Below are 53,362 nucleotides of genomic sequence, written 5' to 3'. Positions count from 1 at the left end.
CGATCAGTTCGGCTGCCTGCGCGGCGCTCATCAACTTGTTGCGCCAACCCGGTAGCCGGCAGCGTTGCTCGCTCATCAATCGTCTCCAATCGTTACTCGTCTATGGCGCGGTCTCGGGACGCCTTGCAAGGTCCGTTACATCCTCGGCCCGCGGTAAATCTCCGGTGGCGGGCCCAGCATTCGCCGAAGTATTCCGGGCCTCGTTGCACTCGGGATGAGCCGGTCTTGCAAGCATCCTCACCATTGGCCGCGCTGGGCACCGTGGCGGTACGGTCGTTGCGCCGCTAACACCATGGTCTAAATAGATACTCTATGATCATCGGCCCATGGTGTAGAGGACCGAGCTTAATTATTTGCGTACGTCGCCGTCCGCCGGGGCGCTAGAGCGCGCTCGGGTCGTTGAGCGCTTCGATCAGGTTGAGCAGGGCGATCACTCGCTCCTCGCCGCTTCGTTTGTCGAGGATCAGCGCCAGCGGTGAATGCTCGGCGGGGTCGAGCGGGGCAAGCCTTGGGCGCAGGGAGACGTAGTGGTTGACCGGGTCGTCCTCGCGGCGCTCGGCGTGGGACTTGAGCATCTCGATCAGTTCGTCCGGCACCGGCGTCGGTTCGAGCCCGAAGCTCACCAGCCGCAGCACGCCGCGGGTCGAGCGGATCGGGCGCCAGTTGCTGTCGACGCGGTTGAGGCGGATGAACAGGTAGTAGGGGAACAGCGGCTCGACGCGACGGGGAGCACGCCCACCGCGCGGGGATGGATTGCTCACCAAGGGATGGAATATCTCGAACTCCTGACGGGCAAGGTTCTCCGCTGCGCGGATCGACTCGCCTCCCTTGCACTGGATCGCGTACCAGCGAAAAGCGTCCAGGTCTTGCGTATCGCGTGTCATGCTCGACGTCCTTGCTTCCATGTCTACGCGGCCCGATGACCGGCGATTCCCGCGCCTGCGCTGACGCGCTGCCAGCTTCGGTGCCGAATGAGAGGCGCAGATTAACATGTATGCCTGTGAGAGAAAGTGCGAAAGCCCCGAAACGCAGGCGCTTCGGGGCTTTCGTTGGTGTCGCTCGGGCAGGCTCAGTGGGCGGGCTGCTCGTGCTCCTCATTGGCCTCTTCGCGTATCAGCCGCACGCGCTTGATCCGATGGCGTTCGACGTCGCTGACCTCCAGGCGCCAGCCCTCGACGCTGGTCACCGCGCCGATGTAGGGCAGCGACTCGAGGCGGTCGAGCACCAGGCCTGCGAGGGTGGTGTAGTCGCGCCCGGTCGGTAGCGGGACCGGCAGGTACTGGTTGATGTCGTGGATGTCCTCGCTGGCATCGACGTCGTAGCAGTCGGGTGACACCTCGGTGACCGCCGGCGTGGTCGCTTCGCCCGGTTCCGGCAGCTCGCCGGCGATCTCCTCGAGGATGTCGGTGGTAGTGGCGATCCCGGTCAGGGTGCCGAACTCATCGACCACGAAGGCGAAGCTCTTGCCGGAGGCGCGGAAGTGTTCCACTGCGTCGATCACCGACACGTTCTCCAGCAGTACCAGCGGCTGCTCGATCATCTCGCGCAGGTCATACGGTTTTTCACCCGCCAGCAGCGGCGCCAACAGTCGCTTCTTGCTGATCACCCCGAGCGGCTCGTCGGTGTGTCCGTCCTCGATCGCGACCAGCCAGGAGTGCCGGCTGTTGGCCAGCGTCTCGAGCTGTTTCTCCAGCGGGTCGAGCACATCCAAGGTCTCGAGATCGCGGCGCAGGGTGATGATCGCCTCGATCGGCTTGTCGGCGAGCGAGAGCACCCCCATGACCATGCGGCGCTCGTTGGCGTCGAACAGCGCCACCGGTTCGTCGCTCTTGCTGGCCTGCTCCGAGTGCGAATTGAAGGCGCTGTTGGTGTGCACCGACAGATCGCTTCCGCCGATCAGCCGCATCACCGCTTCGGTGGTGCGGGCACGGCGGCCGCCGCGCCAGGACTGATCGGACTTCGAGCTGCGCCGACGCAGCTCCTGGAGCATCTCGATCAAAAGCGAGAAGACGATCGCGCCGTACAGGTAGCCCTTCGGAATATGGATGCCGAGGCCTTCGCAGACCAGGCTGAAGCCGATCATCAGCAGGAAGCCGAGGCAGAGCAGGATCACCGTCGGATGCTTGCTGACGAAGACGGTCAGCGGCTTGCTGGCGACCAGCATCACCGCGACCGCGATCACCACTGCGATCATCATCACTTCGATGTGCTGGACCATGCCGACCGCGGTGATCACCGAGTCGATCGAGAACACCGCGTCGAGCACGACGATCTGCATCACCACTACGCCGAAGCTCGAATAGACGACGCCCTTGCCACTGGCGCGGTGACTCGCCGGCGAGATGTGTTCGTGCAGTTCGCTGGTCGCCTTGTAGATCAGGAACAAGCCGCCAACGATCAGGATCAGGTCGCGTACGCTGACCTCGAGATCCGCGATGCTGAACAGCGGCTGGGTCATGCCCATCAGCCAGGAGATGCTGGCGAGCAGTCCCAGGCGCATCAAAAGCGCCAGCGACAGGCCGATCACCCTCGCGCGGTCGCGCTGCTCCGGGGGCAGTTTGTCGGCGAGGATGGCGATGAACACCAGGTTGTCGATGCCGAGCACCAGTTCGAGCAGGATCAGCGTCAGCAGTCCGGCCCAGACGGTGGGATCCATCAGCCACTCAAACATGGTGTGCCTCCATGGAGGAGGAGCGCGAAGTGCGGATAGTGGGGAGAGCGTTCGGCGCCTGGGTCGCGCACATGGGAGAAGTCGGGGCGAGGCTCATCGTTGAGCGTCTACAGGGCCCGTCTGTGGATGCGTTCAAGCAGGGTGTTCCATGTGATTGGGAAGTTGTCAGTCTATGGACTTCTGCAACACTTGACCAGTGGATGAGAAGCAAATCCACCGGTGCGCTGAAGTGCCTGCCAATATTTTGTATATTAAGGAAAAATTGCAATATCCGGCATGCCGGTCGCGCGCCTCGCTCGCCGTCGTCGCGGGTCGGTGATAGTGTCCGCGCTACCCTTATCATCGATGGATTGGAGTCCCTTCATGGAAGAGTTCATTCGTGGCTTGCCGAAGGTCGAACTGCACCTGCACATAGAAGGCGCGCTCGAGCCCGAACTGATCTTCGCTCTCGCTGAGCGCAACGGTATGGCGCTCGACTTTCCCGATGTGGCCGCGCTCAAGAGCGCTTACGCCTTCTCCGATCTGCAGTCGTTCCTCGATCTCTACTACAGCAACATGCAGGTGCTGCTCACCGAAGAGGACTTCTTCGACCTGACACTGAGCTACTTCGCCCGCGTCGCCCGCGACAATGTGATGCACTGCGAGCTGTTTTTCGACCCGCAGGCGCATCTCGCCCGCGGCGTACCGATCGCGATCCAGCTCGCCGGTATCGAGCGAGGCTGCCAGGAGGCGCTGCGACGGTTCGGGATCACCAGTCACGTGATCCTGAGTTTCCTGCGCGACATGAGCGAGGCGTCCGCCCTCGAGACCCTCGAGGTGGCGCTGGCCCATCGGCATCGCTTCATCGGCGTCGGGCTCGACTCCGCCGAACGTGACCATCCGCCGGAGAAGTTCGCGCGCGCCTTCGCCAGGGCGCGGCAGGAGGGCTTGAGGCTGGTCGCCCACGCAGGAGAGGAAGGGCCGCACCACTTCATCAGCACCGCGCTCGATGAGCTCGGGGTCGAGCGGATCGATCACGGGGTACGCTGCGTCGAATCTCCCGCGCTGATGGCGCTGCTCGCCGAACGTGGCACGCCGCTCACGGTCTGCCCGCTGTCCAACCTGTATCTGAAGGTGTTCGCGGAGATGAGCGAGCATTCGCTGCCGCGGATGCTCGAAGCGGGTATCAAGGTGACGCTCAATTCGGACGATCCCGCTTACTTCGGCGGCTACATGAACGACAATTTCCTCGCCGTCCAGGAGGCATTCGGCTTCGGGCGTGATACCTGGGTCGAGCTGAGCCGCAATGCGATCGAGGCGAGCTTTGCGGCGCCCACGCGCAAGCAAGAGATGCACGACGCCCTCTCGCGCTACCTGGGCTGAACGAGAGGTGCGGGTGAACCTGGATGGGCGAACCCATATAAAGAAGCGGCCGGCATCGTCTGATGTCGGCCGCTTCCAAGGGAAATTGTTTTTGTGAAGATTCGGTCAGTCTTTATAAAGGCCGTCTACATGGCTGCCTGAAAGCAGCGTGGCCGCGAACAGGGTGGCGAGCAGGCTGGCTGCGGCAAAGGTGAGCAACGTTGCGATCAACATGGGTTCATCCTCCACGCACGGGAATGAATGTGTGCGTTTGTCGAAGCGAAGTATCGATGTTACGGAATTGTGTCGCCATACGCTTTTAGTCAGCAAAGACCAAAGTATCGTTCCGCTCGCGCGTGCCATTGTGTTGACGAAACGTATCCGTTGGTGAGCGCTCCGGGCGTTCGGCATGCATGATGCTTAAGCTATCGATGAACTTCGACCGAGGAGGGTGTGACCGTGAACCAGTCCGGATGGTATCTCATCGCTTACAGCTACTTCGGCCAACCAGGAGAGGAGGTGATGGCGCTGCTGCGCGCTCCCGATGGCGGGGAGTCCAGCGTCGCGGTGCCATGCGAGGGCGAAAGCTACACCGAATGGAGCGAGGAGGAGATCCTCTCCCGCGCGCTGATGGCGATGCACAGTGAGAGCGCCTTGCAGCGGCGCAGTGCACCAGGCTGAATCGCCACCGTAGCCGGCGTCCACGCCCGCGTGGTAGCTTGGGATGGACCGAACCCGGGGGGTCGAACGATGTTCGATCCTTCGTCTCGACCTGAAACTCGGGCCATGTTCGCCCGGGCGCGCCACCCAAGAGAAACCCGCATGTACAAGCGCTTGGCCTTTGCCGCTACCTTTTCCGTCTGCCTCGCCACTCCCGCCCTTGCCGACCAGCTGATCGACGAATACTTCTCCTCGATGCAGTTCGTCGTCGATACCGCCAACCAGTTAGGCGAGCCCTGCGTCGATTCGCTTGCCGGCGACAGCGGTGAATCCACCCCTCAGTGCCGCTCCTTCGAACAGGCCTACGCCATCGTGCTCGACGAGAGCGACCGGCTCAACCAGGGCATGCGCGATGCCCAGCGCGGCTTGCCGGCCAACGATCCGCGCTTGGCCAAGCTCCAGGCCGACACGGAGCGTCTCAACGGTTACATGGACGAATATCATCGCTATCTCGGCGATTGAGCCGGATGAGCGTTGCCGAGGGACGCCGCCGCCGGCCGCGATGAGCGTCGGTCGGTGCTTTGCCAAATGATCTCGGTGGCTCGCGCGAGGAGTTCGTTGAGCTCGTCGAATTCCTCCTGCGAGAGACTGTCGCTCAGGCGCTCGACCAGCTGGTCGTAGCCGCGCAGGCACTGCTGCTTGATCGCATCTCCCTTGTCGCTGAGCGAGTAAAGGCGCGAGCGGGAATCCGACTCAGAGGGTTCGACCTCCACCCAGCCGTGCTCAGCGAGCTTGCCGAGCATTTCACTGGCCGACGATTTGGACACGCCCAGTTGATGAGCGATGTCGGTGAGCCGACTGCTGCCCAGATTGGCGATGCAGCGCAGGTAGTCCGCCTCGGCGAAGGTGAACTGATCCGCCCAGTCGTGCTTGAAATTGCGGCGCCAATGACGCCAGAGATAGCTGTCCAGGAGCTCGAGGGAGTCGCCCAAGTCCATATGTTCGGAATCCTTACTAACGGACTAATACTTTAGTCTAATTATGGTGAGGGCAGCAAGCGCTATACAACCTTGTTTCAGCACGTTATAGTGTTGCCCGCATTTCGCCCCAAGGGGCCGGTTCCCACCGAAAAAAGCGGGCATAGCTCAGTTGGTAGAGCGTCAGCTTCCCAAGCTGAATGTCGAGGGTTCGAGTCCCTTTGCCCGCTCCACTTCAACTTTCCATGGTGTTCCAGGGACGTCCATGGAGTGTTGCAAGTCATTGTCACGGTTCGATTTTTTAAGAATCTTCGATCCAGTGACGTCCAGCGAAATCCACTGACAGCCGGTCAAAACCGGTACATTAGGTGGTACATCGCAATGCGGAGCTTCCCAGTTCCGCATTGTTGCTGGGGGAGCCGGGGCCCGATGGGAAACATGGCACTCAACTCGCTTTCAAGGAGTTGGGATCATGCTTTCGGACCTCACGGTTCGCCAGGCCAAGGCGACCGGCAAACCGTACACCCTGGCCGACACAGACGGCCTTTCCCTCTTTGTTTCAGCCACCGGTGCAAAGGCGTGGCACTTCCGCTTCTCGTGGGGCGGCAAGCGCGACCGCATGTCCTTCGGCACGTATCCAGCGCTCTCGCTGAAGGACGCCCGTGCGCTTCGCGATGAAGCCCGCTCGCTGCTCGCCAAGGGCGTCAATCCGCACAGCGAACGCAAGCGCAGGCGGCACGCGATCGTCCTGGCCGGCGAGCACACCTTCATGGCCGTCTACGAGCAATGGCTGGCCCATCGCCGGCTCTCGCTGGAGGAAGGACGGCAGACCAGCCTTGAACAGATCGGGCGCGTCTTCAAGAAAGACGTGTTCCCCTCGCTGCGGCACCTGACCATCTACGAGATCACCCGCGCACACCTGCTGGACATCATCGGCAAGGTGGAAAAGCGCGGCTCGCTGTCGGTGGCCGAGAAGCTGAGGACCTGGTTCACCCAGTTGTTCACCTACGCCACGGTGGCGATTCCCAACATGGGCGATAACCCGTCCAGGGACCTGGAAGTGGTCGCGCTGCCATTGCCGCCGGTCGAACACAACCCGTTCCTGCGCATGCACGAGCTGCCAGTCATGCTGCAGACACTGCGCAAGTACCGCGGGCGCCTGAACACGCAGTTGGGCTTGCGGCTGTTGATGCTCACCGGTGTGCGTACCGGCGAGCTTCGCTTCGCCACGCCCGATCAGTTCGACCTCGACCGGGGCCTGTGGATCATCCCGGTGGCCAGGCTCAAGCAGCGCAAGCTGCTCACCAGGAAGAAGCGCAAGCGTCTCATCGACATCCCGCCCTACATCGTGCCGCTGTCGGTGCAGGCGCAGGAGATCGTTCGCCACCTGCTCGACAACTTCAAGCCGGCCCAGGTCTACCTGATCCCGGGCGACTGGTGCCTCAAGCATCCCGTTAGCGAGAACACGTTTAACGGGGCGCTCAAGCGCATGGGCTACGAGGACCAGCTGACCGGCCACGGCATCCGTGCCACGATCTCGACGGCGCTGAACGAACTCGGGTACCCGAAGAAATGGGTGGACGCCCAGCTCTCGCATGCCGACCCGGACAGGATCAGCGCGACCTACAACCATGCCGAATACGTCGAGCAGCGCCGCGTCATGATGCAGGACTGGGCCGATCGCCTGGACCTGTTCGAGCAGAACCAGGTCGAGGTTGCCAGCCGGCATCTGACCATCACGCTCCAGGGCCTGCCGACCATCGCCGGCCAGGCGGCCGCGCAGCCGCCGGTGGTCGACCTCTCCGCGCCGCAACTGATCGTGACCGCGCCGGCGCCCGGCCAACCCGAAGCGCCGGCATCGGTGCAGCGGTTGTCGGCCGTGCGCATGCCCGAGTACGCACGGCCGCGCCTGTCGGAGGTGCAGCGCGAACGCCAGCAAGTGCTGGAGACCTTCGAGGCGCCGCACAACCTCTCAGTGGCGGACTACGCCAGGCTCGCGGGCAAGTCGCGCCGCTGGATCACCTACGAGATCCAGGCCGGCAACCTGCTGTCGATCCACATGGGGCATCGCGGGCAGCGCGTGCCGGACTGGCAGCTCGATCCGCTCAAGCGCAGGCTGGTCCAGTCCGTGCTGAAGCAACTGCCACCGGGCATCGACACCTGGGACATCTACCACGCACTCCTGCGCTCGTACGAGGCGCTCGGGACACGGCCGGCCATCGAAGCCGTCAACCCAACGAACCTGCACCTTGCCGCGCGGCTGGTGGCCGCACAGTGCACGCAGGCAAGCGAGCCGGTCGTGACGACCGAGTTCCCTGAGCCGGTCCGGCAAAGCGTGCAGCGGCTGGTGCGCGAAGCCGTCGCTGCCGATGCCGCCGAAGCGACGCCCGGAGATTGATCAAGCCAGGGTCGCGCCGAAGTTCGGTCAGGCGCTTGCCTGGAGCGCTTGGAAAAACGGCTCCAGGTGGGTGCTGTCCGTACTTCGACGGCTCAGGAAGTACGTGGTGAGCGTCAGCGCGCCCTCTTGCAAGGGACGCTGGACAACGCCAAGGGAACGATGACCATCGATGCGGGCGGCGGGTGCGAGGCAGACGCCGTAGCCGGCGGCCACCAAGGTCATCATCAACCCGAACGATGTGGCCGTCGTGACGGCCGAGGGAATGACGCCGGCCGCCGTCAGCAGTGAGTCGATCTGCCCGCAGTAGCCCACACAGCCGCGCCCATCCAGGGCGATCCAAGGGTGGTCGGCCGCCTGCTCCAGGGACACTGACGCGAAGGCCAGCAAGGGGTGATGGGCCGACACGGCCAATGCCAGCGTGTCGCGCCAGACGGGGCGCACATCGATGCCTTCCGGTGCTGCGGGCGACTGGCAGAGGCCTGCCTCGAAGGCCCCCGCGAGCAGTCCTCGATGCAGATCCACCAGGCGTTCTTCATGAAGGCGAATGGGGTGGTCCGGATGGCGCCGGCGATGTTCCGCCATCGGCACCGACAACCGGGGATAGGCCAGGCAGTCCGACAGGGCAATGTTCAAGGGATCGGGAGCGATCATCGTGTCACCTGCACAACGCCGACACTGGGAAAAACCGGGCGCGACCGGTCGATGAGATAAGTTTAACGTGGTTTAGATTCGCTTTGCGCGTGACGCTTCTGTTGATGCAGAAGCGATCGGTGCAACGCGGGAGACCCGCAGGGACAAGAACCTATGAAAGCGAGCCAGCGCGCGCTTTCGGCGTTGCCGTGCGCGAGGCCCGGTCCGCGCAGGGGCTGGCGCAGGAGGTGCTCGCGGAACAGGCGGGCATCGCCCGGTCGCACATGGGCAAGATCGAGCGCGGCGAGCACATGCCCACGCTGGTGTTGATCCTGCGGATCGCGAAGGGGCTGGGGTGCTCGGCCGCGACGCTGATGGCCGCGACCGAGGCGCAACTGTCCGAGGAAGAGAGCGGCACCGAATAGCCATGCCGTCATGGCGGTGAGGTGTCAACAACGTTCTTGTACGTCAAGGCTGTGACTTGCCAAGTGTTCATTGCCACCTCGCATTTGACACTCGGCCTTTTTCGTAACATCATTTGTTTCATGAAAAGAGACAGCCGCCTCTCGTCTGTCCTGCATGCGCTGCTGCACATGGCCGAGCAGGATGGACCCGTTACCTCGGAAACCTTGGCGCTGTGCCTGGGAACCAACCCGGTCGTCGTTCGACGCACGATGGGATACCTGCGGCAAGCGGGAATCGTCACCTCCGAACGAGGCCACGCAGGAGGATGGCGTATCCACGCCGACCTTGGCAGCGTCACCCTGCGTCAGTTGCACGAAGCCCTGGGCGAGCCGGCGACGTTTGCCATCGGCAACCGCAACGAGACACCGGAGTGTCTGGTCGAGCAGACGGTCAATGCGGCACTCGAAGGCGCGTTTGCCGAAGCCGAGGCGCTGCTGCTCACGCGGTTCTCGGAAATCACCCTTGCCGATCTGGCCTCTGACTTCGCACGCCGGCATGCGGCTTTACGACATTCAAGGAATCAATCATGAATCACGATGTGATCGTCGTCGGCGGAAGCTACTCAGGAATGGCCGCGACCCTGCAACTGGTGCGCGCACGCAGGTCAGTGCTGGTGATCGATGCGGGCCAGCGGCGCAACCGCTTCGCCAGCCATTCACACGGATTTCTCGGTCAGGATGGTGTGCCGCCAGGTGAAATCGCTGCAAACGCACGCCGCCAGCTTCAAGCCTATCCAACGCTGACCTGGCTTGAAGGTCGGGTGGAAGCTGTCGCCGGGCAGGCGGATGAATTCACCGTCACGACGGCTGATGGCGAGTCGCACCTGGGGCGACGCATTCTGTTGGCGACGGGGGTGACCGACCAGCTTCCAGCCATCGACGGGCTCGCGCAACGCTGGGGGAAGACGGTTTTTCACTGCCCGTACTGCCATGGCTATGAACTTGGACAAGGCCGCATCGGCATCGTCGGTGCCAGCCCGATGTCCATCCATCAGGCTGAACTGCTCACGGACTGGGGGGATGTCACCTTGTTCGTCAACGGTGCATTGGAACTCAATGAGGAAATCAGGTCCACTTTGGAACGCCGAGGCGTGGTCATCGAAGAGGCGCGCATCGACAAAATCGAGGGGCATGCCGACGTGACATTGGTGGACGGAAGGCGACTGAGCTTTGCGGGCCTGTTTGTTGCAACGCGAACCGTTCCCTCCGACCCTTTGGCCAGGACAATCGGCTGTGCACTGGAAGAAACGCCCATGGGCATCCAGATCCGCACGGATGCCGAGAGCAAGACCTCGGTGCCTGGGATCTTTGCCTGCGGCGATGTCGCGCGGGCACCGCATTCGGTGTCGCTGGCCGTGGGCAACGGTGCCATGACCGGCGCCCAGATTCACCGATCACTGCTTTGGCCCGAGACGATCGAGCCAGCGCAAGCGGAAGGCCGCGCTCGATGACGTCGTTCTCCGACCCGACGGCTGTATCGGGCTATGCGGAAAGAACCGCGAGGATCGTGCCGGGCCTGCGCGACCTGCACCGGATGGCGGGCGTGCTGCTGGCCGAACGCGCACCGGCCGACGCGCGCATCCTGGTGCTCGGCGCCGGCGGCGGGCTGGAACTGAAGGCCCTCGCTGAAATGCAGCCCGGCTGGCAGTTCGACGGCGTCGATCCCTCCGCAGAGATGCTCGAACTCGCCCGCACGATCCTGGGCCCGATGGCGCCCCACGTGCGCTTGCACGAGGGCTATATCGACAGCGCCCCCAAGGGGCCCTTCGATGGCGCGACCTGCCTGCTGACATTGCATTTCCTGCCGCCAGCCGAGCGCCTGCAGACGCTGCAGCAAATGCACCTGCGACTCAAGCCCGGTGCGCCCCTTATCGTCGCGCATCACAGCTTTCCCGGCGAAGATCCCGGTCGGGACAGATGGCTCTCGCGCAATGCGGCGTTCGCGGCTACTTCCGGCGTACCAGTGCGTCAAGCCGAAGGCAGCATCGCGGCGATCAAGGAACGGCTGCCCGTGCTTTCGCCCGTGCAGGATGTCGATCTGCTCCGCGAGGCTGGATTCGCGGACATCGACCTTTTCTACTGCGCGTTCACCTTCAAGGGTTGGGTCGCCCATCGAGCATGAGGGGGTATCGACGATGCAAGACATAGGGTCGGCAGGTGCGCTGCCCGTGTGTGGCGAGGAGACTCCTAGCCGCGCGCCAGGGACAGGTAGGGGTTGTCCGGCGGGACTTCCGCGAACAATGCCGAAGGCGCCGCCAACAGATAGCCGTGCAACCGCCGCGACTTGCGCGGCCCGGTGACTTCGCAGGTCCAGATGTTCAGGCCGCTGTCCTGTTTGCGGTGCAGCCCCAGCTTCTCGAAGCGCTTTTGCACCCATTGCCAGTCGTGCAGATCGTCCTGTCGGGCCAGCGCCTGGATCTCCGGATGTTCCTGCACGTAGCGCTGGAAGACGCCGGGGCTGACCAGGTACGCCGTGCCATCGACGGTATGCACCAGTGCCTTCGCATCGTTGATGATGAGCTTGCGCGACTCGATGCCTTGCCTGAGCCAGGCGATGAAGGCTTCCCCGGACGGCGTGGCCTTCGCGGGAGCCGGCATCGTGGCAGGACCGGTCAGCGCCGAATGGGTCACTGTCACAGTTGCTCCGGCGGATGGTGACGGCGGTTCCGCGCTGGCGGACGATGCACCGGCGGTGGCTGCGTCGGACGCATCGAGCATCGACAGCAGATCGGAGACCGGGTCCGCGAGCCCGGCCGGGGAATCCGCCACCCCAGGGGGCGGTGAGGTGGCCGGGATGCCGTCGGAGCCCGGCGCTGCCTCATCGCCAGGGAGGGGCTCTTCCGTCGTGACCGTGCCGGCGAACGGTGCGGGACGCTCGCCCGACTCCCAGATCAAGGCCGGCGACAGGCGCAGGAAGGTAAAGCTGTGCGACCAGCCGGTGCCGCTCGTGACGGTCGCCCGCCAGATCGCCTTCCCATCCGGAGCGGGCTGCACGATGCCATGGTCCTGGAGCACCGAGAAGACGGCGGTGTTGTTCGATGGGATGCCTTCGATGCCCTGCGACAGGAGATGCGCGCGCAGCTTGTCGCTGACCGTCTTGCTGACGAGCCAGAGTGCGTCCTGGGTCAGCCATCCATCCGACGGGCCGCCGGGCTGGTTCAGCTTGAACTCCTCGCGCAGCAGGTAGCGCAGGCCATCAAGCAGCTTGCGCTGCAGCGCATGCTTCGGCGCCGCCATGGCCCTGGCCGGATCACCGCCGAGCGCCAGGGCCACCGATGCCTGGTCGGCCTTGACGACCAGTTCGCCCAGCGTGCCGGCATGCTCGTATTGGCCCGCCAGCACGTACAGCAGCGCCGACCACAGGTCCTGGTAGTCGCTCAGCCAGTCGAGGATGCCGGCATCGAGCACACGGGTGTAGAGCAGCCCCGTGGCGGCGCCATGCAGCCGGTACTCGCGATCCGTCCGGTAACGAAAGCGGTACGGCTGGCGCAGCGGCCCGTGCCAGGGGTGCCAGACCAGGCCATCGGCCTGCTCGACGTGCAGATCGACCGCGATCTTGCCAATGTCGTGCAGCAACGCGGCGTAGGCGGTCCCGGCGGTCCAGGCCTCGGCTTGCGCGGCCTGGGCCTCGGGCGAGGCGCCGGCCGGGAGCAAGTGGGACTGCCTCAGCTTGAGCGCGTAGGCCACGATCTCCAGGCCGTGGTCCAGCATGCCGCCCGGCCAGGCATGGTGATGCGCCTCCGAGGCCGGGAACTGCTGGACCAGCTCGGCGTAGCGTTCCAGCGGCGCCAGGTACAGCGAGCGGAACTGCCGACGCGACAGCGAGGTGCGCTGCCAGATGTGTTCCAGCAGCCGCTGCCGGCGCGGCTCTGCCAGCAGCGCTGCGGCCGACTGCGGCCGGGTCAACCCTTTGGCAGGCTCGACGGGAGGCGGCGCGGCGGCGGTGGCCGGCGGCACCCGTTTGCGCTGGAACAGCGAAAGCATGGCGACATCCTGGTGACGGGCTGGCCGGAGGAGCCTTTTGGCCTTTTCGGGTAGGGCCTTTCCCCTTGAGGCCATTCCCTTGCTCCATCCCCAGCCCTTTGGCCTTCGACAAGCCCTTTGATATAGGGGCAGTTGGCTTCGTGTGCCGCAATCAATGCGGAGCCGGTGCGCTCCAGGATCGGGATCGGAACAGGCACTGTGTTTTCACCGGATCAGGCAGTTTCAACCGGCGCTGGAAGCACGGCAGGCCCTGAAACCCCTGCACCCGAAGGCATGCTTGTCGAGAATGAAGTAAGGAAGTAAGATTTCCTGTGAAACTTACGGAGGCCTCCCATGCTTGCCAAGCTCACTTCGAAAAATCAGATCACGCTGCCCAAGGCGGCCGTGTCCGGCGTGGATGCGGCGGAGTACTTCGACGTGACCGTCGAGGGCGGTCGGATCGTCCTGACCCCCGTGCGGGTCCAGAAGGCCCAGGCCGTGCGCGAGAAGCTGGAGCAACTCGGGATCACCGAGCAGGACGTCGAGGATGCCGTGGCCTGGGCGCGGCGCTGATGCGCAGGGTCGTGCTCGACACCAACATCGTGCTGTCGGCGCTGGTCTTCAATGCAGGACGCCTGGCCTGGATACGCCATGCTTGGCAGCAACAGCAGTTGCAGCCGCTGGTCTGCCGGGAGACGGCCAGTGAACTCCTGCGCGTCCTGGCCTTTCCCAAGTTCAAGCTGTCGACCTTGGAACAGCAGGAGTTGCTGGCGGACTTCCTGCCCTACGCCGATGTGGTGGAACTGCCGATGCCATGGCCCGACCTGCCGGCCTGCCGCGACGAGAAGGACCAGGTGTTCCTGGTGCTCGCGCATGTCGGCAAGGCGGATGCGTTGATCACCGGCGATGCGGACATTCTCGCCATGCGAGAGGACTTTCCCGGCTTGATCATGAGCGCCGAAGCATTCGCGGCGCGGCAGGCATGAAGGAAACCGGCATCACCTTGCCCAACGACCGTGGAACGACCATGAGGTAGCCAACCATGAAGCACACCGCACGCATGACCACCGCAGCGCGGCTGGGCCGCTGGCTGGGCGGCGTATGGCGCGGTTGGCTGCGCGCCGAGCGTCGGATGCATCGATGGCTGATGGCGCAGGCACTGCCGGCGGGCGGTGCAGCGGTGCTGATCTGGGTGATCAAGCTGGCGGTCCTCGGGGTGTTGCTGTACGTCGCATTCTGGGTGGCGCTGATACTGGTCGCTCTCGTTGTGGCAGCCAGGATGGCGGAGCAGACGCCGGGGGGCGACGACGATTTTGACCTGCAATTTCCTGCGAGTCTGGATGAACTACGTCAAACGCCTGGCTACGATCCAAACCTTTACAACGACACCTCTCACGTGATGTACAGCGAAGAAGATTGAAGCCGTTCATCGCTGAGTCATTTCAGCTTCCTCGACATGACGCCTGGCCCCTTGCCGCCCGCGTTGCCCGCGTCTTTGGTGCCTGCCGAGAAAGCATTTGCGACAGTTCCGGCCCTAATCCCAGCCCAAGTCAATGCGCCAATCCAGAATGCCGGGAGCACTAGGAACATCGTCGCCATCACGAAGTTCAGCAGCATGTCTCCGAAGGTGTTGTTGAGGCCTACCAGCGGATCGAAGTTCGTGTGCGGCCGGTTCCAGCCCCACCCCCAGCCGTAGAGCGCATCGAGGATCGTCGAGTCGATCCAGCGGGCAAGCTGAAACCAGAAATCGGTGAAGAACAGCGCGAACTGCACCACGCTCACCGTGACCACGGCCTTGAGGTCATAGGTGCCAATCAGCAGCACCAGCGGGATGCAGATGACCAGCGCCATTTTGAGCAGGGACAGCACCATCGGCAGCGCCTGCCGCACCACGTCCATCGCCGGGAAATAGCCCAGTGATCCGGCGGTCAGCCCGACGTCACTGGCGGCGCGCGTGACGATGTTGGGCAGCGTCATGTCGATCTGGCCACCGTAGTCCGTGTAGACCGCCCCCTGGTTGAGTTTCTGCTGGCGAGGGCTGGCGACGGCGCGGATCACCGAGTCGTTGACCTCGGCCTGGCTCAGGAAGCCCGCCCAGCCGGCCAGTCGCGTCAGCAGGCTGGGATCGACCTGGGCCAGCAGTCGTGCCCGCAGGCCGTGGCCGCCGTCGGACCACCACTGCCGGCAGGTCGGGTAGCCGCCCCCGCCGGGCACCTGAGCCAGGCCGGCGTCGCGCCTGGCGTCGAACGGCCAGGCATCGCGCGGAGTCCTGGAGCGGTAGCTGTCGTAGAAGCCGGCGGTGCCGACGAAGTAGTTGGAGCCGATCCAGGTGACGTCGTGCATCTGCTCCTCGCTCAGGCTGGGCCGGGTCATGAACAGCTTGGCGCGGGCGGGGCCGTAGCAGTCGCGGGTGAAGTCGCTGACCTCCTGGGCCAGCACCGGGTCGTCGATGCGGGTCGCGTCGATGTCCATGCGGATCTGCCGCAGGTCGGTGCCGCAGGGAATGGCCGCGACCGAGGCGCCGGTGATCGCGCGCGAGATCGCGTGCATGGCGAACCACCACACCGGCACCTTGGCCGATTGGTTGTTGATCGTGCTGAACGATTGCGACCAGCCCGTATCGATCGGCTCCGGGACATTCACTTGGCATTGGGTCGAACGCGAACGGTCGTACTTGATGGTGTTGAAATCGACATCGATGAAGGGGATGCCCGCGAACATGGTCACCACGATGGCGACGAAGACGCGGTTCTCGATGCGAGCCGAGGACAGCACCCCCTTGTTGCCCTCGTCCGCGCCTTCCACGCGGGCCTTCAGCCATTCCTGGATGACGATCGCCAGGAACGGGACGGCGAACATGCCGCTGGCGACCAGCACCGACCAGATGCCGTTGTGGACCACCCAGGACACCAGCGTCAGGTAGTACTCCAGGTAGTCGGTGGTGAACAGCGTCATGGCGACCCCGCGCTATCCTGCCTGCATCAGCAGGCCGGCTTCCAGCACGATCACGGCGATGATGGCCGCAACCTCTGCGCGCAACAGCCGCTGCCCGGCAGCGCGCTCCGGTTCCCGAGCGCGCAGGCGACGGCGCATCCAGAGCCAACCCCAGGCGGTGACGGCGTAGAGCAACAAGCGCCAGGCCAGGAAGGCCCCGGATTGCGCCGCCATCCAGCGCTGCCAGCCCTCGATGCCGCCCGCGATGCGGATGCCGACCACATTGACGGCGGTCGCGGCGATCAGCAGCGACACCGCCCACACCAGCACCAGAATGGCACGCCGGCTGGACAGCCAGCGCAGGCACCGCCCCACGGTATTCATGGATGGCTTCCGCCAGACGGCGGCCGCTGCAGTTCATCGACCCGATTGCGCACCGGGTCACCCTCGTAGATGCCACGCGCACCGGCGGCGCGGGTGCTGTGGCGCTGGATGATCGCCATCGGCGAATTGCTGGCCAGTTCGCGGCGCAGCTCCAGCTCTGCTTTCAGGTTGTGAATCTCGCGATCGAGGATGTCGCTTTCGTGGGTGACGGCCTTCTGGGCCAGTTCGTTGGCGGCCACGTTGGGCTCCTTGCGCCCGGTCAGCAGCGTGCGTTGCAGCAGCAGCGCCTTCTCCAGCACGCTGGCCAGCGCAACCTCCGAGGCCAGGCGCCGAGCCAGGATGTCCTGGTCCGTCTCGTCGCGCAGCGCCTCGATCACGCCACGGGTGATGGGCAGCGACGCGCTACTCGCAGCCTGCAGGTTCTGCGCCGTGGTCGGACGGCTGCCGGCGACCAGCTCCTGCAGGGCCTGCAGCTTGTCCTCGTATTCCTCCTGAATCAGCGGGGTCAGGCCAACGCCCGGCGTGGTGACGGTCTTGGTGCATGCATCGCAGGTGCGCTGCTCCTGCTCGCCCAGCACGCGAATGGCCCAGGCTGCGGCGGCATCGGGCGAACTCCAGGTCTGGCATGCCAGGTTGCCGCTGCAACTGGCTTGCGGAATCGAACTGGCATCGCCGACGCCACGGCCATTGAGCAGGTTGTAGCCGGCGCGGGTCACGTCGCCGACCACACGCACCGGACGTTGGCCCGCGCCGCCAGCGTTGTCTCCGCCGACCCACGGCACGCCATTGTTGCCACGGTTCGCCTCGGCGTCGTCGATCGCTGAGACCGCATCGGTGCTCGCGACGGCCTGCTTCAGCGCCATGCCTTCGGCGAGTTGGTCCCAGCCGAGCTGCCCACCCGCCATGTCGGCCATGCGATTGGCGATGGCACGGCAGGTCAGCTTGCTGCGATCGAAATCCAGCCTGGCTTGCAGCACCCCATTGGTCAACAGGTTGTACAGCCCTGGATCGGCGCGCTGGATGATCAAGGCGGGCAGCGACGCCACGGCAGCGGTGGCGTTCTGGATCACCGAGGACATGATGGCCTGGAAGCCATTGGTGATGCCGTTCAACTGGTTCTGCAGCGTGGTGGTGATGCTCATGTCGCCACAGATCAGGTTGCTGTTCCAGCCGACGCCAACGCCGATGGAGTGCATGTTGGCCGCACCGCTCATGGACACCGCGCGGCCGCCCCCAATGCTGTAGAGCACGTCGTCGCCTATCACGCTGCCTTGATGCTGGACGCCGTACTCGTTGACGCTGGTCTGCGCCCCGGCGCTGGAGTAGCACAACGCTGCGACAACGGCCAATGCGACGTACAGAAATCGACGGGCGCTCGGAAATGAAGTCGTCATGGCATCGGGTCTCACAGGAAATCGACGCTGCCGAGGAACACCTGGCCGCGGCGCTGGCAGCAGCTATAAGGACGCCACAATGCCCAGGCGTAGTCGCCTTGCCGGGCCTGCACCTTGGCATTGCCGTGGGGGAATACCGCGCAACTGCTGGACAGCGTGGGGGTCAGCTCCTGCCACTTGCCCGTGGCGGCATCGGTTTCCATCAGGGCGCCGGCCGGCCAGTAGCCATCGCGCGAACTGGCGAGCAGCGGTTGGTAGACGTGGATCTGGTTGCGGCGCGTCACGATGTCACCCGCGCGCTGGGCGACCACGGCTGCGGCCTTGTGGTCATCCACCTGGTGCAGGAAGCCGCCACGCGGATAGACGTTGCCCCAGAGATTCAGGCCCGTGCGCGTGCCGATCTCGCGCCGGCCGGGAATCAGTGCTTCCGGATACAGCGCCTCGGGGATGTTGTAGCGCCATGCCAGCGTGTCGAGCGTGCTCAGCAGATAGGGCATGAAGGCGGTGCCTGCGCCCTCGCAGGTGTAGCCGGACGCGCTGGCGAACTGGCTGAACACATGGCCACCGGGATGGCCGATGACGTCGGCGTTCTTGAACTTCGCCAGGTTGTTCTCGTGATCCTCGTTGGTGGTGCCGTCGCCGCCGGCCTTCGCGGTCGGGTTCGGCAGGCTCATCGCCCGCACCTCGACCCAAGGGTTCTCGCCGGTGTTCGAGTAGCTCGACACCACGGCATCCGGGATGTAGTGGCGCACCTTGACCGAGGTGCGCACGGTGCATCCCGTCCAGGTGCAATAGAGCCAGTAGCAGATGCCGGTGACGCGGTACTCCAGGCAATCCGGCGACAGGGTGGAGGCCACGATGGTGGCGGTGTTCAGTGCAAAGGACGATGCGGAACACCCCAGCAACAGCGCTGCGATGGCCAACCGCTGGCGCCGGGATGGTGCGAACGGACGCCTCGTCATGGCTGCGTCCTCCGGTATTGGTCGATGCGGGAAACCGCACGGGCCACGTCCGTCTCGCCATAGACCACGTATCGGCGATCCACCACGATGGCCGGAACCTTGGCGACGCCAAGGCTCCAGGCATCGGCAACGCCCTGGTAGGCGGTGCCGATCCTTCGCTGCAGGTCTGTACCGCCCAGCTTCAGGCGTTGCTGGACGATGGCGCTGGCGCGCTCAGGATCGGTGGGCAGGTTGTCGGCCAGCTCCGCTTCGAGCACCGCGGCCGCGTCCAAGATGAGGTGTCGGTCAGCCTGGCCAAGGACCGGATGATGCGAGTCGGTAACGACCCATACTTCCGCTGCGGCGGCGCGGGTGGCCAACGTCAGGATGGCAATGCCCGCAGCAAGCCATGCTGGGCGGGTGCGAGTGGCATGAGGAACAGCGCAAGAGTCCATGAGACAACACCGGAGGGAAGCCAATCCGGTGACAGTCGAACCGAAACCAGGCCTCGACGCGACAAAAAAAGCGGAGACCGCTTCGCCCCGTTTTCACCATCCCTGTCCGCCCCGACTCGCTGATCGGACCTGCGCGCTTGCCAGAAGCCGACTGTGTGCAGTGGATGGGTATGGGCCGATCCGGCTCCGAGGCCCAAGCTGTTCACATCGGACGCCGATGTGGCTTGATTGCTGGCCGGGATTGATATCGGCGATGACAACAACCACGCATTTGGCTTTTGCGACTTGGGCCTAGACGATGTCCCCGTCCTGCAGGATGTCCTCGGAGAAAGGAACACCGTGGCAAACCACATGGTTGCGGGAGGCGTTGAGCGCGTAGACGTACCCGTACTGTCCTTCACTGGCCGGACACGCTTTGAGTTCATGGACGATGGGGCCAACGATCAGATCGTTGACCTGCATTGTGGACTAGTTGTGATCTCTCAGTAGGTTGTTCATCCGGGGCTCCTGGGGGCTGGTTTGGCTTCGTAACCCCCATCTTCCAGAGATGCCCCGGATGAACAACCTACTGAGAGATCACAGCTAGAGGCAGAGAAGACTAAGCCACCAGCATCACCAGCAGAACGACGCACAGCAGCGTGATGTATGCCTTGGCGTGAATGGTATCGGGAATCCGGCCAATCCACCTCGATGTGGCCCGGATACCCAGCCATGAACCAACCGCCAAGACCGCGCAAGCGCGCAAGTCGATGTAACCCGCGTGCCATGCACCCAGCGGTGCATCGTTCCACGCCAGCAGCGCATAAGTCGCCGAGCCGACCACGGCCATTGGCAGCGACAGTGGGTTGGCCGCTGCTGTCGCAGCGGTCATGCTGGCGCCGCGGCGGCGCATCAGCGGCACGGTCATCACGCTGCCGCCCACGCCCAGGAAGGCGGCGATCGCACCAATCGCCGTGCCTGCGGCAGCGGTCATCCACCGTCCCCATGGACGAATCCGCGCAGCCGTTTCCTGGGTGAAGCCCGGCCGCAGGATGCTGTCGAGGATCGTCAACCCCAGGTAGAAGATGAAGGCCCAGCGTACCCAGTCCCCGCTCAATGCCAATGCGGCAGCCGCGCCCGGTATTGCGCCCACGGCGATGTAGCCCAGTAGCGGGCGCACCTGATCCCACGGCACCGTGCCAGCTTTGTGATGGCGCATCGTCGCCAGCCCCGCACCGAAGATCATCACGCAGGTGGACGTGGCAACGGCCACGTGCATGGCGGCGTCGCCCACGGCGCTGCCGCCATGCGTAGCCAGGAGCACGGAATACAGCACGGGCACGACGACGAAGCCACCGCCGAAGCCGAACAGCACGGTCGTTATCCCGGCGAGGAAACCAAAGAACAAAAGCAGGAAGTACATGGCGGAAACCGCATCGTGAGAGGACGAAACTTCACGATAGGGTGCGCCGAATTGGCTGTCTCTCGCTGATTAGTCAATAATCCTTTTGTTTAGGCCATCCATTGCCATGCGCAACATACCGCTGGACTCCGTGGATGCCGTGGCGCGCCCCGTGCTGGCCATCGGCACCGATTACCCGCCGGGCACCTTGCTCGACACCCATACGCACCGGCGCGCCCAGGTGCTGTACGGCATGAGCGGGGTGATGGAAGTGGAAACGGACGATGGCGCATGGGCCATTCCACCGTACAGCGGCGTGTGGATTCCCGCCGGCAAACCCCACCGCGTGCGGATGCAGGGTGTGAGTACGCGCAGCCTCTACATCGAGCCGGCTGCCGCGCCGCGCCCGGCAGATCACTGCGAGGCGCTGGTCATCTCCCCTCTGCTGCACCAGTTGCTGCTGGCCTCGGCGGACATGCCCGCGCTGTACGACGAGGACGGGCGCGACGGTGCGCTGGCGCAGTTGCTGCTGCACGAAGTGCGCCAGACGCAGACGATGCCCCTGTTCGCGCCGATCCCCCAAGACCGCCAGCTTGCACGGCTGTGCAAGGCGTTCCTGAAGTCGCCCAGCATCCAGGCCACGCCGCAGATGTGGGCGCAACGGCTGCACAAGAGCCTGCGCACTTTCACCCGGTTCTTTCACCAGCAGACGGGCATGAGTTTCGGGGCATGGCGGCAGCAAGCCTGCCTGCTGGCGGCGCTGCCCCGGCTATCGGCTGGGCAGTCCGTCACGCAGGTGGCGCTGGATCTGGGCTACGACAGCCCCAGCGCGTTTTCCACCATGTTCAAACGGCGGCTCGGCAAGACGCCGATGAACTTCATCAGCGAATCCGACACGGCCGCATCTCGGTAGGGGGTTCCGTGTCCCTGTCGTGAAATACACATCGCCCAGCCGCCGCAAGCAGGCAGTGGCTGAACGTTAACCATCCGTTCCCCATGATCGCCATGTTCATCGCTACCTTTCCTTTTCGGAGGACAAGGCCTGTCCTTGGCTGCGTACGGAATTCAAGCCCGCACCGCGTTTTCTTGCCCGCGTCCTGGCGATATCGACACGGCACCAGGGACGTACCTGCCAATGCTCAGCTTCGAACCGGTCGATGGCTGCTGCATCGCGCAAGGTCATGGCGATCATGTCCAATCCATCGATCAGCATCCGCTTCTGCCTGGGTTGCAAATCGAAGGGATATTCATCGCCCTGCGGAGTGGAAACGATTTGCTCCCCCAACTCGATGGTCAAGCGCTTGTCCTGGCCATGCGCCACGCTGTCCATCAACACCTGGACCTGCTCCGGCGGCAAGGTGACAAGCAGCAGGCGATTGTTCATCGCATTGAAATAGAAGATCTCTCCGTAACTCGGCGCGACGACCGCATCAAACCCGGCCTGCTGCAATCCCCATACCGCGTGCTCCCGGCTCGATCCGCAGCCGAAGTTCGCCCCGCCCAACAGAATGCGCGCGCCGCGATATTCCGGACGGTTGAGCACGAAGTCCGGGCGAAGCCGCCCTTCGGCGTCGAAACGCAGGTCATGTAGCAGTCCGTCTGCCAGTCCGCTCTTGTCGATCCCCAGCAGGAACTGCTTGGGCATGATCTGATCGGTGTCCAGGTTGCCGATTGGCAATGGCGCCGCCACGCCTGCGATGCGGTGCGTTTCGCTCATGCGCGGGACTCCTTGCGAATGTCCACGATGCGTCCGGCAATCGCGGCAGCGGCAGCCATGGCCGGACTCATCAGATGCGTGCGGCTGCCGCGGCCCTGACGGCCCTCGAAGTTGCGATTGGTCGTGGAGGCGCACCGCTCGCCCGGCGCGAGTACGTCGTCGTTCATCGCCAGGCACATCGAACAGCCCGGTTGCCGCCATTCGAATCCCGCCTCGACCAGCACCTGCGCGATCCCTTCGCGTTCGGCCTGGTCACGAACCAGCCCGGAGCCAGGCACCACCATCGCCCGCACGCCTGGGGCAACCTTGCGCCCCCACACCACCCGAGCCGCCTCGCGCAGGTCCTCGATGCGGGCGTTGGTACACGAACCGATGAACACGCGGTCGATCGGAATACCTTCGATCGGCGTGCCGGGCGCCAAGCCGATGTAATCCAGTGCCTTGTGCCAAGTCGCCCTCTCGATGTCACCCGCGGCATCGCTCAACGGCGGCACGGTGCCGTCCACCGGCAGCGCCTGGTCGGGACTGGTACCCCAGGTGACATAGGGAGCGACCTCGGAAGCATCGAAGCGATGCTCGGCATCGAAACGCGCCGATGCGTCCGTGCGGAGTTGCCTCCATGCGGCACGAGCGGCCGCCAGCGCAGCGTCGTCCATATCGCAGATCCGCTCGCACACGTAGTCGGACGTGATCGCGTCCGGCGCGATCAGCGCGGCGCGGGCACCGGCTTCCACGGTCATGTTGCACAAGGTCATGCGCGCCTCGGCGGACAGTGCGGTGATAGCTTCGCCGACATACTCGACAGCATAGCCACGCGCGCCTTGTGCTCCGATCTTGGCGATGATGTGCAAGATCAGGTCCTTGGACGTCGTCCCCAGAGGCAGCCGACCATCGACCTGGATTCGCATGTCCTTGGCCACGCGATACACCAGAGTCTGCGTGGCAAGCACGTGCTCCACTTCCGACGTGCCGATCCCGAACCCGAGTGCCCCGAGGGCACCGTAGGTCGTGGTATGGCTGTCGCCGCACAACACGACCATGCCGGGACGGATCAGGCCAAGTTCCGGCGCGACCACATGCTCGATGCCTTGCATCGGATCACGCACGTCGAACAGCTTGATCCCCTGCTCAGCGCAGTTGGCGGCAAAGTTCGCCGCTTGCCGTGCGGCGGGGGCAATGTCGATCGTGCGCGCAGCAATCGGCACCGGGCGCGTGGGGATGACGTGATCGACCACGCCCAGTTGCTGGCGTGGGCGCCGCACCCTCAGCCCGCGTTGCGCCAGTCCCGCGAAAGCCTGTGGGCTGGTGTATTCGTTCATGATATGCAGATCGGCATAAAGCAGCACGTTGTCGGCGTCCAGGCGTTCGACGGTGTGCGAATCGACCAGTTTCCGGTAAAGCGTCGTCGCTGGCATGGGCAGGCTCGCGGACAGTCAGGAAGGCAGGAAGGCGAGGACGTGATCAAGCAACACCTCGGGCGCTTCCTCCGGGATGTAGTGGCCGCAGGGCAGCGCCATGCCCTTTACGCCAGGATTCCAGCGGCGCCACTCGGCCAGAGGATCGAAGCAGCGTTCGATCACGCCATCGCGTCCCCACAACGCCAGGAAGGGACATTGAATCTGCTTGCCCGCGGCAAGATCGGCCTGATCGTGTTCGAGGTCGATGCCTACCGAGGCACGGTAGTCCTCGCAGATGCCATGTGCGGTTGCCGGATCGGACAGGCAGCGCAGATAGGCGGCATAGGCCTCAGGCGCGAAAGGCTTCAGGCCGGCACTGCGGGCACCGATGGTCTGCTTCAGGTAGAGATCCGGATCGGCCCGGATTAGCGTCTCCGGGAAGGGTGCCGGTCGCACGAGGAAGAACCAGTGCCAGTAGGCGCGCGCGAATTCGAATGAGGTCTGCTGGTACATCGCCAGCGTGGGTGCCACATCCAGCGTGACCAGGTGGGATACCACATCTGGATGATCCAGCGCCATCCGCGCCGCGACCCGACCACCCCGGTCATGACCGATCACCGCGAACGTCGGCAGGCCCAGCGCCTGCATTAATCGCACTTGGTCCAAGGCCATCCGACGCTTGGCGTAGTTGGCGTGGTCTGGCTCGCCTGGCGGTTTCCCGCTGTCGCCATAGCCGCGCAGGTCCGCAACGACAACCGTGAATTGCCGCGCCAGCGTCGGAGCCACCTTGTGCCAGATCGCGTGTGTCTGAGGGTGTCCATGCAGCAGGAGCAACGCCGGCCCGGTGCCGGCCATCAGCGCATGGATCTTGTTGCCATCGACCGTGGTGGATACGTCGGAAAAGCCTTCGAACATCTCTTGCCTCCAAGTCCCGGAAGCTATTCTAATTCCTGCATCAGAACGGCGTTATTGAAATATATTTATTCTATTAATAACTAGAAGGAACGAATTGGAGCATCATGTCCGAGTTCTCCGACATCCGCCTTTTCACCCTAGTGGCGCGCCATCGCAGCTTGGCTGCGGCCGCGCGCGAACTTGGCGTCACCCCGCCAGCGGTCAGCAAGCGCCTGGCGCATTTGGAAAAGCGGCTCGGCGTGCGCCTGACCCATCGCACGACACGACGCCTGACACTCACGCCGGAGGGCGAACGCTACCTGGCCGAGGGATCACGCCTGCTCGGGGAATTGCAGGAACTTGAGCAAGTGCTGATCCGCGGCCATGCCGAACCGGCCGGACTGCTCCGTGTCAATGCCTCATACGGTTTCGGTCGTGCGCGGGTGGCACCGGCCATTTCGGCGTTCGTTGCCCGCTATCCCGCCATACGGGTGCAACTGCAATTGACCGACCAGCCCTTGAACCTGCGCGAACACGGTTATGACATCGGCATCCGCTTCGGCGATCCTCCCAGCACCCGGATCAATGCAAGGTTGTTGCTGCGCAATCACCGTCTTGTATGCGCTTCGCCGGCCTATGTTGCCCGGAACGGTAAGCCGAACGTTCCGCACGACTTGGTGCGTCACGCCTGCTTGGTCGTTCGGGAAAACGATGCGGCCTACGGCGCTTGGCATTTCCGCCGCGGAAAGTCCACCGAGACGGTCAAAGTCGACAATGTGCTATCGAGCAACGATGGCAATGCCGTGCTGCGCTGGACACTGGACGGCCATGGCATCGCCATCCGCTCAGCGTGGGAAATCGCCCCCTACCTGGCCCGGGGCGAACTGATCCCATTGCTGGGTGACTGGAAGCTACCCAACGCCGACATCTACGCGACCTACCTGGAGCGCAGCGAGGTGTCGTCCGCCAAAGTGCGCGCGTTCCTTGATTTCATAGCAGAATATTTGACGACGAGTTGCAACGCCATCAAAAGGTAGCAATAAGCATTATTGGGAGTCATCGTGACGCCAAGGGCGATCACGCGCTCAATCGGCGTTGCCGATGTGGATGCAGTCGTCATCCAGAGGCCGATGCTGTCAGATAACACATCGACGTTGTTGCAATGCCCCAGCGCTAACGCCGACTCCACCATCTCCGGCAGCAGACTGCGCTGGATGAGATCGCGCTTGAGCCCTTCTCGCCAAGGTTGTGCCGCCAGAGTCCAGCAACAGCCGCGGCAACGGACTTCAATGCTTCGTTTGTGATGCGCACAATCTGTCGACGCTCCCCCATCCTGGTACGCGTGGTCACGCAAGCATGCAACCCAGCGGTCGGAGGTGAACGAGGTATCGCTGGGGAGCGCAGACGATTGCATGGCTTGAGCGGCAGTTGCGGCGGCAAGGAACAGTTGACATTGGCATTGCTACCCAATAGCATTCAACCTAACGATCGTTAGGTAGCATAAAACTGATACTAGTTGTTCACTGATACGAAATCGTCGCGTGGAGAGCCCTTAAATGAATACTGTTGCAATGGCGGTCGATGGTGAGCCAGCAATGAAGATCTATGACTTCCCCATAGGCCCCTATCCGACCCGTGTCCGGATCGCTCTGGCGGAAAAGAACCTCCAGTCGCGCGTGGAATTCGTGATGGTCGATCTGCGTAAAGGGGAACACAAGGATCCCGAATTCATTGCGGGGAAAAACTACTCTGGCACGGTTCCGGTACTTGAGCTTGCGGATGGAACTTGCATTGCCGAGTGCACTGCCATCACAGAGTATCTCGATGCGCTCGTCGGGGAGCCTGTCTTGACGGGCTCCACAGCGTTCGAGAGGGGAATGATTCACATGATGAGCAAGCGCGCCGAACTGGAGCTGCTTGACGCCATCAGTGTTTACTTCCACCATGGAACGCCGGGTTTGGGGCCACTGGTGGAGCAATACCAGAACAGGGAATGGGGACTCAGGCAGCGCGACAAGGCCTTGCGTGGCATGCATTATTTCGACGATGTGCTTCGCAAGCGAGCTTATGTTGCCGGCGACGCGTTCTCCATGGCCGACATTACGGTCATCGCCGGACTGATATTCGCTGATATCGTCGACTTGGCGGTACCCGCCGAATGCACGGCGCTCTTGGCATGGTACGAAAGGATGAAAATGCGCCCCAGCGTAAAGAGCCAACCTGCATTTGTTCGCAGGTAGGCCGTTCGACGTATTCGTAACCAAACGCTCGCAAGACAAAATACCGCCGTGGAGCGTTATTACACAAGTCGAGGGCGACAGCCGTGGAGAGTCAGAGAAACACGAACTCCAGTGACAAGATCTTGTCCATTGCAACACGAATCGCCCAAGCACACGGTTACGGTGGCTTGAACGTGCGCCGCTTGGCCGAAGAAGTTGGTGTCAAACCTGCAAGTCTTTACCATCATTTCCCGAGCAAGGCGGCTCTTGCTGCTGCAGTTGCCAGACGATACTGGGAAAATTCGTCGACGCAATTGGAAGAACTGTTGAATCGGTTTCCGGACCCCACAGATTGCTTGCGCAGATATCCCAATATGTTCAGAAAGGCGCTGGAGAACGACAACCGCATCTGCCTGTGCAGTTTCATGACGGCTGAATACGATGACCTTCCCGAGAATGTGAGGCAAGAAGTTCGAACATTCTCTGATGTGCATATCACATGGCTGGCTAAGGTTTTGGCGAGCGCCGGGATTGTCAATCCGAACATCGCGAAAGAACGCGCGCAGGCCATCTATGCTGCAATCACAGGAGCGCAGCTGATGGCACGTGGGCGTTCCGACTTAAGTCTTTTCGATACGTTGATCACGAGCTACAGGGTAGCCGGACTTCTGCCGACATAGAGGCGAGGCCGACGGACGCACCACGAAGACAAACGGCTCTCTCGCGTTTCGTGTGGAAAGAGCCTGATCATGATGCCGCAGGTTTCAGCCATGGATTGCGCGGTAGGTGTTTGAGCTTGGCGCACAGCAGGTAGGCGATCGCGATCAGGTTGTCGTTGGTGGCGTAGCCTTTGGCCCGGGCCTTGGCAGCCTGGATCTGCGCATTCATCGCCTCGACGAAGCCGTTGCTCAATCCACTGCGGAAGTGTTCGAGGATGCCGTGCCTGTGCTCGCGCAAGGTGGCACCCAGGCGCTTGAACGACGGCAGCCGGCAGCGACGCGCCCAACCGATCCAGCGATCCAGTTCGCGCCTGGCCTCCTCGTGCGCGCGAGCCACCGCGTAGAGGCTGCGCAGCGCCTCCTTCAAGCGCCACGCGCGGGCCGTCTTCAGGCTGCTGCGCTGCAGCCAGTGCAGGGTGCAGACCTGCTTGTGGCTCCAGCGCTGGGCGTCCTTGAGCAGCGCCCAGCGGCTGCCCTTCAACGCTGGCTCAACCTTGACCTCGGCCCGGCGCACTTCGTCCAGCGCCCGGCTGGCCAGGGCCACCACATGGAAGGGATCGAAGGTCAGCCGTGCGTTCGGGCAATGCGCGGCCGCGCCCGCCTGGAAGGCCTTGGACAAGTCCATGCTCAGGTCGCCGATCGCATTCGCATCACCGCCGTGCATCTTCAGATCGGCCACGAACGACTCGAAGGTCGCCGCATCGCGCCCGTGCGTGGCGAACAGCAACCGCCCCGCGTCTGCGTCATGGAACAGCGTGATGTAGCGCTGGCCGCGCCGGCTACTGGTCTCATCCACGCCGACGCGCCTGACCGCGCTGTAGTCCTCCCGTGCGCGTGCCCGGTCGACGTGATGACGCAGCACGCGCCAGATGCGGTCATCCGACACGCCTACCAGCCGCGCCACGTGCGCCACCGGCATCGCCTGGCACAGCGCGATCACGAAGGCCTCCATCACCAGCGAGAAGCCCGAGCCCGGACGCGCCCATGGCGGCTGGACCTGGCCGGTCTTGCCGCACGCCGTGCAGGCCACCCGCGGAAGACCGGCGTGGATGAAGGCCTTGAACTGGAAGAAGTGCAGGTGCTGCCAACGGCGCTCGATCCGGTCATGGATCGGCTGGTCCGCCGCTCCGCAGGCCGGACACCCCAGCCGCTGCGCTTGGCACTCGACGGCAAAGTGGATGGCGCCCTCAGGCCGCCGGAAATCCACCGAAGTCACCGCCCAAGGCGGACTCAGGCCCAGAGCCTGCGTGAAGAGAGGTTCCATCCAGCCACACTGCCGCACAGGCTCCGATCAAGCAAGGCACCTTCCACACGAAGCGCGATTGATCCAGACAAACGCACGACTGCTGTTTGGGCAAGGCAACCGCCACGTCACGTTTGGGGCGCGTCCGACGCGCCCGGCATTCTCAGGGCTGGGGGACTCAGGGGCAACCTCAAGCCGTAGTGCTCCTATGCATGAGATCCCACGGCTGCGTGTCGTCGAAGCTCATGCTCAGATGCTCGATGAAACGGCGAACTTTCAACGACACATGGCGCTTGCTCGGATAGATGGCATGAATCGCCAAATCCTTTGTTTTGTGGTCAGGCAGCAGGACACGAAGCGCACCGCTGGCGATGGACTGCTCGAACACAAAGCTAGGGCCGTAGACCACCCCCGCCCCTGTCAGCGCTGCCGCGAGCAGCATCTGCATGTTGTTTGCAGCGAGCCGGATCTCACCATCAATGTGATATGTCTGGCCGTTAGCATCCGTAACGCTCCAGTCTCCGGCTGAAACCGCCTGGGAGAAAGCAAGCCGAGGTGCCTGGCGGAGCTGTTCGATGGTTTTCGGCTCGCCATGTCGTGCCAAAAAGGATGGGGCTGCACAGAACATCATGCGACACGAGGCGAGCCGCCGAGCAACGAGGTCGGAGTCCTGCAGACGGCCGATGCGGATAGCAACGTCGATGCCATCTGCCAGTAGATCGACATAGCGATCGCTCAGCGTGGTCTCGATCGAGACATCGGGGTATTCAGCCAGATAATTCGATACAACACGACCAAGATGCAGTGCCCCAAAGGTTGTCGGCGCAGCCACGCGCAAAATTCCATGCACACTCTGTTGCGCGTCCTGGGCTTCGCGGTTCGCGTCCTCGTATTCTTCCAGCAAGCGCTTGCATCGCGTGTAGTAGGACCTTCCTACATCCGTTAGCGTCAACTTGCGCGTGCTGCGTTGAAGCAACCGAACTTTCAGCTGTTCCTCGATCGCGGAAACGTGCTTGCCCGCCATCGACGGTGACAGGCCAAACCGTCGAGCGGCGCTTACCAAGCTGCCTTCTTCGACTGCGGAGACGAACACCGCCATGCTGAGCAATCTATCCATACCACCTCATTCGATATCCTGATTATCAGGTGGTGATAAATCTAGGCCTATTATCGTCCGAATGGAATGGGTCTAGCCTAGCACTGTAGCCAGCCGATCCCCGGTGGGCTTTAGCAAAAGGATGTTCCAATGAAGGTCGAATCGAACAGCATAGAGATCCATGTCGAGGAGCAAGGGCAAGGCGATCCGTCACTCGTTTTTCTGCATTACTGGGGCGGCTCCTCCCGCACTTGGAAGCACGTCTGCTCCAGGCTGGCGCCGAACTTCCATACGCTTGCTCTCGATCATCGCGGCTGGGGTCAATCCGACGCGCCTTCGATGGGCTACGGGCTGGCAGACCTTGCAGCCGATGCAGAGGGCGTGATTGCAGCGCTGCACCCGAAGCGCTACGTTCTGATCGGTCACTCGATGGGGGGCAAGGTCGCTCAGCTTATGGCTTCGCGGCGGCCTGCCGGACTGGCCGGGTTGGTTCTCGTCGCTCCTTCACCGCCATCGCCAATGATCTTGCCGAAAGAGGCACGCGAAATGATGGCAGGAGCCTACGCAAACCGTGAAACAGTGGAGGCGACTATCGATAACGTGCTGACGGCCCTCCCGCTGTCAGCGGAGGATCGCGAACAAGTGATCGCGGACAGCTTGCGTGGCGCGCCAGCGGCTAAGCTAGCTTGGCCCAGAGCGACCAGCTTGGAAGACATCACTGGGCAGGTAGGTGCCATAGACGTACCTACGCTTGTTATTGCGGGTGAGCTGGATCGCGTGGATTCGCCCGAGGTACTGAGGAAAGAATTACTTCCTCGCATATCGCAAGCCGTCATGACCGTAGTACCAGGTACAGGGCATTTGTCCATGTTGGAAACACCGGATGCATTGACACCATTGATTGAGCATTTCTGCCGTTCGTTGCCTGAGAGGGGGTGAAGCGGACATTGCGGCTGGGCGCAATCGAAGCCCCTCACAACTAATACGCGGCGAAAAGCCCCCGGGGAGCGTTGCTGTTGAAGAAGTGTCGATAGTTCTGCGTTATATCGCTGGCAGCAGCCGTGCTGCGCGGGGGAAGCGTCTGCTCATGCGCCGTGAGTGCCGCTTCAATGCCACAGGCATTATCCCCTAACGCTGGCCCACTGTTGCTCCCCAAGCATCTGTGCTACATCGAGCATGACGGCGCTGGTCGCGATGGCGAACCGAGCCAAGCCTATGGGGCACAGACCGATAAAGTTGACCTCAAAGTCTTCAAGGAGCGGACGGCCGACAATCGGCACAATTTCTGCTTCAACTTCTCCCTGGAGGATAACACCAACCCGGACGGCCTGCCCACCTCGGGGCTATTCCAATTTCCTGGGTAATCTGCAGCGACTGGCCTCTGAACGGCGAGCCAGTTCAATGCCCATCCGCTTGAATTAGGGGCTGTATTTCTTTCGTTTCATGGACACTTCTTTTGCTCGATATGGGCTTGCTCGGAAGTGTCCGTGTTAACGGGGTGGAATCTCATGCACTGTTCTATGAGGAGAGCACGCCGGCAACGGCGTGTTCTTACCCGAAGTCAAAGTCAGATCCTGAGCGAAAGTCCGTATCGCTATCACACTGGATCAGTGCAACGCCTTTTCGCCCGGGCGCAGCGTCAAGACACGCACACCGTTCCCGGTGACAGCAACGGTATGCTCGAACTGAGCCGACAATTGCCCATCGCGCGTAACCACCGTCCAGCCGTCGTCCTCAGTTCGAATGGCACGTCGTCCTTGGTTCACCATCGGCTCTATGGTGAAAACCATGCCTTCGCGCAGTACTAGCCCCGTTCGCGGCTTGCCCCAGTGCAAAACCTGGGGGTCCTCGTGCATTTCACGACCGATACCGTGCCCACAGTATTCCCGGACGATCGAATAACCATTCCTGCGGGCATGCCGCTCGATGGCGTGGCCCACGTCACCGAGCGTGGCACCTGGGCGGACAGCCTGGATGCCTTTCCACATCGCTTCATAAGCCACTTGCACGAGCCGCCGTGCCGGCTGCGACACCTGGCCCACCAGATAGGTCTTGCTGGAATCGGCGATGTAGCCATTCTTCTCCAGCGTGATGTCGAAATTGACGATGTCCCCGTCCTGCAGGATGTCCTCGGCGGAAGGAACGCCGTGGCAGACCACATGGTTGCGGGAGGCGTTTAGCGCGTAGGCGTAACCGTATTGCCCTTTGCTGGCCGGGCGTGCGTTGAATTCATGGACGATGAGGTCATCGACCAGATCATTGACCTGCATCGTGGACATGCCAATCAGATTCAGCCGATCAAGATGGCTGAACACCTGTGCCAAAAGCTGGCCTGACTCCGCCATCAGCGCGATTTCTTCTGGCCGTTTGGTCATGACGCCCCCATCTTGATGGGTTGCGCCACAACGCCCGCGGCCCGCAGTTCACGAGCAACGATATCGTTGAAGCTTTGCGTTGGATTCATTTCACACAGCATGCCGATCCTGATCCAGAAGGCTGCCTGTGCGTTGATCGACCGGCACGATACTGCGCTGGCCTTGCGCAGTTGGTCATGCAGATCGTCGTCGATGTTCACGATGCCCATGTATCTAGTCGTATATGAGACATATACGAATCATATAGTCGTCTTGGCCGTAGCGCAAGTGAACTGCGCTGACGTGACCAAGTCGACGCCATGATGGTTTCCTAGGAGCCGGTAGCGCAGGCCTGACTCGGCGCGATAGCAATGGCGGGCCGAGTTCGCCGATCGGGCTATGACGGCATGGGCATCGGCAAGCTCGGCCAAGCTCCACTCTCGACCGAGGGCGTCGCCTTGACCTCGAACCTTCAGTCCCTGGCAAAAAAGGCATTCATGCCCGGCAGGTCGGACAGGTAGGTCTCGATAGCAGCGATCTTGCCATCGCGCAAGGTGCAGACCGTAGCCAGATGCTCGTCCAGTACGAGGTCATTCCGGCGTGCAGTGTTATGCAGCGAGAGCGCGACATTATCCCGGCTTACCAGAATGTGCTTGAGCTCGAAATTCAGGCCGAAGCTGGCAATTAGCTCAGCTCTGGCAACGACTGCTTCCGCACCGACCGCTGGACCAGAGATCTGATTGTCTCCGGGCAGAACCCAGGTGGCATCGTCGGTAAGAAGCTTACGGATCGCCTGCCAGTCGCGGCGGGTCAGTGCGGCATGAAACTGCTTGGCCAAAGCAAGCTTTGTTTCGTAGGTATGCATGACTATTCTCCTGTAGCAGGGTGTACAGCGAGATTAGACAGCGCCAGGAATGGATCTGTAAAATTGATATTTGATAGTAGCTAGCAATAGATTAAAGTTATGAAGAAGCACGACATGGGTCTACTGGTGTCGTTGGATGTTCTGCTTGAAGAGGCCAACGTCACTCGTGCAGCACGACGCTTAGCCATCAGCCAGCCTGCACTCTCAGCCCAACTGGCCCGCTTGCGGCAGGTGCTTGATGATCCTTTGCTGGTGCCGGCCGAGCGCGGCCGAGGTATGCGGTTGACGCCACGTGCAGCGCAGCTGAAATCACCCCTGCATGAGTTGCTGACACGGCTTGAGGATCTTGTCGAGGCGCCCTACGCTTTCGATCCCAGCACGGCTAAGCGCGATTTCACGATCGCCCTCAATGACAATGCCGCGATGACGATTGGACTGGATCTCATCGAGTGCATTCGGAAGCAGTCGTATGCAGGCATTAGATTGGCCATGCTCCAGATACCCCGGGATGAGGTCCTGGATCTTGCAGCTCGCGGCCGCATCGACCTGGTGATCGGCACCCGAGCCTTCATGCCCCCTGGTTTGCGCACCCATGATCTGGTCGACGACAGGTTTCAGGTGGCCCAACGCAAAGGGCATCCTCGCGGCACGGCTGCAATGACGCTGGAGCAATACTGCGCTTATGAGCATGTGCTGGTGTCTACCAATGGCAGTTATCACAGTGGGATCGATGATTTTCTTGCAGAGCTGGGGCATTATCGACACACCACGGTATCCGTGCAGTACTACACAGCGGTGCCACCGATACTTGAGCGCACGAACTGCCTGGCGACGTTGCCTGAGCGCTTCCTACACCGCTTTGATCACATGATCGACCGCTTCGACCTCCCATTCGCATTCGATCCGTTCCAGCTGCAGGTCGGTTGGCATCCGCGCTTTGACGAAGATTTAGGACATCAGTGGCTGCGTGAACAGCTGATTGCGGTGAGGCCCTTCTAACGCATGAAATGACGGGTACTCAAGGAGCTCGAAGCCCACGGGTAGTTGAGTTTCGCATCGGCCGAGTTTGCAGGCAGGAAACCGTGACCCGATGGAAAGCATTCCTGGGGCGTATGCAGGAAATTGTGCCGTGGAAGCTGCTGGCGAGTGTGATCGAGCCGTTCCAACGGAGGGCTGTTGAGTTCCATGCAGGGCATCGTCCCATTGGCTGGAGCGGATGCTTCTCATGGGCGCAACTACGTCCACCGCAGTCAATTCTTGCCGGAATAATAGCCGGAGGCAGTCGCGTGCAAGTTAGTCGAATTCTTAGGCTGACGAGTCTGCGATCGGCATGCCGGAAGCCCCTGTGCCCATAAGAAATGGAAGCATCGCTGCCAATACCTCTTCTGGCGACTCCTCCGGTTGAAGGTGGCCGCCCCGGATGGGTACGCCTTGGACGTTGTTGGCCCATCGGCACCAGATGTCGATGGGGGACGGGCCTTCCCACCCTTGTGGCCAAAGCACAAGCACGGGGCAGGACAGCTTCCTGCCTACGGCACGGTCGGCCGCATCGCAGGCGCGGTCCTCCTGCGCTGCTGCCCGATAGTCCTCGCAGATGGCGTGCCGAACATCGGGATCTTGGAACGCACGCCGATAGGCCTCGAGAGCGAACGGCTCGACATTGCCCAGCCCGCCCGCCATACGGGCCAGCGCAGCATCGATGAATGCCTGCGGGTCGGCGGACAGCAGCTTTTCCGGGAGCCCGAATGGCTGGGCCAGGAAGAACCAATGGAAATTGGTGCGTCCAAATCGTTCGTCCACCAGATCCCATGCATCCAGGGTCGGAATCACGGCCAGCGAGGCGAAGTGCGTCACCTGGCCTGGATAATCGAGCGCGAGGCGGTATCCGGCGCGTGCCCCCCGGTCGTGTCCCACAACGGCAAACCGGCGGTATCCGAGCTTGGCCATCAAGGCAATCAGGGCGTCGGCCACGCGACGCTTGGTCCAGCGCGGCCGATCCGAGTCGGGCCGACTGCTACCGTAGCCGGGCAGGTCTGGTGCCACGACCGTAAACGACTGTGTCAGCCGTGGCGCGACATGACGCCATGCAAGATGGGTTTGTGGGTAGCCGTGTAGCAGCAGCACGGGCGGTCCTCCGGAGCCGCCAGTGACGCCGCAAAACGCCACGCCGCCCGCCTCGATGTGCAACTCTGAGAATCCAGCAAATGAGTTCCACGATGCAATGCCGTCGATACCCGACATCATCAACTCCGTACGGTATGGATCGCTAGCGTGAAAGAGCCATGCGAACGAAATCCGACAGGTCCCGGTTGAAGCGCTCCGGTTCTTCGAGGAATGGCGCGTGTCCCGAATCGGCATACAGCTCGCTGCGGATTCGTGGGTTGAGGCTCTTGGCCCTGGCGATACTGGGCTTGGCCTTCACGAGCGCGTCCTGGGCGCCGTAGAGCAGCAGGAGCGGAACCTCGGCCTTGCTCAATCCTTTGGCTGCCTCGACCGTCATCGACCGCACGGCACGTTGCATATCCCACGATACCAGCGCGGCGTTGGCCAGCAGCAAGGAGAACGTGGTCGCGTCGGGCTGGCGGTGGAAGCACAGCCTCAGGAAAGCGCGCTCGCCGTCCAAGTGGGTTTGCAAGTCCGAAGCGATCATGTCGCGATAGACTTCTGGGTGCGCCACGATCTGGTCGGGCTTCAGTTCGATCACTCCGTCGACATAGACGGCGCCGGCGATACCTTTGTCGCCATAGGCCGCCAGGTAGTTCGATATCACGGCACCGCCCAGCGACCATCCCACGAGCACCGGCTTGCGCGCGTGTGTCGATTCGATGATCGCGGCCAGGTCATCGGCCCAGCGGCGTCCGTCGGTGTAGGAGCTGGCCTCGGCCGGCTTGCCCGACAGGCCGTGCCCGCGCAGGTCGTAAGTGATCAATCGGTAATGCTGGAGTCGAGGGTCCTGTAATTGCTTAGTCCAGTTCAGCCGGCTACCCAGCAGGCCATGAATGAAAATGATGGGAGAACCCTCGGGATCACCAGCTTCCTGGACGGCCAGCACCACTCCATCGGGGGCAGTGACGGTGTAATCCCGGGTTGCGGCGAACGTAGCCGGCGCGGCGGCCAGTAGCGCGAATGTTGCTATCAGTGCGCCGAATGCACCACGAAGTTTCGACAAAGACATAGACACGTACTCCTCGGTTCCTAGAACACGCCTAGTCTCAAGCCTCACATTGATGTGAGTGTCAAGCGGGGAAATGGTATAGTGGGTCCATGTCCAAGCCTCAAAGCCCCATGACCATTGGCGAGCTCGCCCACAAGACAGGGGCAAGCCGGCGCTCGATTCGGCACTACGACGACAACGGACTGCTAGCTTCCGTACGCGCGGAGAACGGCTATCGGATGTTTCTCCCAGTCGCCGTCACTCAGGTCCGTCAGATCCAGAGGTTGATCGCCACAGGCTTCAGCTTGGCGGAAATCCGCGGATTTCCCGATTGCATGCGCATGATCGAAGGCGCTGCAGCGTGTCCTGAAACGAGTGAAGTGCAACGCCGGAGACTCGCTTCCATAGAGCGGCAGATCGCGGACCTTGAACAGCGACGCGCACGGCTGCGCCAGATGCTGGTAGAAGAGGCCTAGCAGGCTTCTGAAGTACCCCTATCCTCGATAGTCGACCGACGTCAGTGAACCGTCCCGAGATTTCCGGAGACTTGTTGGTGTGAGTCACGCCGCCATGGCGATCTCACGCGTCTGTTGATAGTAGTTTGCTTCGGCGGCGGCCGGCGGGATGTCGTCGATCGGCCCAAGCAGCCGCTTGTGGTTGAACCAGGCTACCCACTCCAGGGGGGGGCAACTCGACGTTATACAGGTTCCGCCAGGACCGCCGGTGGATGACCTCGGCCTTGTACAGGCCGTTGATCGCAGTCGTGTCGAATCATGTGTAGGCACAGATCCATTCCGGCTCACGCGCCTGGGACATCGTGGCCCCGGGGAACGTGCAGTAACCGTTGCCGGCACGCGCGGAGGGCAACAGGACGTGCTCTCGTAGTGGTGGATTGAGCGCGACGCTGGCGTCGCTGCAGCACGTCAGTTCGCCGATGGAGAGGAGCGCGTGGGGGCCCGGTTCATGGGGCATGGATACGCCGTTTCACCCGCTTGACTCTCACATTGGTGTGAGGGTCGAGACTATCGGCATGTAGCCAGCGGAGTCGCTCCACGGTCCGGCCATCTGCGTCGGGGCTGTGGCGGCCCTCCGGTCCGATCAGGCTTGTTGCGAAGCAGCATGCCCCCCTCATTCCGGAACATTCCGTTGCCGAGACGCTGACCTCCCCTTGCAGAGAACGACGACATGATCGAGTCCAGCCATCCCGCGCAGCCAGGCCACGCCACGCCCGCGCCCCCGCAGAAGGCGGCCTGGGGTGCCGTATTCGCCCTGGCCCTGGGCGTGTTCGGCCTGGTCACAGCGGAGTTCCTACCGGCCAGCCTGCTGACCCCGATGGCCGCCAGCCTCGGCGTGACCGAGGGCATGGCCGGCCAGGCCGTGACCACCACCGCGGCGCTGGCCCTGGCCACCAGCCTGGTGATCGCGGCGGCGACCCGCGGCATCGACCGGCGCTGGGTGCTGCTGGCCTTCTCGGCGATGTTGATCGGCTCGAACCTGCTAGTTGCCTTCGCCCCCGGCCTCGGTGCCGTGTTGCTGGGACGTGGGCTGCTGGGCATCGCCCTGGGCGGCTTCTGGACCATGGCCGCGGCCACGGCGATGCGCCTGGTGCCGGAGCGGGACGTGCCGCGGGCGCTGTCGATCGTCTTCAGCGGCGTCTCCTCGGCCACCATCGCGGCGGCGCCGCTGGGAAGCTACCTGGGCGGCGCCGTGGGATGGCGCAACGTGTTCCTGATGACCGCGGCGATCGGCGTGCTGGCCCTGGCCTGGCAGTGGCGCGCCCTGCCCAGGATGGCGCCCAGCGGCTCGGCCAGCCTGGGCACGCTGCTGGAAGTGATGCGGCGGCCGCAAATGGCGCGCGGCATGGTGGCGGTGCTGCTGGTGTTCGTCGGCCATTTCGCCTTCTTCACCTACCTGCGGCCGTTCCTCGAGTACGTGGCCGGCGTGGGCGTGAACGGGCTGTCGGTCATCCTACTCGGCTTCGGCGTGGCCAACTTCGCGGGCACCTCGCTGGCCGGCGCACTGTTGCAGCGGAACCTACGGTTGACCCTGCTGCTGATGCCACTGGCGATGGGGCTGATGGGGCTGGCCTTCGTCGCCCTGGGCCGGGCGCCGCTGGCGGACGGACTGCTGGTGGCGCTGTGGGGCATGGCCTTCGGCGCGGTGCCGGTGGCCTGGTCCACCTGGATCACACTCACCGTGCCGGACGAGGCCGAGAGCGGCGGCGGCCTGCTGGTAGCGACAATTCAGCTGTCGATCGCGGTGGGTGCGGCAGCGGGCGGCGCAGTGTTCGACGCGAGCGGGGCGCGTGGCGTGTTTCTAGCCGCGGCGATGGTACTGCTGGTGGCCGCGCTGACCATTTTCACCGGACTGCGTACCCATCGAAGCGATAGGGGACACAGCAAGGCGGCTTGATGAGCTGGCGATAGCGCGACCGCCCAAGTTCCTGCGGTTGGCTGCCGCTTTCCGAGTAATCGGCCAACTGCTCGACGTGTCCGAAGACGCGTCTGGTCGGGTTCACCCCCGATATCACGGACACTTACAAGAAGGCCGATGAAGGCCCTGAGGAGTGTTCATGTCGAAGCGAAGGAAGTTCAGTGCGTCAGTGCGGAGTTCAAGCGAGAAATCGTCCAGGCAGTTCAGCGCACAAGACTAAAGGATTTTCGATAGGCCGTTGGGCTGACTCCCACGATCCGACCGAAATGTTCCCGCAGGGAGGTGGGGCTTCCAAAGCCCACTGCACTAGCGATGTGCTCAATGGGTAGGTTTGTCGTTTCTAGCAAAGTCTGCGCACGCCTGACACGCGCTCTTAGAAGCCACTGGAGAGGGCTAGTGTTCAGTTGTTCCTGAAATCGTCGACTCAAGGTGCGGCTGCTCATCGCAGCCTGCCCAGCCATGTCCTTCAGGGTCAAATCTTGATCTAGCCGTTCTTCGATCCATTGCAGCAATGGGCTGAGATTGGAAGGTGCGCCAGGGGGATCGTAGGCGATGAACTGCGCCTGCCCGCCATCTCGTGCAAGAGGCATGACGGCACATCGAGCTGTGTCTGCTGCAACGGCATTGCCGCAGTCTTGTCGAATCATGTGTAGGCACAGATCCATTCCGGCGCACGCGCCTGCCGAGGTGAGTATCCGACCGTTGTCCACGAAAAGAACATTGGGGTCGACTGTGACCTGTGGGAAGAGATCTGCCAGAAGTTGTACACCACGCCAGTGGGTGGTGGCACGCAAGCCATCTAGCAGCCTCGTGCGTGCCAGGATGAAGGCGCCACTGCACAACGATGCGATCCTCGCACCATTCTTTTCCGCTGCTCGGATGGCTTCCAGCAGGGTGTTGGGGATAGGGGAAAGGACATCGTCGAGCCCCGGAATGATGACAGTCTGGGCATTCACGGCATGGCTCAAGCCCCAGCGGATACGCATGTCGAACAACTTTGTTCGAATACGATTCGACTGGGCGCATACGAGAACCTCGTATGGGATCTTCCCCGGCGCGAGGGGCACGCGCCCGAACATCTCGCAGGCCATCGTCAGGTCAAACGGCACAACGCCATCAAACGCCAGGATGGCTACCCTGTGTGCTGTACTTTGCTTCACAGAACTCGCTCCCTTGATTGGCAAGAATCCTTCGATAGATGGCATTCTAGCCAATTGGCGAACTTCCGACATGTCGACATACTTGTGCTTCCGGCGAGAGGAAAGTCGCTGAAGACATAACCATTGAGCAAGGTCGAGGCATGCCTGCATCCATCAGGCGCCTGGATTGCCCTGACATATTGAGCCACCCAGCGGATGAGTCATGACCACAAGCGCACAGGCAGAAAAGAACTCACTCGATCAAATCAGAAGTATTGAATCCAAACAACTGAGGCGCCTGGAGAAGGCGTCGATCGTCGAGGCGACAACTCTGATCCTGCTAGTGTTCGTTGCGGCACCTCTCCGGCATTTCGGGGATTGGCCGTATGGCTCGAAGCTACTTGGACCAATACATGGGATCGCATTCTTGGCGTACCTATGGACTGCCTTACAAACTGTAGCCGGCGGCGGCTGGCATAAACGTGAAATGCTTCGATTGTTCGCAGTTGCGTTCCTGCCATTCGGCGGCTATCTCAATATCCGGTGGCTACGTGAACGGGCGAGAATATTCAACGATATCGGACAGGCCTGATGATGATTGCGGCGCTCTATCCCTATTTGGTGGCGACGCACGTGACAGCGGTGGTGTTTCTGGTAGGCGGCTTGCTTGCGCAAGAAAGGATAGTAAATGCCATTTCGCAGTCCCCACCGGAAGAACAAGCTGGGATGCTGGCTGCATTGCAGCGCTTTGATCTCCTTGTCACCACGCCTGCATTGTTGTTGACCTGGATCTTCGGGTTATCACTGGCGCTCAGCGCAGGATGGCTGTCATCACGATGGTTGCTGGTCAAGCTGGTTTTCGTCGTCGCGCTCTCGGCTTTGCATGGGTTCCGTTCCGGGCGAATACGTCATTGCATCCGAACTGGAGCAGCTATAAGAAGAATTCCCGGTGCTGACCTCGGCATCGTGATTGCGATGCTAACCATAGCTGTGTTGGCATTTGTGAAGCCGGTCTAGCACGATAGCGGAGAGTCCTTCATGTCCCCGGACGTGGCGAACCTGTCTGCCGGCACGGGCCAGCAGGACGCGGGGCGAGATTCCGGAGCGCAACGATGCTGATGCGCCATATCCGGTATTTCATCGCCGTGGCGGAGGAACTCAACTTTACCCGTGCTGCGGAGCGACTTCACATCGAACAGTCGCCTCTGTCGCGATCCATCCGCCAATTGGAGGATGATCTGGGCGTCCGGCTCTTCGAGCGTAACAGCCATGGCACCCGGCTCACCTGGGCTGGACAAGTCTTCCTCGAGGAGGCACGGCGCGTGCTGGCAGCGGTCGAGCAGGCCCGTGCCGGCGCAAGGGCCGCCGCGACCGGATACCGCGGGCTCCTGAGAATCGCGCTGTCCGACGGCATCTCGCCATCGCACTTGAGCAACCTGCTGGCTCGCTGCCGCGAAGAGTCGCCCGAGGTCGAGATTAGCCTCTTCGAAGTGACACTCGCACAGCAGTTGAAAGGCCTGAGAGAGGGGGACTACGACGCGGGGTTCGCGAAGGCGGAGCATCCGGGGGAAGGATTGCTGGCCACGCCGGCGTGGAGCGAGCCTCTGGTCGTCGCGGTGCCGGCGCGGCATCCCGCCTTGATCCATCCCGAGCTTTCCCTGATGGAGCTGCTTTCCCATCCACTGGTGCTGTGTGACCCGAACGCGTGCGCAGGATGCAGCCGGCAACTCGACAGGCTGTTGCGTGCCGCGGAATGCGAGGTCAGGATTGCCGAAAGGGTGGCGTCCCATGACCTGCTGATGGCGCTGGTGGCGGCGGGCTACGGCCTTGGGATCACCACCCGCACGCATCTGTCCCTGTGGCGGCACCCGGATGTCGTCTCGCGTCCGTTGGCCGGTGAAGTCCCCCCGTTGACGACCTACCTGTTGCGCCGGGATGCCGAAGACTCGGTGCAGTTGCGGAGCTTCGTCGAACGATTGCGAGAAACCACGATGCCTGATTCCGAAAAGGCGTAGGTAGGTGCGAGGGAGTAGGACGAGGGCCCGGACAAGACGGCAAGCTTGTTCGTTTGTCTTCATGTTGTGGCAACCCCAATGCGGAGCATGGATAGAGGCCATGATGGGTGCGCTGACCAAGCCTGTGAATGTACCGCCCGCAGCGGATACAGGGACATCACGAGCAGCACGGCCATTGCGATGTTGAAGATGCGCAGGTGGCGTCGGTCCGTGAGCCAGCGGCGCGGCGTCGTGCCGAAGGCGGCCCAGACGGCGACGCTGGGAGCATTGACAACGGCGTAGAGGACCGCGCTGGTGATCACCGCCAGCGTGCCGCCGTCGGCGGGTGCTTAGGTGGCGATGGCCCCGATGGCCATGATGGCACGTCTTGGGATTGCCTCACTGGAAGGCGGCAGCCTTCCAGAAGCCGGACGGCCGATCTGGGGGCGGCCGTCTCCCGCAACGGTTGTGAGGTCTCGATCTGCCAGCGTCAGGGTTAAACCTCAGATTAACTTGAGGTCAAGTGAGGTGCCAGCAGCGCGAATCGGCTGTTGGCGATCGGCCACACCCTCGCCAAGTGACCTCCTCGCGTGGACCCATCGCAAGGACTGGAGAGGCTGCAAACTCGGGTGCGGGTGACGACATCACCGGATGGTCGTCATTGCGGAGTGCGGGTGTCTCCGCTGAGTGCCGCGTCGGCGGCATGGGTGGGTCCTGGAGCGCGCGATGCATCGCTGGCGACCAGATCGAGTGCCGACAGAAGCGCATCACCGTCGATCGGCCCATGCAGCAGCAGTGATCCTCCCGTCAGGCTGTCTTCCAGCCGCACGGTGGGCGTGGCGTTGATACCGCTGCGCAGGGCCTCGTCGGCCTGCGCGCGAACGATGGCTGCGGGGCGATCGCTGTCCAGGCATGCCTGGATGGCGGTGGTTATGCCTGGCCAGGTCAGGTCTGCCGGCAGCCCCTGGCCATCGCCCCGGGTGTTTTGGTAGAGCCATGCGATGGCACCGAAGAACGCCTCGTGGCCTTGCGCCTCACCTGCGCACTCGGCCATGCGGGCCAGCCGACTCGCCTCGGGATCGTGCATCGCCAGCGGCAGGTGATGCCACCGCAGGCTGGCGTCGGGATGGGCATCGATCCAGGCCATCAGGGTCGGGTAATAGGCCTTGCAGAATGGACATTCCAGGTCGGCGTACAGCGTCAGCGTGAAGCGCGCATCGGCAGGGCCGCGGCGCCAGGGCGGGCCGGCTGGAGACGCCTGCGCGACCTCGGGCTCCGTGCGCGGTGCCGGCGCACCGGGCGTGCGGTACAGGAGCCATCCCAGCAGGCCCGCAACCAGGATGCCAGCCACCATCCAGTGCAGCCGTGGCAGGCGCCCGGCGCGCTTGCGAAGGGCCTGGACCCGGCCCGGCAAGGTGGTTCGTTTCGAGGACATGACGCGCTCCGGTCATTTCGGCAGGGACAGCGGCGGCGATGCGATGCCACGCGCCTGGTCGATCTTCTCGGCCACCTTGAAGGCGGCATCCAGTTCGCCGATGCCGTACTGGCGCATGAGCTGGTAGCGCTCGGCCTTCTCTTCCGGTTCGGTCTGCGCAAGGGCCAGATAGAGGCTGGGCGGCACGGCGCGGAACAGCACTTCCATCGACTTGGACAGGATGACGCCCTCGCTGAACTTGCCCGCCTCCTTGCGCGCGGACAGCATCAGCGCCTTCTGCGCGGGCGACAGTTCGCGGAACCGGGCGATCTTCTCCACCTCGTCGGGCGGCATCGACAGGCAGATCCACCACTCGATCATGTTGAGCATGGGCTCGGCGGCCTTGGGCAGGTCGTCGATGTTCTGCGTCGCCAGCCAGTACCACGCACCGAGCTTGCGCCACATCTTGGTGATCTTGACCACGTAGGGCGCGAGCAGCGGGTTCCTGGTGATGATGTGGCCTTCGTCGGTGACGTTGATGATCGGCCGGCCCAGGAACTGGTCGCGCTCGGCGATGTTGTTCACCGTGTTGATCAGCGAGATGTAGGCGATGGAGAGCTGCGCGTTGTAGCCCTCGCGCGCGAAGGTGGCCAGGTCCACGATGGTGATGTCCGCCTCGGGCCAGGGGGTGCCCGGACGGTCGAACATCTCGCCGTCCGCGCCCTGGCAGAGCATGTCCATCGCATCGGCCATCTCCAGCAGCCGCGCGCGCCGGGCATCCGGCAGGTTGGCGTCGCGGGCGCGTTCGCGCAGCGCGTCGCGCACGTCGCGGGTCAGCACCGTGCGCGCCTGTGCCACGCAGCGCTGGGCGGCGTCCAGGATGCACTGGCGAATCAGGCTGCGGTCGGCGCGCGTCATGCGCGCCTCCTCCTTGTCCTCACCGCCGGTGATCATCAGCCGGGCGGTGATTTCGAGTTCGCCGAGCACGTCCCGCTGGTCATCCCCGTCGTCGGCCAGCAGGGTGTCGCCGTCCTCGTCGAGGGCGTCGGCGTCCAGCGTCTGCACCTGGCCCGGTGTATCCACCAGGCGCCAGGCGTCGGCGAATGGCGCCAGGCTCACGCCCGCGCCGGGTGCCAGCTTTACGCGATGCACGCTCAGGCCCAGCCGAGCGGCGAAGTCCCCGAACAGGCCAAAGCTGTTGCCGGCCTCGACGATGAACAACCTGGGCCGGTAGATCGCCGTGACCTGGTTGAGGATGTTGTTCAGCGTGGCGCTCTTGCCGGAGCCGGTCGGGCCGAAGAGGAACAGGTGGGCATTCATCTGCCGGTCGAGCCGGTTCAGTGGATCGAAGGTGATCGTGCCGCCGCCCCGGTTGAAGAAGGTGATGCCCGGGTGGCCGGTGCCCTGGCTGCGCCCCCACACCGGCGCCAGGTTGGCCGCGTGCTGCGCGAACATCAGTTGCGTGTACCACTGCCGCTTGTCCGCCGCCGGGTCGAACAGGCAGGGCAGCCAGCGCAGGTAGGTGTTGAGCGGCGCCACCTCGTCCTCTTCGCGCACCGGCTGCAAGCCCGCATTGAGCATGACATTGACCAGTTGCAGGCCGCGGGCGTCGAGCTGCGCCATGTCGCGGCCGCGCAGGTAGAACGCCAGCGTGCCCCGGTACAGCTTGTGCGAGCTGCCGATGAGGCCGCGGGCCTGCTGCACGTCCTGGCGCGCCTGCTCGCTGGCGAGCGTCTCGCCGACCGCCTTGCGGGCCAGGTGGTTGAGGTGCGCCTCCAGCACATCCTGCGGCGTGGCGACCAGGGTCAGGCACATCACCGTGTCCTCAGGCATCTGGTCGAACAGCGCGTTCATCGCATCGCCGCCCTTGCGCGTCTCACCGGTCACGTGTCCGGTCGCGGGCGGCGAGCGCAGGCGGTCCATGACGATGACCCGGTGCGGCATGCCGTCGAAGAACCACAGGCCGTTGGCGACATCCGAGCGCGGCTGGCCGAAGAACAGGCGTTGCGCGAAGTCGCCGCTGGCCAGTTCGATCTCACCTTCTTCCCGTTCCTCCGGGTAGCGGGCGAGCGCGTAGAAGCGTTCCCGGTCTTCGGCCGTGCTGCCCAGCGCGCCGGGGTTCGGATTGAACCAGCGCAGCAGCCAGTCGTGAATGTCCGCCGCGCCAAGGCGCCGGGCCTTGACGCCGGCATTCGCCAGGCCACCGACCAGGCGGTCGCAGATCGTCGCCAGGGCCTGCTCGGGCGATTGCCCTCGCCGGGCCGATGCGGCGTCCGGGGTGCGCCGATAGACCACCATGCGCACGCGCCGGGTCTGGCCGCGCCACGGCAGGCGTGTGACCGTGGTGTCCTCGAACAGGCCGCCCGGCTTGGCGATCGCACGCAGGTGGTGACCGAAGAAGCGCAGATAGAACTCGCTGAACGCGCTGCCCTGCGCGCGTGGATGCAGGTATGCCCCCAGCGTGCGCAGGTAATGGTCCCAATCGGCTTCGTCCTGCGCGTAGAGCTGCACCACCCACGGGTTCTCGTCCAACTCGTCGAAGGAGTCCTGCAGCGCATTCTCCAGGGCATCGCGCGCCTGCCACAGCCAGGCGGTCTCGCGCCCTTCGGTACCGATCGGCTGCAACTCGAAGAACGCCGCCACCGATTGGCCATCTTCGAGCAGCATGCACTGCGTGGCCGGCAGGTACTCGACCCAGGGCAGCAGGTCGGCGAAGGACGGCGCCACGTCGTAGAGCGCCCCGTGGTCGGCCCGCGTCGCGGGTCGGCGATGATGCCGCCCAGTGGCGGCGCCAGGTGCCTCGATGCCGTGCGCGGCGAGGCGGGCGACATGCCGCGTCCAGGCGTCCGGCTCGATGTCGGCCTGGACTGGCCTGGGGGCCGGACGACGCGGCCACGGCAGTCGCCAGCCCATCAGTAGTCCTCCAGCCGCTCGCCCGGCATCGCGTACTGCACGCGCTGGTAGAGCGGGAAGACGGTGCTGTAGCCGGGTACCGGTACCGGGTCGGTGCCGGCCAGGTGCGGAAAGACGTACATCACCAGATCGGGGTTCGGCAGTCGATGGAACTGTCGCTGGATCTCGTTCGCTGCAGTGCGGGTATAGGCCGCGTTCCGGGCGGGCGCCGCGAGGGTGTCAGCGTCGGTCAGCGGGCGGCGCAGGTCCTGGCGTGCGTCGAGCAGCAGTCGGCCGGCCTGGCCGCCGCTGTAGCCGCCAGTCTCGTGCTGCCAGACGTCCTGCATGGTGTGCTCGCCCCGGGGCAGCAGCTTTTCCGAACTGGTGGCACAACCCGCGAGAACGGCGGCGGCGAGCAGGACAAGGGGGCGGTCAATCCAGGTCCGACGCATGCACTTCTCCCATGAGGTGATTCACCCGGCGCCCCTTGGCGTCGTGGTCGATGGCGATCGGCTGCTCCAGGTGCACGGCCACCCTGGCGCCGGGCTGCACGTAGACCGCAGCGAAGGCCTGCCCGTAGAGCTTGTTGACCCAGTCGGCCATATCGCGCACGCCACCGGCCAGGATGCGGCCCATGGCCTCGTTGCCCGAAATGCCGACCGTGCCCAGCGAACCGTTGTTGCTGGCGACCACGGCCACGCTGCCGTTGTCGGACTTGATGAGCGAGGCGGCGCCTGCGCCGGCCGCGGTGATCAACGCCTGCGATCCCAGGTACTGCTGGGCATTGCTGCGCCGCTCGCCCGAGACGCACGGGATGCCGTAGGGATCGCTGATCCAGCCCAGGCCGTCCAGCAGACTGGTGCTGTTCTGGCTTTGATTGCGCTTGCCGTCGTCCTCCGGCACCGTGCGGATGGTGCCGTCGCTGAACACGAAGGTGATGGAGCGGACCTGCCCACGCACGCACGAGAGCGTCCAGTCGCCCGAGGCCGTGCCGCTGACCACCGCACCGGCCACGTCGGGAATCTCGATGCCGTTGGCCGCCAGGTTGTCGGCCCCGATCAGCACCTTGAAGGGAAACGGGTCGTTGACGGTGCCGTCGATGGGAATGCGGCCGATCAGCGCGGTCATGGCGACCGAGCCCATCAGCGTGGCATTGGTGGGCACCGTATAGACCGCCTGGGTGGTGCCGCCAACAGCCTGCGCCGTGCTGTCGCTGACGGCCTCCGCCGCGGCCGACAGTTCCGGCGAGGCCGGGCCGAAGCTGGAGGGAAAGGCGGGCAAGCGCAGGCTGCTCGAACCGCCCTTCGGATCGGGCCGGGTGTCATCCGGTTCGATCCAGCGCATGCCGCCATCCGTGAGCGGCCCGCCGTCATGCCCGTCCAGTCCAAGGCCGATCGGCAGGTCGGCGGCACCGCCCTTGCCGGACAGTCCGTCCAGGCGGCGCTGCAATTCCTGCATCAGCCCTTGCGTCTGCTGCCGGTCGCTGGCGGCCTGGGTGCGCTCCTGTTCCAGGCGGCGGCGTTCGCTGTCGAGGGCGTTCTGGATGCGCTGGTCGATCGCATCCTCGCGGGTACGCAGGCGCTCGTTCTCCGCCTTGTGCTGGCGGTTGTCGCTCAGCGCGGTCTGCAACTCGGTGCGGAGCTGCTTGACCTGCGCGACCAGGGTGGCGACGGTATCGCGCGGGGTGTCGCCCGCGATGCCGAGCGCCTTCATTTCCTCGGGAGTGAGCTGCCCCGGGACATCCGGTTTGCCCGGTGCGGCGTCGCCGCCCGAGAACAGCCTGGCACCGACGAACACCAGCAACGATGCCATCGGAATCAGCAGCCACTTCAACAGGGGATTACTCCTCATCGGACGTCCTCCCCGCAGCGGCGGCCGGCGGCAAGTTCGTGCCGGCATCGATGGGGCTGAGCACCGGCATCAGGGACTCGGCCAGGCCACGGCCGCGCGTGACCAGATAGACCACCGTGGTGTCGGTCGAAGCGCCCGCAGGCCCCAGGTCGGGATGCTGGAAGGTCGCGGCCACGAAGTCGCCTTGCAGCGCCCTTGGATCGAGATCGACACGGTGAGGAGAGGTGTTGGTCAGGCGCACGGCGGTGACCCACTGATCTTCGAGTCGCCAGGCCGCCAGCGCCCGCGCCTTGAGCGGCAGCGTTGGCAGCAGTGTGTCCAGCGCGAGCGGGCGCCGCAGCGGCACGCGCCCGATGCCGGCCACGGGCTCGACGGTGCGCAGCGGTGCGTAAAGGTTCTGCGCCGCGTAGCGCGTCAGGACAACGGTTATCGGCGTCTGCCGACGCCTGGCGGGTTGCGCTGCTTGGGTCGGACCGGCGGCAGTGTCACCGCTGGCATCCTCGGCGGCGTCCTGCAGGACGATGCGTACAGGCTCCAGCGGCGGCTCGCCTTCCCGGGCGTCCGTGGCTGCGATGTCGACCAGCACGATGGCGCCGGATTCCACATCCTGCAGCTGCAGCCGCGTCGGCGCGATGGCCTCGCTGGCGCGCAGGTAGATGGCGCCGCCCGCGCTCTGCACGCGCAGCCGCTCGCCCAGGCTCGGGGGCAGTCCGACACGCACGTTGCGGTCGATGAAGACCACGCGCTCCTGGCCGACGACCAGCGGGACGGCCAGCGGCAGCCGCTGCCAGCGCAGGATCTCGATGGCATGGCTGTCCGGCACCAGGCCGAAGCCAAGGGCCAGGCTCGCCACGATGGTGAAGACGTGGTGTTTCATGGGTTGCCTCCCTGCGAAAGGCCGCCGCCGGGCGTGCCGGGCGGTGGCGCTGCCTCGATGCGCTGCGGCGCGCCGTCATAGCAGTCCAGCGCAAGGCCGAAGGGGTTGTGCTGGGGGTCGACGTCCAACCGCACCACTTTCAGCGGATAGCGCACCAGGGCCCGCTTGACCTGCTCGGCGCCGTAGTATTCGTCCGCGCTGACGTCCAGCGTGACGATCCAGTCGCGGCTGGAAACCGTCTTTACCCGCATCGTGGGGTTGTCGCCAAAGCCGCGCCCCGGAATTTCGTAGATGCCGCGCACCCGCTGTCGCAGTTCGCCGCTGCTGCGCCGGTGCTCGTAGTCCTGACGCAGGAAGGCCTGGCAGGCCGGTGTGAAATAGGCCGACAGCGCGTGGAGGTTGCGCGGGTAGTCCTGTTCGCCATCCGTCGGCCAACGTTGTACCTGCTGCCAGACGTAGAAGGCGAACGCATAGACATTCTCGGGCGGCACATCCCACCAGGCGCGGGTGCTGCCCGAGCGCAGATCGGGGGGCACGTGGATCGTCAGTTGCCTCGGCGCACTCCACCAGCCGAAACCGAGCAGCAGCGCCACCACGAACAACGCACCGGCGCCCAGGCGCAGCGTGCGCACATGGGCCTGCAGGTGATGGACTTCGTTCCTGAAACGGCTCATGAGGCGGCTGCTCCGCGTGAGCGCCGGGTGGTCCAGTACCCCGAACGCGTGATGAGACGGTGCCCCCCGAGCCAGGACGCTGCCAGCGGATGGCGCAGCGCCAGGCGCCACTGCAGTTGCCGGTACAGCCAGGTGTCCGGGCGGCCGCGCTTCTGCCGGCGCAGGAAGCCGCCACCACCGAACACGCCAGCCGCCACGCCAGCCACGACCAGGGTCGGCACCATGGCGACGCTGTGCGTGGCCCAGGCCAGCGGCACGCCGGCGATGAACCCCGCCACCGCGGACAGGCCGGCGCAAATCCAGAACTCGTCGGCGGTCAGGCCCCTCACCACCACGGGCTGCCGGTTCAGCCTGTGCGGCAGGAAGGTGACCAGCCCGTCACGCGCGATATCGTTCAAGGCAGCCATCGCCGCTCAGAGCACGCCGGTGGCCTTGGTCAGCAGCCAGATGCCGACCACCAGCAGGATCGCACCCACGGCGACCGTCAGGCCGAACTGGCCCCAGGTGGCGCGGCCGGTATGGATTTCCGAATAGCGCGTATAGGCGTGGTAGCACACACCGACGAACATCGAGGCGACCACGAGGAGCGCGATCAGCAGCACGATGTCGTAGCCGTAGTTCTGCAGCGTCTGCATGATGCCGCTGCCCTGGCCGCGCGACGGGTCCTCGATGGTCGGCAGGCCCTGCGCTCGGGCCGCCAGCGGCAGGCCCGGCAGCATCAGTGGCGCGAGGATGGTGGTGGCAACGCGATGGGGAATCGGATGGGTCTTCATGGTGGTCAGGCCTTTCGTGGTGGTCAGGACAGGAGGAAATAGATCAGCACCAGGTACATCGCGACGAAGCGCACGACGACACCCAGGAACTGACGCTGGGACAGGCGCTGCTCGGCCCAGCCGGTGTAGGCGGTACGCATGGCCCACACGCCCCACAGGAGCAGGACGGCGAACACCAGACCGAGCACCACCGTGGCCACGGCGGCGGGGGCGAAGCCGCCATTGGCCTGGAAGGCGCTGACCTGGGCGGCGTTCATTGGGGTGCCTCCTGGTCGGAGGGCGGGCTGGACTGGCGGTAGTCACCGGACAGTTCGACCGGATCACGCGGCTGGGCGCGCGGCGGCGTCAAGTAGTCCTGGATGCCCGCCCGAACGCGCTGGAGGTCCTCGCGCAGGCGGGCATGGTCGAAGTGGTAGCGGGAACCTTCCAGCCTCGGCAGGACTGCGCCGCGCTCGGCCAGGCGATCGAGAGAGTCGAGTTGGCGTACGAGGGCTGCAAGCCGCGCATGCTCGGAAGTGGTATCGGCTGCGAGTACAGGCACTGGGCCGGCCAACAGGCAGACCAACAGTAGGCCCGACACGCGGCATCGCTCGGCGGTCGTCGTGGAAATTGAAGTCATCACGCCAGTCCGGGGTTGGGATGGCGAGATGCTGCGGCGATAGGGCGCGAGTGACCGCAAAGAATGGGAACCGGGCCGTGACCAGATTCTTCGTTTGCTGCTCCTGGCAAATCACGTGCACTACCGGGCGAGGGCTCCGGTGGCTCGCCGGTCCGTCAGTCGCGTAGATGCCCATTTAATCCGGGCAGATCAGAGAAAATCATGTCTAATCATGCTGGATCGTCTATGCAAAGCGGCCGATTCATGCCAACATAAATAGGTTGCCCGTACTTTGACCTCACGAAGGGAGCCCATGTCGGATCGTTGGTTGTCGGTCGAAGAGATCGCCGAGCACCTTGGAGTGAGCAAAGACACCGTCTATGCGTGGATTCGCAGGCGTGAGATGCCGGCGCATCGCATTGGGCGGCTATGGAAGTTCAAAACGGCCGAGGTCGACGAATGGGTGAAGTCGGGCGGTTCTGCTGACGAAGAGGGACGGAAAGCGAAATGAACTGCGGGGGAGCACATGATCAAAGCTGCGGCGGGTAGTGTCATGACGAAGACTGTGCACTCAGTTCGACGCGCTGATTACTCGATCATCGCGCTTGATAAGTTCATCCAAGCAACCCGAGACTCTGGATACAAAGGTACAGCGAGCGCGATCTCAGAACTCGTTGACAACTCTATCCAAGCGGGCGCCACACGCATCGCGATCTCTGTCGCTGCCAAGACCAGCGACGACGAGGAGAAGGTGATAGAGATTTCGGTACTGGACAATGGCTGTGGGATGGACCCACCGACACTGCGTCAGGCACTCCGGTTCGGCGGGAGCACTCGATTCGGAGACCGCCGAGGACTTGGGCGGTACGGCATGGGTCTACCCAATGCGTCGCTGAGCCAGGCGCGGCGTGTCGCGGTCTTTACGTGGCAGTCGCCGAAGGGTGCGCGTGGGCACGATACCCCGACCGTGTACTCGTCATACCTCGACGTCGACGAGATCGTGCGCTGCGAAATGATCGAGGTGCCCGAGCCGAAGGTGGTGAAGGTGCCGCCAAGTAGGTGCGCAGGAAACTCGGGGACCCTCGTTTGCTGGTCGCAGTGCGATAGGCTCGACAATCGCCGCGTCTCTACCATCGTGCGCAAGCTTGAGGTTGAACTCGGTCGACGTTTCAGGCACTTCATCTGGAAGGGACTGCGTATAACCATCAACGGCGATACGCTCGACGCCTTCGATCCGCTTTACCTACACCCGAAAGCAGAGATTTCTGGTGCCCAACTTTTCGGTGAGGAGATGCGCTTCGAAGTCCGCGCCGATCCGCTCGATTCGCGGAAAACTGGTTGGGTGAGTGTGCGGTTTACGGAACTGCCGGTCCACGCGTGGCACAAACTTTCAAACGACGAGAAGCGCCGAATCGGCCTCTCGAAAGGTGCTGGCGTCTCAATCGTCCGTGGAGGACGAGAGGTAGACTACGGCTGGTTCTTCATGGGTAGCAAACACCGAGAGAACTACGACGACTGGTGGCGCTGCGAGATCCAGTTCGATCCGATCCTCGACGAAGCCTTTGGCATTACGCACACGAAGCAGCAGGCTCGCCCCCAGGCGCACCTCATCGAGGCACTCTCGCCGGATCTCGAGGCGACCGCGCGTGCCCTCAATGGGCGCGCACGCAAGGCTCACACAGCCGTGAAGGCGCGCGAGCGCTTCTCCGAAGCGGAGCGCATCGCCAATGAGCGGGACCACCTCCTACGCCCCCTTCCGCGCAGTGTTGATCCGACAGCGCGGGCGCTGATGCGTGAATTGGAGGAGAGTCACCCGACGCTACGGGATCGCCCTAACGAGGCGGACCGCTACAGCATCATCGAGCACTCGGTGAAAGACACGTCGTTCTTCACCCTTGCGCACGACGGGGACAAGCTTGTGCTCGTATTGAACCCTGATCACCCCTTCTACCGCGAGATCTACAAACCGCTCTCTGAGGGCGAGGTCTCTCGCGATCCGCAACTCCGCGCCAAACTCGAACTGCTCCTCCTCGCGGCGGCGCGGAGCGAAGCGGCCGCGCGCGGGAAGATCCCGGCGCTCGCAAAGCATCGGCTCGAGTGGAGTAACACCTTGGCTGCCTTCCTGAGCGACAAATGACCAAAGTGCCCGGTAACACGTGGACCACGCTGGAGCCCCCGCTCCCGAGCAAGGCGTCGCAGAACGCCTTCGTGGAGCACGCGCGCGCGCTGGCGAAGGTGTGCCGGCGGGAGCGTACCGAGGAGGCGATCGAGAAGGCGCGCGGCGCGTTCGTGGCTGAAGTCACGGCGTGTCGTCGCAGTGATCGACAGACGCTGCTCGCGGCGGGGCTCGTCATAACCGACCTCGCGACGCAGGGCTGGACGGTCCGCGTGCGCAGCGAGCGCGTCGAGGTCAAGCCGCCTGACTCCGTCACCGACCCGCTCGCCGAGAAGGCACGCATTCGTCGG

At 63.6% G+C, this 53,362-nt stretch carries 59 protein-coding genes, 1 tRNA gene and 1 pseudogene (2 of these 61 only partly in view); 26 read left to right on the top strand and 35 right to left on the bottom strand.

The genetic code is table 11. The annotated features are described in order from the left end of the window. From scpC to Q376_RS0112340, 3 genes are all read right to left on the bottom strand, one after another. Positions 1-76, bottom strand: partial view of a succinyl-CoA:acetate CoA-transferase ScpC gene (gene scpC / locus Q376_RS22480; protein ID WP_052365188.1) — the 5' end (the start) only. 1,457 nt of this gene lie to the left of the window's left edge; 76 of the gene's 1,533 nt are visible here — the first part of the coding sequence; the start codon lies at positions 74-76; its stop codon lies off the left edge, out of view. 304 nt (positions 77-380) lie between these two features. Beyond that, positions 381-884, bottom strand: coding sequence for a transcriptional activator RfaH (locus tag Q376_RS0112345; RefSeq protein ID WP_027350570.1), 504 nt, complete (start codon positions 882-884; stop codon positions 381-383). Positions 885-1,069: 185 nt separating this feature from the next. Next, positions 1,070-2,671 carry a TerC family protein gene (locus tag Q376_RS0112340; RefSeq protein WP_027350569.1) on the bottom strand — a complete coding sequence of 534 codons (1,602 nt, stop codon included), beginning with the start codon at positions 2,669-2,671 and terminating at the stop codon, positions 1,070-1,072. A gap of 363 nt (positions 2,672-3,034) precedes the next feature. Here Q376_RS0112340 and Q376_RS0112335 point away from each other — a divergent pair, with 363 nt between their 5' ends. From Q376_RS0112335 to Q376_RS0112320, 3 genes are all read left to right on the top strand, one after another. Beyond that, entirely contained in the window at positions 3,035-4,033 is a 999-nt protein-coding gene (locus tag Q376_RS0112335; RefSeq protein ID WP_211266663.1) for an adenosine deaminase, read from the top strand. A gap of 438 nt (positions 4,034-4,471) precedes the next feature. Next, entirely contained in the window at positions 4,472-4,693 is a 222-nt protein-coding gene (locus Q376_RS0112325) for a hypothetical protein (RefSeq protein WP_027350567.1), read from the top strand. Between the two features lie 141 nt (positions 4,694-4,834). After that, positions 4,835-5,194, top strand: coding sequence for a hypothetical protein (locus Q376_RS0112320; protein ID WP_027350566.1), 360 nt, complete (start codon positions 4,835-4,837; stop codon positions 5,192-5,194). On the opposite strand, the gene Q376_RS0112315 is transcribed toward Q376_RS0112320, so the two are convergent. Next, entirely contained in the window at positions 5,179-5,670 is a 492-nt protein-coding gene (locus Q376_RS0112315; RefSeq protein ID WP_027350565.1) for a MarR family winged helix-turn-helix transcriptional regulator, read from the bottom strand. The genes Q376_RS0112320 and Q376_RS0112315 overlap by 16 nt on opposite strands. Positions 5,671-5,806: 136 nt before the next feature. Between Q376_RS0112315 and Q376_RS0112310 the strand changes: the two genes are divergently transcribed. Continuing rightward, a tRNA-Gly gene (locus Q376_RS0112310) sits at positions 5,807-5,882 on the top strand. 239 nt (positions 5,883-6,121) lie between these two features. Next, positions 6,122-8,047 (top strand): tyrosine-type recombinase/integrase, encoded by a 1,926-nt coding sequence (locus tag Q376_RS0112305; protein WP_027350564.1) that lies wholly within the window; start codon positions 6,122-6,124, stop codon positions 8,045-8,047. Between the two features lie 27 nt (positions 8,048-8,074). On the opposite strand, the gene Q376_RS0112300 is transcribed toward Q376_RS0112305, so the two are convergent. Continuing rightward, positions 8,075-8,698: a LysR family substrate-binding domain-containing protein gene (locus tag Q376_RS0112300; protein WP_027350563.1), complete on the bottom strand. Its 624-nt coding sequence runs from the start codon at positions 8,696-8,698 to the stop codon at positions 8,075-8,077. Between the two features lie 89 nt (positions 8,699-8,787). Here Q376_RS0112300 and Q376_RS0112295 point away from each other — a divergent pair, with 89 nt between their 5' ends. Genes Q376_RS0112295 through Q376_RS0112280 form a run of 4 tightly spaced genes read left to right on the top strand, consistent with a single transcriptional unit; the run spans position 8,788 to position 11,263 of the window. Next, positions 8,788-9,102 carry a helix-turn-helix domain-containing protein gene (locus Q376_RS0112295; RefSeq protein ID WP_425402430.1) on the top strand — a complete coding sequence of 105 codons (315 nt, stop codon included), beginning with the start codon at positions 8,788-8,790 and terminating at the stop codon, positions 9,100-9,102. Positions 9,103-9,123: 21 nt separating this feature from the next. Next, positions 9,124-9,672, top strand: coding sequence for an Rrf2 family transcriptional regulator (locus tag Q376_RS0112290; protein WP_342665975.1), 549 nt, complete (start codon positions 9,124-9,126; stop codon positions 9,670-9,672). Further along, positions 9,669-10,592 carry an NAD(P)/FAD-dependent oxidoreductase gene (locus Q376_RS0112285; RefSeq protein ID WP_006489015.1) on the top strand — a complete coding sequence of 308 codons (924 nt, stop codon included), beginning with the start codon at positions 9,669-9,671 and terminating at the stop codon, positions 10,590-10,592. The genes Q376_RS0112290 and Q376_RS0112285 overlap by 4 nt, the downstream gene beginning before the upstream one ends. Next, positions 10,589-11,263, top strand: coding sequence for a class I SAM-dependent methyltransferase (locus Q376_RS0112280; RefSeq protein WP_027350560.1), 675 nt, complete (start codon positions 10,589-10,591; stop codon positions 11,261-11,263). Before Q376_RS0112285 ends, Q376_RS0112280 begins: the two co-directional genes overlap by 4 nt. Positions 11,264-11,328: 65 nt before the next feature. Here the strand turns inward: Q376_RS0112280 and mobH are convergent, their stop codons facing one another. Then, positions 11,329-13,125, bottom strand: coding sequence for a MobH family relaxase (gene mobH, locus Q376_RS0112275; RefSeq protein ID WP_027350559.1), 1,797 nt, complete (start codon positions 13,123-13,125; stop codon positions 11,329-11,331). Between the two features lie 333 nt (positions 13,126-13,458). Between mobH and Q376_RS0112270 the strand changes: the two genes are divergently transcribed. From Q376_RS0112270 to Q376_RS0112260, 3 genes are read left to right on the top strand one after another with little or no spacing between them, the layout of a single operon-like run. Continuing rightward, a complete protein-coding gene (locus tag Q376_RS0112270) occupies positions 13,459-13,677 on the top strand; it encodes an AbrB/MazE/SpoVT family DNA-binding domain-containing protein (RefSeq protein ID WP_006489017.1) in 219 nt (72 codons plus the stop codon). A gap of 11 nt (positions 13,678-13,688) precedes the next feature. Further along, positions 13,689-14,090, top strand: coding sequence for a putative toxin-antitoxin system toxin component, PIN family (locus Q376_RS0112265; RefSeq protein WP_238570083.1), 402 nt, complete (start codon positions 13,689-13,691; stop codon positions 14,088-14,090). A gap of 56 nt (positions 14,091-14,146) precedes the next feature. Further along, entirely contained in the window at positions 14,147-14,524 is a 378-nt protein-coding gene (locus Q376_RS0112260; protein ID WP_027350557.1) for a DUF3742 family protein, read from the top strand. Between the two features lie 17 nt (positions 14,525-14,541). Here the strand turns inward: Q376_RS0112260 and Q376_RS0112255 are convergent, their stop codons facing one another. The 7 genes from Q376_RS0112255 to Q376_RS0112225 all read right to left on the bottom strand — a co-directional run bounded on the left by Q376_RS0112255 (position 14,542) and on the right by Q376_RS0112225 (position 20,614). Beyond that, on the bottom strand, positions 14,542-16,059 hold the full coding sequence (locus tag Q376_RS0112255; RefSeq protein WP_027350556.1) for a conjugal transfer protein TraG N-terminal domain-containing protein: 1,518 nt from the start codon (positions 16,057-16,059) through the stop codon (positions 14,542-14,544). 12 nt (positions 16,060-16,071) lie between these two features. Then, the gene (locus Q376_RS0112250; protein ID WP_027350555.1) at positions 16,072-16,422 is read right to left on the bottom strand and encodes a hypothetical protein; all 351 of its coding nucleotides are present in this window, start codon (positions 16,420-16,422) and stop codon (positions 16,072-16,074) included. Next, a complete protein-coding gene (locus Q376_RS0112245; protein WP_009618111.1) occupies positions 16,419-17,816 on the bottom strand; it encodes an integrating conjugative element protein in 1,398 nt (465 codons plus the stop codon). The genes Q376_RS0112250 and Q376_RS0112245 overlap by 4 nt, the downstream gene beginning before the upstream one ends. Before the next feature lie 11 nt (positions 17,817-17,827). Continuing rightward, positions 17,828-18,778: a TIGR03756 family integrating conjugative element protein gene (locus tag Q376_RS0112240; protein ID WP_009618112.1), complete on the bottom strand. Its 951-nt coding sequence runs from the start codon at positions 18,776-18,778 to the stop codon at positions 17,828-17,830. Then, complete coding sequence (locus Q376_RS0112235) at positions 18,775-19,212, bottom strand: TIGR03757 family integrating conjugative element protein (RefSeq protein ID WP_027350554.1); 438 nt, start codon at positions 19,210-19,212, stop codon at positions 18,775-18,777. Before Q376_RS0112235 ends, Q376_RS0112240 begins: the two co-directional genes overlap by 4 nt. Positions 19,213-19,503: 291 nt before the next feature. Then, positions 19,504-19,674 (bottom strand): hypothetical protein, encoded by a 171-nt coding sequence (locus tag Q376_RS24385; protein WP_245598945.1) that lies wholly within the window; start codon positions 19,672-19,674, stop codon positions 19,504-19,506. Between the two features lie 136 nt (positions 19,675-19,810). Continuing rightward, positions 19,811-20,614, bottom strand: coding sequence for a sulfite exporter TauE/SafE family protein (locus Q376_RS0112225; RefSeq protein ID WP_027350552.1), 804 nt, complete (start codon positions 20,612-20,614; stop codon positions 19,811-19,813). Positions 20,615-20,720: 106 nt separating this feature from the next. Between Q376_RS0112225 and Q376_RS0112220 the strand changes: the two genes are divergently transcribed. Continuing rightward, on the top strand, positions 20,721-21,506 hold the full coding sequence (locus tag Q376_RS0112220) for an AraC family transcriptional regulator (RefSeq protein WP_027350551.1): 786 nt from the start codon (positions 20,721-20,723) through the stop codon (positions 21,504-21,506). A gap of 102 nt (positions 21,507-21,608) precedes the next feature. On the opposite strand, the gene leuD is transcribed toward Q376_RS0112220, so the two are convergent. Genes leuD through Q376_RS0112205 form a run of 3 tightly spaced genes read right to left on the bottom strand, consistent with a single transcriptional unit; the run spans position 21,609 to position 24,622 of the window. Next, complete coding sequence (gene leuD / locus Q376_RS22475) at positions 21,609-22,310, bottom strand: 3-isopropylmalate dehydratase small subunit (RefSeq protein WP_211266662.1); 702 nt, start codon at positions 22,308-22,310, stop codon at positions 21,609-21,611. Next, positions 22,307-23,725 carry a 3-isopropylmalate dehydratase large subunit gene (gene leuC / locus Q376_RS0112210; RefSeq protein WP_027350550.1) on the bottom strand — a complete coding sequence of 473 codons (1,419 nt, stop codon included), beginning with the start codon at positions 23,723-23,725 and terminating at the stop codon, positions 22,307-22,309. Before leuC ends, leuD begins: the two co-directional genes overlap by 4 nt. A gap of 18 nt (positions 23,726-23,743) precedes the next feature. Beyond that, positions 23,744-24,622: an alpha/beta fold hydrolase gene (locus Q376_RS0112205; protein WP_027350549.1), complete on the bottom strand. Its 879-nt coding sequence runs from the start codon at positions 24,620-24,622 to the stop codon at positions 23,744-23,746. Between the two features lie 104 nt (positions 24,623-24,726). Between Q376_RS0112205 and Q376_RS0112200 the strand changes: the two genes are divergently transcribed. The 3 genes from Q376_RS0112200 (at position 24,727) to Q376_RS0112190 (ending at position 27,500) form a co-directional block, all read left to right on the top strand. Further along, a complete protein-coding gene (locus Q376_RS0112200; RefSeq protein ID WP_027350548.1) occupies positions 24,727-25,638 on the top strand; it encodes a LysR family transcriptional regulator in 912 nt (303 codons plus the stop codon). 519 nt (positions 25,639-26,157) lie between these two features. Further along, complete coding sequence (locus tag Q376_RS0112195; RefSeq protein ID WP_043447664.1) at positions 26,158-26,841, top strand: glutathione S-transferase; 684 nt, start codon at positions 26,158-26,160, stop codon at positions 26,839-26,841. A 122-nt stretch (positions 26,842-26,963) separates the two neighbouring features. Continuing rightward, positions 26,964-27,500 carry a TetR/AcrR family transcriptional regulator gene (locus tag Q376_RS0112190; protein ID WP_211266661.1) on the top strand — a complete coding sequence of 179 codons (537 nt, stop codon included), beginning with the start codon at positions 26,964-26,966 and terminating at the stop codon, positions 27,498-27,500. Positions 27,501-27,567: 67 nt separating this feature from the next. On the opposite strand, the gene Q376_RS0112185 is transcribed toward Q376_RS0112190, so the two are convergent. Together Q376_RS0112185 and Q376_RS0112180 are read right to left on the bottom strand one after the other, a co-directional pair. Beyond that, entirely contained in the window at positions 27,568-28,803 is a 1,236-nt protein-coding gene (locus Q376_RS0112185; RefSeq protein WP_027350545.1) for an ISL3 family transposase, read from the bottom strand. 169 nt (positions 28,804-28,972) lie between these two features. After that, a complete protein-coding gene (locus Q376_RS0112180; RefSeq protein ID WP_001554380.1) occupies positions 28,973-29,899 on the bottom strand; it encodes a LysR family transcriptional regulator in 927 nt (308 codons plus the stop codon). A 129-nt stretch (positions 29,900-30,028) separates the two neighbouring features. On the opposite strand from Q376_RS0112180, the gene Q376_RS0112175 reads away from it, so the two are divergent. Then, on the top strand, positions 30,029-30,817 hold the full coding sequence (locus Q376_RS0112175; RefSeq protein ID WP_001554379.1) for an alpha/beta fold hydrolase: 789 nt from the start codon (positions 30,029-30,031) through the stop codon (positions 30,815-30,817). Between the two features lie 668 nt (positions 30,818-31,485). Here Q376_RS0112175 and map read toward each other — a convergent pair. The 3 genes from map to Q376_RS0112155 all read right to left on the bottom strand — a co-directional run bounded on the left by map (position 31,486) and on the right by Q376_RS0112155 (position 33,097). Beyond that, positions 31,486-32,253, bottom strand: a complete 768-nt coding sequence (gene map / locus Q376_RS0112165) for a type I methionyl aminopeptidase (RefSeq protein ID WP_001554377.1) — start codon at positions 32,251-32,253, stop codon at positions 31,486-31,488. Next, a complete protein-coding gene (locus Q376_RS0112160; protein WP_001554376.1) occupies positions 32,250-32,462 on the bottom strand; it encodes a ParD-like family protein in 213 nt (70 codons plus the stop codon). Before Q376_RS0112160 ends, map begins: the two co-directional genes overlap by 4 nt. A 242-nt stretch (positions 32,463-32,704) precedes the next feature. After that, a complete protein-coding gene (locus Q376_RS0112155) occupies positions 32,705-33,097 on the bottom strand; it encodes a nuclear transport factor 2 family protein (protein WP_001554375.1) in 393 nt (130 codons plus the stop codon). Between the two features lie 99 nt (positions 33,098-33,196). On the opposite strand from Q376_RS0112155, the gene Q376_RS0112150 reads away from it, so the two are divergent. Continuing rightward, positions 33,197-34,096, top strand: coding sequence for a LysR family transcriptional regulator (locus Q376_RS0112150; protein ID WP_230589615.1), 900 nt, complete (start codon positions 33,197-33,199; stop codon positions 34,094-34,096). Positions 34,097-34,402: 306 nt separating this feature from the next. Here Q376_RS0112150 and Q376_RS0112145 read toward each other — a convergent pair whose 3' ends face one another. Continuing rightward, entirely contained in the window at positions 34,403-35,338 is a 936-nt protein-coding gene (locus tag Q376_RS0112145) for an alpha/beta fold hydrolase (RefSeq protein ID WP_211266660.1), read from the bottom strand. A 25-nt stretch (positions 35,339-35,363) separates the two neighbouring features. After that, entirely contained in the window at positions 35,364-36,272 is a 909-nt protein-coding gene (locus Q376_RS0112140; RefSeq protein WP_027350541.1) for an alpha/beta fold hydrolase, read from the bottom strand. Positions 36,273-36,361: 89 nt separating this feature from the next. Here Q376_RS0112140 and Q376_RS0112135 point away from each other — a divergent pair, with 89 nt between their 5' ends. Then, on the top strand, positions 36,362-36,727 hold the full coding sequence (locus tag Q376_RS0112135; RefSeq protein WP_012492788.1) for a MerR family transcriptional regulator: 366 nt from the start codon (positions 36,362-36,364) through the stop codon (positions 36,725-36,727). 84 nt (positions 36,728-36,811) lie between these two features. On the opposite strand, the pseudogene Q376_RS24850 reads toward Q376_RS0112135, so the two are convergent. Further along, positions 36,812-37,007, bottom strand: a pseudogene (locus tag Q376_RS24850) (IS3 family transposase); the annotation flags it as partial. A 429-nt stretch (positions 37,008-37,436) separates the two neighbouring features. On the opposite strand from Q376_RS24850, the gene Q376_RS0112130 reads away from it, so the two are divergent. Then, entirely contained in the window at positions 37,437-38,663 is a 1,227-nt protein-coding gene (locus tag Q376_RS0112130) for an MFS transporter (RefSeq protein ID WP_052365187.1), read from the top strand. A gap of 224 nt (positions 38,664-38,887) precedes the next feature. Here the strand turns inward: Q376_RS0112130 and Q376_RS0112125 are convergent, their stop codons facing one another. Then, positions 38,888-39,844, bottom strand: coding sequence for a GlxA family transcriptional regulator (locus Q376_RS0112125; protein WP_027350539.1), 957 nt, complete (start codon positions 39,842-39,844; stop codon positions 38,888-38,890). Between the two features lie 202 nt (positions 39,845-40,046). On the opposite strand from Q376_RS0112125, the gene Q376_RS0112120 reads away from it, so the two are divergent. From Q376_RS0112120 to Q376_RS0112110, 3 genes are all read left to right on the top strand, one after another. Continuing rightward, the gene (locus Q376_RS0112120; protein ID WP_027350538.1) at positions 40,047-40,415 is read left to right on the top strand and encodes a DUF3817 domain-containing protein; all 369 of its coding nucleotides are present in this window, start codon (positions 40,047-40,049) and stop codon (positions 40,413-40,415) included. Continuing rightward, positions 40,415-40,840 (top strand): CopD family protein, encoded by a 426-nt coding sequence (locus Q376_RS0112115; protein ID WP_201267685.1) that lies wholly within the window; start codon positions 40,415-40,417, stop codon positions 40,838-40,840. The genes Q376_RS0112120 and Q376_RS0112115 overlap by 1 nt, the downstream gene beginning before the upstream one ends. Positions 40,841-40,935: 95 nt before the next feature. Further along, positions 40,936-41,838 carry a LysR family transcriptional regulator gene (locus Q376_RS0112110; RefSeq protein ID WP_009618141.1) on the top strand — a complete coding sequence of 301 codons (903 nt, stop codon included), beginning with the start codon at positions 40,936-40,938 and terminating at the stop codon, positions 41,836-41,838. A gap of 637 nt (positions 41,839-42,475) precedes the next feature. Here Q376_RS0112110 and Q376_RS0112105 read toward each other — a convergent pair. From Q376_RS0112105 to Q376_RS24380, 10 genes are read right to left on the bottom strand one after another with little or no spacing between them, the layout of a single operon-like run. Beyond that, positions 42,476-43,252 carry a DsbA family protein gene (locus Q376_RS0112105; protein WP_027350536.1) on the bottom strand — a complete coding sequence of 259 codons (777 nt, stop codon included), beginning with the start codon at positions 43,250-43,252 and terminating at the stop codon, positions 42,476-42,478. Between the two features lie 12 nt (positions 43,253-43,264). Next, positions 43,265-46,144, bottom strand: a complete 2,880-nt coding sequence (locus Q376_RS0112100; RefSeq protein ID WP_027350535.1) for a conjugative transfer ATPase — start codon at positions 46,142-46,144, stop codon at positions 43,265-43,267. Beyond that, complete coding sequence (locus Q376_RS0112095; RefSeq protein WP_027350534.1) at positions 46,144-46,575, bottom strand: TIGR03751 family conjugal transfer lipoprotein; 432 nt, start codon at positions 46,573-46,575, stop codon at positions 46,144-46,146. Before Q376_RS0112095 ends, Q376_RS0112100 begins: the two co-directional genes overlap by 1 nt. Further along, the gene (locus Q376_RS0112090) at positions 46,556-47,956 is read right to left on the bottom strand and encodes a TIGR03752 family integrating conjugative element protein (protein WP_425402429.1); all 1,401 of its coding nucleotides are present in this window, start codon (positions 47,954-47,956) and stop codon (positions 46,556-46,558) included. Before Q376_RS0112090 ends, Q376_RS0112095 begins: the two co-directional genes overlap by 20 nt. 7 nt (positions 47,957-47,963) lie before the next feature. Then, positions 47,964-48,851, bottom strand: a complete 888-nt coding sequence (locus Q376_RS0112085; protein ID WP_027350532.1) for a TIGR03749 family integrating conjugative element protein — start codon at positions 48,849-48,851, stop codon at positions 47,964-47,966. Further along, on the bottom strand, positions 48,848-49,525 hold the full coding sequence (locus tag Q376_RS0112080) for a PFL_4703 family integrating conjugative element protein (protein ID WP_027350531.1): 678 nt from the start codon (positions 49,523-49,525) through the stop codon (positions 48,848-48,850). Before Q376_RS0112080 ends, Q376_RS0112085 begins: the two co-directional genes overlap by 4 nt. Continuing rightward, positions 49,522-49,932, bottom strand: coding sequence for a TIGR03750 family conjugal transfer protein (locus tag Q376_RS0112075; protein ID WP_027350530.1), 411 nt, complete (start codon positions 49,930-49,932; stop codon positions 49,522-49,524). Before Q376_RS0112075 ends, Q376_RS0112080 begins: the two co-directional genes overlap by 4 nt. A 6-nt stretch (positions 49,933-49,938) precedes the next feature. After that, positions 49,939-50,298, bottom strand: a complete 360-nt coding sequence (locus Q376_RS0112070) for a TIGR03745 family integrating conjugative element membrane protein (RefSeq protein ID WP_043447650.1) — start codon at positions 50,296-50,298, stop codon at positions 49,939-49,941. A gap of 23 nt (positions 50,299-50,321) precedes the next feature. Then, positions 50,322-50,555 carry a TIGR03758 family integrating conjugative element protein gene (locus Q376_RS0112065; protein ID WP_027350628.1) on the bottom strand — a complete coding sequence of 78 codons (234 nt, stop codon included), beginning with the start codon at positions 50,553-50,555 and terminating at the stop codon, positions 50,322-50,324. After that, entirely contained in the window at positions 50,552-50,917 is a 366-nt protein-coding gene (locus Q376_RS24380; protein ID WP_081803528.1) for an integrative conjugative element protein, RAQPRD family, read from the bottom strand. The genes Q376_RS0112065 and Q376_RS24380 overlap by 4 nt, the downstream gene beginning before the upstream one ends. 292 nt (positions 50,918-51,209) lie before the next feature. Here Q376_RS24380 and Q376_RS0112055 point away from each other — a divergent pair, with 292 nt between their 5' ends. The 3 genes in view from Q376_RS0112055 to Q376_RS22460 are tightly spaced (at most 15 nt apart) and all read left to right on the top strand, a layout consistent with a single transcriptional unit that may run on beyond the window. Continuing rightward, entirely contained in the window at positions 51,210-51,407 is a 198-nt protein-coding gene (locus Q376_RS0112055) for a helix-turn-helix domain-containing protein (protein WP_027350527.1), read from the top strand. 15 nt (positions 51,408-51,422) lie between these two features. Further along, positions 51,423-53,033 (top strand): ATP-binding protein, encoded by a 1,611-nt coding sequence (locus Q376_RS22465; RefSeq protein WP_052365186.1) that lies wholly within the window; start codon positions 51,423-51,425, stop codon positions 53,031-53,033. After that, on the top strand, positions 53,030-53,362 hold the 5' end (the start) of the coding sequence (locus tag Q376_RS22460; protein ID WP_052365185.1) for a Druantia anti-phage system protein DruA. 1,719 nt of this gene lie beyond the right edge of the window; only the first 333 of its 2,052 coding nucleotides appear in the window; its start codon is at positions 53,030-53,032; its stop codon lies off the right edge, out of view. The genes Q376_RS22465 and Q376_RS22460 overlap by 4 nt, the downstream gene beginning before the upstream one ends.

This window comes from Halotalea alkalilenta DSM 17697, assembly GCF_000621205.1.
GTDB lineage: Bacteria > Pseudomonadota > Gammaproteobacteria > Pseudomonadales > Halomonadaceae > Halotalea > Halotalea alkalilenta.
Note: the sequence above shows the minus strand (reverse complement) of the source record. Positions and strands in the feature narration are given on the sequence as shown.

What these genes read in the sequence shown, in the direction of transcription:
- Q376_RS0112345 (WP_027350570.1), bottom strand. Translation starts at nt 884, where the DNA reads ATGACACGCGATACGCAAGACCTGGACGCTTTTCGCTGGTACGCGATC.
- Q376_RS0112340 (WP_027350569.1), bottom strand. Translation starts at nt 2,671, where the DNA reads ATGTTTGAGTGGCTGATGGATCCCACCGTCTGGGCCGGACTGCTGACG.
- Q376_RS0112335 (WP_211266663.1), top strand. Translation starts at nt 3,035, where the DNA reads ATGGAAGAGTTCATTCGTGGCTTGCCGAAGGTCGAACTGCACCTGCAC.
- Q376_RS0112320 (WP_027350566.1), top strand. Translation starts at nt 4,835, where the DNA reads ATGTACAAGCGCTTGGCCTTTGCCGCTACCTTTTCCGTCTGCCTCGCC.
- Q376_RS0112315 (WP_027350565.1), bottom strand. Translation starts at nt 5,670, where the DNA reads ATGGACTTGGGCGACTCCCTCGAGCTCCTGGACAGCTATCTCTGGCGT.
- Q376_RS0112305 (WP_027350564.1), top strand. Translation starts at nt 6,122, where the DNA reads ATGCTTTCGGACCTCACGGTTCGCCAGGCCAAGGCGACCGGCAAACCG.
- Q376_RS0112300 (WP_027350563.1), bottom strand. Translation starts at nt 8,698, where the DNA reads ATGATCGCTCCCGATCCCTTGAACATTGCCCTGTCGGACTGCCTGGCC.
- Q376_RS0112285 (WP_006489015.1), top strand. Translation starts at nt 9,669, where the DNA reads ATGAATCACGATGTGATCGTCGTCGGCGGAAGCTACTCAGGAATGGCC.
- Q376_RS0112280 (WP_027350560.1), top strand. Translation starts at nt 10,589, where the DNA reads ATGACGTCGTTCTCCGACCCGACGGCTGTATCGGGCTATGCGGAAAGA.
- mobH (WP_027350559.1), bottom strand. Translation starts at nt 13,125, where the DNA reads ATGCTTTCGCTGTTCCAGCGCAAACGGGTGCCGCCGGCCACCGCCGCC.
- Q376_RS0112270 (WP_006489017.1), top strand. Translation starts at nt 13,459, where the DNA reads ATGCTTGCCAAGCTCACTTCGAAAAATCAGATCACGCTGCCCAAGGCG.
- Q376_RS0112260 (WP_027350557.1), top strand. Translation starts at nt 14,147, where the DNA reads ATGAAGCACACCGCACGCATGACCACCGCAGCGCGGCTGGGCCGCTGG.
- Q376_RS0112255 (WP_027350556.1), bottom strand. Translation starts at nt 16,059, where the DNA reads ATGACGCTGTTCACCACCGACTACCTGGAGTACTACCTGACGCTGGTG.
- Q376_RS0112250 (WP_027350555.1), bottom strand. Translation starts at nt 16,422, where the DNA reads ATGAATACCGTGGGGCGGTGCCTGCGCTGGCTGTCCAGCCGGCGTGCC.
- Q376_RS0112245 (WP_009618111.1), bottom strand. Translation starts at nt 17,816, where the DNA reads ATGACGACTTCATTTCCGAGCGCCCGTCGATTTCTGTACGTCGCATTG.
- Q376_RS0112240 (WP_009618112.1), bottom strand. Translation starts at nt 18,778, where the DNA reads ATGACGAGGCGTCCGTTCGCACCATCCCGGCGCCAGCGGTTGGCCATC.
- Q376_RS0112235 (WP_027350554.1), bottom strand. Translation starts at nt 19,212, where the DNA reads ATGGACTCTTGCGCTGTTCCTCATGCCACTCGCACCCGCCCAGCATGG.
- Q376_RS24385 (WP_245598945.1), bottom strand. Translation starts at nt 19,674, where the DNA reads ATGCAGGTCAACGATCTGATCGTTGGCCCCATCGTCCATGAACTCAAA.
- Q376_RS0112225 (WP_027350552.1), bottom strand. Translation starts at nt 20,614, where the DNA reads ATGTACTTCCTGCTTTTGTTCTTTGGTTTCCTCGCCGGGATAACGACC.
- Q376_RS0112220 (WP_027350551.1), top strand. Translation starts at nt 20,721, where the DNA reads ATGCGCAACATACCGCTGGACTCCGTGGATGCCGTGGCGCGCCCCGTG.
- leuD (WP_211266662.1), bottom strand. Translation starts at nt 22,310, where the DNA reads ATGAGCGAAACGCACCGCATCGCAGGCGTGGCGGCGCCATTGCCAATC.
- leuC (WP_027350550.1), bottom strand. Translation starts at nt 23,725, where the DNA reads ATGCCAGCGACGACGCTTTACCGGAAACTGGTCGATTCGCACACCGTC.
- Q376_RS0112205 (WP_027350549.1), bottom strand. Translation starts at nt 24,622, where the DNA reads ATGTTCGAAGGCTTTTCCGACGTATCCACCACGGTCGATGGCAACAAG.
- Q376_RS0112200 (WP_027350548.1), top strand. Translation starts at nt 24,727, where the DNA reads ATGTCCGAGTTCTCCGACATCCGCCTTTTCACCCTAGTGGCGCGCCAT.
- Q376_RS0112195 (WP_043447664.1), top strand. Translation starts at nt 26,158, where the DNA reads ATGAATACTGTTGCAATGGCGGTCGATGGTGAGCCAGCAATGAAGATC.
- Q376_RS0112185 (WP_027350545.1), bottom strand. Translation starts at nt 28,803, where the DNA reads ATGGAACCTCTCTTCACGCAGGCTCTGGGCCTGAGTCCGCCTTGGGCG.
- Q376_RS0112180 (WP_001554380.1), bottom strand. Translation starts at nt 29,899, where the DNA reads ATGGATAGATTGCTCAGCATGGCGGTGTTCGTCTCCGCAGTCGAAGAA.
- Q376_RS0112175 (WP_001554379.1), top strand. Translation starts at nt 30,029, where the DNA reads ATGAAGGTCGAATCGAACAGCATAGAGATCCATGTCGAGGAGCAAGGG.
- map (WP_001554377.1), bottom strand. Translation starts at nt 32,253, where the DNA reads ATGACCAAACGGCCAGAAGAAATCGCGCTGATGGCGGAGTCAGGCCAG.
- Q376_RS0112160 (WP_001554376.1), bottom strand. Translation starts at nt 32,462, where the DNA reads ATGGGCATCGTGAACATCGACGACGATCTGCATGACCAACTGCGCAAG.
- Q376_RS0112155 (WP_001554375.1), bottom strand. Translation starts at nt 33,097, where the DNA reads ATGCATACCTACGAAACAAAGCTTGCTTTGGCCAAGCAGTTTCATGCC.
- Q376_RS0112150 (WP_230589615.1), top strand. Translation starts at nt 33,197, where the DNA reads ATGAAGAAGCACGACATGGGTCTACTGGTGTCGTTGGATGTTCTGCTT.
- Q376_RS0112145 (WP_211266660.1), bottom strand. Translation starts at nt 35,338, where the DNA reads ATGTCGGGTATCGACGGCATTGCATCGTGGAACTCATTTGCTGGATTC.
- Q376_RS0112140 (WP_027350541.1), bottom strand. Translation starts at nt 36,272, where the DNA reads ATGTCTTTGTCGAAACTTCGTGGTGCATTCGGCGCACTGATAGCAACA.
- Q376_RS0112135 (WP_012492788.1), top strand. Translation starts at nt 36,362, where the DNA reads ATGTCCAAGCCTCAAAGCCCCATGACCATTGGCGAGCTCGCCCACAAG.
- Q376_RS0112130 (WP_052365187.1), top strand. Translation starts at nt 37,437, where the DNA reads ATGATCGAGTCCAGCCATCCCGCGCAGCCAGGCCACGCCACGCCCGCG.
- Q376_RS0112120 (WP_027350538.1), top strand. Translation starts at nt 40,047, where the DNA reads ATGACCACAAGCGCACAGGCAGAAAAGAACTCACTCGATCAAATCAGA.
- Q376_RS0112115 (WP_201267685.1), top strand. Translation starts at nt 40,415, where the DNA reads ATGATGATTGCGGCGCTCTATCCCTATTTGGTGGCGACGCACGTGACA.
- Q376_RS0112110 (WP_009618141.1), top strand. Translation starts at nt 40,936, where the DNA reads ATGCTGATGCGCCATATCCGGTATTTCATCGCCGTGGCGGAGGAACTC.
- Q376_RS0112105 (WP_027350536.1), bottom strand. Translation starts at nt 43,252, where the DNA reads ATGTCCTCGAAACGAACCACCTTGCCGGGCCGGGTCCAGGCCCTTCGC.
- Q376_RS0112100 (WP_027350535.1), bottom strand. Translation starts at nt 46,144, where the DNA reads ATGGGCTGGCGACTGCCGTGGCCGCGTCGTCCGGCCCCCAGGCCAGTC.
- Q376_RS0112095 (WP_027350534.1), bottom strand. Translation starts at nt 46,575, where the DNA reads ATGCGTCGGACCTGGATTGACCGCCCCCTTGTCCTGCTCGCCGCCGCC.
- Q376_RS0112085 (WP_027350532.1), bottom strand. Translation starts at nt 48,851, where the DNA reads ATGAAACACCACGTCTTCACCATCGTGGCGAGCCTGGCCCTTGGCTTC.
- Q376_RS0112080 (WP_027350531.1), bottom strand. Translation starts at nt 49,525, where the DNA reads ATGAGCCGTTTCAGGAACGAAGTCCATCACCTGCAGGCCCATGTGCGC.
- Q376_RS0112075 (WP_027350530.1), bottom strand. Translation starts at nt 49,932, where the DNA reads ATGGCTGCCTTGAACGATATCGCGCGTGACGGGCTGGTCACCTTCCTG.
- Q376_RS0112070 (WP_043447650.1), bottom strand. Translation starts at nt 50,298, where the DNA reads ATGAAGACCCATCCGATTCCCCATCGCGTTGCCACCACCATCCTCGCG.
- Q376_RS0112065 (WP_027350628.1), bottom strand. Translation starts at nt 50,555, where the DNA reads ATGAACGCCGCCCAGGTCAGCGCCTTCCAGGCCAATGGCGGCTTCGCC.
- Q376_RS24380 (WP_081803528.1), bottom strand. Translation starts at nt 50,917, where the DNA reads ATGACTTCAATTTCCACGACGACCGCCGAGCGATGCCGCGTGTCGGGC.
- Q376_RS0112055 (WP_027350527.1), top strand. Translation starts at nt 51,210, where the DNA reads ATGTCGGATCGTTGGTTGTCGGTCGAAGAGATCGCCGAGCACCTTGGA.
- Q376_RS22465 (WP_052365186.1), top strand. Translation starts at nt 51,423, where the DNA reads ATGATCAAAGCTGCGGCGGGTAGTGTCATGACGAAGACTGTGCACTCA.